Genomic DNA, 54473 nt, shown 5'->3' on the forward strand with positions numbered 1-54473 from the left:
CGATCGCGGCGGACTTCCGCAAAGGCGAAAAGAGCCGCGAAGAAATCGCCGACCTGATGGCGGGCGGTGAATCCATGGCGGATCTGGAAGCGAATATCGACGGAATGGCCGACGCGTAATCGCGCGTCGACTTTAAGGACAATCCACCTGAATGGGCTGACTTTCCCATTCTTCCCCCCTGACGGCCTGGCGCTTCGCCGGGTCGTCGCATCACTCTTTAGGTCAGATAGAAACATGACAACACGACTTGCTATCATTGGGGCTGGCTTGATGGGCGAAGATCACGCCCGAATTTTCGCTCAGGAAGTGCCCGGTGCGACACTTCAGGTGATCTGTGATCCCGACAACAACTGCGCGGCTGCGGTTGCAGACAAATTTTCGGCGGCGGATGTGGCGACAGATGCCGCAGCGACCATCGCACGGCCAGATGTTGACGCTGTTATCATCGCAAGCCCCGACTTCACCCACGCGGACCTGACACGACAGTGCATCGACGCGGGCAAACGAGTGCTATGCGAAAAGCCGTTGTCGCAGCAATCGTCCGAGTGCCTTGAGGTCATGCAGGCCGAAGTTCTTCTGAACACGCGCCATGTGATGTTGGGCTTTATGCGCCGCTATGATCAATCCTACATGGACATGCGTTCGGCTCTGACCGGTGGCAAGCTGGGTCGTGCATTGATGATGCACAACTTCCACCGCAACGTGGAAACACCTGCGTCGGACTTTACCGGTGCAATGGCAATCACCAACTCGGCCCCGCATGAATTCGACGTTGTGCGACATGTCATGGGTGTTGAATACACCTCGATCACAGCGCATCAGCCGCGCCGGTCGGACAGCCGCGTGGCACCCGTTGTGATGGTGCTGGAAACTTCTGATGACCAGCTTGTCATGATCGAGATTAACAACAACGCGGCCTATGGCTATGACGTGCGCGCCGAACTGGTGGGCGAAGCCGGTTCCATCGCGATCAACAACGTGGCCTACACGCGCACCGACAGCCGTTTCACGTCCAGCACGCCTTATGATGCGGACTGGCGCAGCCGTTACGCGGATGCCTACCGCCGTCAGAACCGTGACTTCATCCGCTTTGTCGAAACCGGCGAATTCCCAGGCATCGCGTCGGATGCGTGGGACGGTTACTGCGCGGCAGTTGTCGCCGAAGCAGGCGTGCGCGCGCTGGAAAGCGGCCAGACAAGCCCTGTTTCCCTGATCGAAAAGCCGGAGTTGTACGCATGAAGCTTGGTTTCGTTTCCGACAGCCTTGGTGGCATGAGCCTTGATCACCTGCTTGATAGCGCTGTGCGCATGGGTGTTTCGGGTATTGAGGTGAATACCTGTGGCTGGTCCACAGCGCCGCATTTCGATCTGCAAACGATGTTGAAAGACGCCAGCGCGCGGAAAGAGTTTCTGAACGCTTTCGACGAACGCGCGCTTGAGGTGATCAGCCTGAATGCCAACGGCAACCCGTTGCATCCGACCGATCCCAAGCAGGGCAGCGACTTGAAGGACACGATCCGTGTTGCAGGTGAACTGGGCATCAAGACCGTGTGCACCATGTCCGGCCTGCCTGCGGGCAATGCCAATGACACGATGCCCAACTGGGTTGTGTCCAGCTGGCCGCCGGAAACACAGGCGATCCTGAACTACCAGTGGAACGATGTTCTGATCCCGTTCTGGCACGAGATTGTCGAACTGGCGAAAGAATGCGGTGTCGAGCGCATCGCGTTGGAATTGCACGGTAACCAATGTGTTTATAACGTACCCTCCCTCCTGAAACTGCGCGACGCGGTCGGGCCCGTGGTTGGGGCCAACCTCGACCCGTCGCACCTTTTCTGGATGGGCGCCGATCCTCTGGCTGCGGCCGAGGCGTTGGGCGATGCGATCTATCACGTGCATGCCAAAGACACGATGCTGAACGCGCCTGTTCAAGCCACAACCAGCCTTTTGGAAAACGGATCCCTGATGGATATTCCGGCGCGCAGCTGGTCCTACATCACGCTTGGTTTCGGCCACGGCGAAGAATGGTGGCGTCAGTTCTGCTACCGCCTGAAAATGGCCGGCTACGACGGCTGGCTGTCTATCGAACACGAAGACGTTCTGTTGAACTCTTTGGAAGGGTTGGAGAAATCCGTGACCCTTCTGCAGGGCGTGATGCCAAGCGCGCCCGCTGACTTCAAACCCCAAGACATCTGAGGAAAGACCAATGCCAACTTGGATTGATGCCTGCGCTGCTGACGATATCGATGAAGAAGATGTCATCCGTTTCGACCACGGGGACCGCACCTTTATCATCGTTCGCGACCACGAAGATAACTACTATTGCACAGATGGTCTGTGCACCCACGAAGACGTGCACCTGTGTGACGGTCTGGTTGTCGAAGCGACAATCGAATGCCCGAAACACGCGTCGATTTTCGACATGACCAACGGAGAAGTGGAAACACCGCCCGCATGTGAAAACCTGCACACCTACCAAACCAAGGTCGAAGACGGCCGCGTGTTCGTGGAAATCTGATATGGCGTTCCAACTGGCCGCATGTGCGGAAATGCTCTGGCAGGACAAGCCCATTGCATGGCGCGCGTCGCGATTGAAAGAGCTGGGCTTTGGTGTCGGGCTTTGGAACTGGCCGGATTGGGACTTGGACGCGCTTGAGAAAACAGGCGCGACCTTCACCATCATGAACGGATATCTGGAAGGCCGTCTTGCAGATGCCGAGGGGGCGGATTTGTTGATCAGGTCCGCCCGCGAAGCAGCGCTGGTCGGCAAGCGTTTGGGCGTCCACCGCCTGAACCTGCATGGCACCGGTCTGGGGGATATGGGTATCCCGATCCCGCAGATGGCGCATGTGGCGCCCGGCATGTGGCTGCGCGCCCGCGACACGCTGCACCGGATTTGCGATATGGCCGAGGAAGAAGGCGTGACGTTCACGCTGGAAAACCTGAACCTGCGCGAACACCCCGGTTGTCCGTTCAATTCCACCGCTGACGTTCTGTCACTCGTTGCCGCTGTGGATCGCCCGCAGTTGCGCATCAACCTTGATCTTTATCACACACAAATCGGCGAGGGCGACGTGATCCGCCACGCCGAAGCCTGCCTGCCGTGGATCGGCGAAGTGCAGGTTGCTGACAACCCCGGTCGCTGTGAACCTGGCACCGGCGAAATGAACTGGCCCATGATCGCCAAGGCACTGACCGCGATGGGCTATGACGGCCCCGTCGGCATGGAAGCCTTTGCCAAAGACGATCCCGAGGACGCGCTGGACGCGTTCCGTGCGGCCTTTACCCTCTAAAGAAGGAACCCCAGATGTATCACAATCGTCCCCATGTCGAAGACCTCCGCGCGATGAAAAAGCGTGGCGAAAAGATTTCGATGCTGTTCGTCACCACACCGGAAGAAGCGGCTGCGGCCAATGCGGCTGGCATCCAAATGCTGTCGATCGAAGGCAAGTTCTTTGATGCAGAGATGCGCGAAGCGGCGGGCGATTGTTTCGTTCAGGTCGGTCTGCCTTATGGCGGTTGGGGTCGCTTCGAAGGCCGTCCCATCGCAACAGGCGAAGACTATCTGCGCGCGGCATTCCACTACGCGGGTATCGGTGGTGACGCCTACTATTGCTCGGCGTCCTACGACATCCAGAAACTGCTGTGTGACAACCACTTGCCCGTCGTTGGCCACATCGGTCTGATCCCGTCCTACATCACATGGACCGGCTGGCGCGCAGTTGGCAAAACCGCGGACGAGGCTCTGGCGCTGTGGAAGCACACCCAGATGCTGGAAAAGATCGGTGTTTTCGGGGCCGAGCTTGAGGTCGTGCCGGACCGCGTTGCGAAATACCTGACAGAAAACTCGTCGCTGCTGATGCTGGGTATGGGCGCGGGCAAGCACGCCGATGCGCAGTACCTGTTTACCGAAGACGTCTGTGGCTACGGCAAAAACCACAAGCCGCGTCACGGCAAGGTCTATCGCAACTTCGCGCCGGAACTCGAGCGTTTGCAGAACGAACGCATCGCGGCGTTCAAAGAGTTCAAGGCAGACGTCGACAACGGCGGCTACCCCGAGGCCTGCCATTCGGTCGCGATCAAGGACGATCAGTTTGATGCGTTCCTCGAGCAGGCACAAAACGATGCTTAAGGTCGGTGTAGTCGGATACGGCACCGGCGGTCAGCATTTCCATACGCCGTTTATCGCGGCGGCCGAAGGCTGTTCGTTGGCAGGCATCGTTGCACGGGCCGAGGCGACTGTCGCCAAGGCGCGTGCCGACTGGCCGGATGTTCCGATTTTTGCAAGCCTGACGGCCATGATCGAGGCAGGCGTTTGCGATGCGGTGACCATCACCACACCGCCCCAGACGCGCCGTGATCTGGTGTTGGAAGCGATCAATGCTGGCCTGCATGTGGTTGCGGACAAACCCTTTGCCCCGAATTACGAGGGTGCAATGGAGCTGGACGCAGCGGCCAAGGCCAAGGGCGTGACACTGGGTGTGTACCAGAACCGCCGCTACGATTCCGATTTGCAGACCTTGGCCAAGATCATCAGGGACGGTCGTCTGGGTCATGTCTGGCGCGTTCACAGCCGGATGGATTTCGACGACCCCGCAACGCTCGAGGCTGGCCCGACTGGCGGTCTGTTGCGCGATCTTGGCAGCCATCTGGTGGATCAGATGATCTGGTTGAACGGTCCGGTCGCGTCCGTTTCGGTGCACATGGATCACGTTGATCTGCCCGAGGGGCGTACGGACGCCAGCTTTGTCATCACGTTGAACCACGAAAGCGGTCCGGTGTCTGTGGTGTCGGCATCAAAACTGAACCGCCTGAGCACCCGTGAACTGCGGGCCTATGGCGATAAGGGCGCTTACGTCAGCTATGGCACCGACGTGCAGGCGCAACAGATTTTCGCGGGCCAGCGCCCGACCGATGATCCGGATGCCTGGGGCTATGAGCCCGAAAGCAACTGGGGCACGCTTTATACCGACGAAGGTCCGGTCAAAGTTCCGGCCGAGCAGGGGCGCTATCACGACTACTATGCCGCCTTCGCCAAAGCGGTCGCCGACGGTACCGAGCCGCCCGTGACGGCCGAAACAGGTGCGCGGACGCTTGCCGTTCTGGATGCCGCGCGGAAAAGCGCGGAAGAAGGCCGGTCCATCCAGCTTTGAAACAACAGGGGTAAAGGGCCCCGATCATCAGGAAATACACATATGATTAAAGTCGGACTTCTAGGCGCAGGTCGCATCGCTGGTGTGCACGCAACCGCCATTTCTTCGCATCCGGGCAGCGAACTGGCTGCGGTGTCGGATTACTTCCCCGAAGCGGCGCAGAAACTGGCGTCGCAATACGGCACGGTTGCCCGCACGACCGAGGAAATCATTGCTGACGACAGCATCGACGCGGTTCTGATCGCCACCTCGACCGACACGCACTCGGATTTGATCGAAGCCGCAACTGCGGCGGGTAAAGCCGTGCTGTGCGAAAAGCCCGTGGACCTGAGCCTTGAGCGCGCACAGGCCTGTCAGGTGGCGGTCGCCAAAACCGACCGTCCCGTCATGATCGGCTTCAACCGCCGCTTTGACCCGAACTTTGGCGCTTTGAAAAATGCGCTCGTCGCTGGCGAAATCGGCAAGGCCGAACTTCTGTCGATCACATCCTTCGATCCGGCCCCGCCGCCGCTTGAGTATGTGAAAGTGTCCGGCGGTCTGTTCCGCGACATGATGATCCATGACTTCGACATGGCGAATTTCATTATGGGCGATCTGCCTGTGTCCGTCACAGCCGTTGGCACATCTATCGTCGATCCGGCCATTGGTGAAGCAGGCGATGTGGACACAGCTGCGGTTACACTGACCTATGCAGACGGACGCATTGCGGTGATCAAGAATTCGCGCCGTGCGGTCTATGGTTATGATCAGCGTGTTGAACTGCTGGGCTCCGAGGGCCTTCTGCAAGCGCAGAACATGCTCGAAAATACCGTGGTCAAAAGCACGACTTCCGGCGTGACCGGTGCCAAGCCGACCTACTTCTTCCTCGAGCGCTATATGCCCGCCTATGCGGCGGAATGGGCGGCGTTTGTCGAGGCGTTGACCAACGGCGGTGCGCTGCCCGTGACACTGGCAGAAGGCGTGGCCGCGCTGGCCATGGCCGAAGCGGCGACGCGTTCGGCCAAAACCGGTGCGCCGGTGATGATGGCAGATATCCTGTCCTAAGACTTCCGCGCCGGACGGCAGGTTTCGTCCGGCGCGACACTTTGGTCGGCTTGCTCATCGCCGCCTTTCGGGACAAGGTTCACCTGACTAATCCGGTGACTGTCCCCATGCTTCGTTTTCTTCTGTCTTTCTGGCTGTTTGCTGCACCCGCTTGGGCGGCGGACCTGACCGTGTTCGTTGCGGCCAGCATGGGCGATGTGCTGGGCGAGGCGGCGGATGTTTGGGAAGATCAGACAGGCCAGCATGTCACCATCGCCCCAGCAGGAAGCTCGGTTCTGGCCCGCCAGATCGCGGCGGGCGCGCCTGCGGATGTTTTTGTGTCTGCCAGCCCTGACTGGATGGATTGGCTGGTCGAACAGGGGATGATCGCGCCTGATACGCGGCGCGATCTGGCGGCGAATGCATTGGTCTTGATCGGGCATGGTTCGGGTGAAACGCGTGATATGCCCGCCGACATCTCGGCACTTCTGCCTGACGATACACGGCTGGCCATGGCGCTGGTCGATGCGGTGCCTGCGGGCATCTATGGCAAGGCGGCGCTGACGCATCTGGGGCAATGGGATGTGATTGCCCCGCGCGTGGCGCAGACCGATAACGTGCGGTCTGCGCTTGCGTTGGTTGCGCTGGGTGAGGCGCCGCTGGGCATCGTCTATGCCACTGATGCGGCCTCGGATGATCGCGTCCATGTGGTTGCGCAGTTCCCAGACGAAAGCCATCCGCCCATCACCTATCCTGCCGCCATCACGGCCGATGCGCCCAACACCGAGGCGGCACAAGCGTTTCTGGAATGGCTGGCAAGTGCCGAGGGTCAGGCGCTTTTTGCCCGATACGGCTTTGTTCCTGTGACCGAGTAAGCTAAGCAATCATCATGGAATACCTAGGACCAGAGGCATGGCAGGCTGTGGCGCTGTCGCTCAAGGTGGCCTTCTGGGCCACGGTCCTTAGCTTGCCTTTGGGGATTGTGACCGCGTACGCGCTGGCGCGGGGGCGGTTTGCGGGGCGTCAGATATTGAACGGTCTGGTGCTGGTGCCACTGATCATGCCGCCGGTTGTAACCGGCTATCTGTTGTTGCTGACATTCGGGCGGCAGGGGCCGGTTGGCGGGATGCTTTACGACTGGTTCGGGGTGACATTGGCCTTCCGCTGGACAGGCGCGGCGCTTGCGGCGGCGATTATGGCGTTCCCTTTGATGGTACGCGCGATCCGGCTGGCGATCGAGGCTGTGGACCCGAAACTGGAAGACGCGGCTGCGACCCTTGGCGCATCGCGTCTGCGGGTGTTTTGCACGGTCACCCTGCCGCTGATCGCACCGGGGATCATCGCGGGGGCGGTGATGGCCTTTGCCAAAGCGGTCGGTGAATTCGGCGCGACAATTACCTTTGTGTCGAACATCCCCGGCCAGACCCAGACGATCCCGTCGGCCATCTATGCCTTCCTGCAAGTGCCCGGCGGTGAAAACGCGGCGCTGACGCTGGTGGTGATTTCGATCACTCTGGCTTTGGGCGCAGTTGCCCTGTCGGAATGGCTCGCGCGTCGCGTGGCGCATAGGATTTCTGGCAAGTGACGTTGTCGGTGAACATAAAGCGCCGCCTTGGCGATTTCGCCCTGGACGTCAGTTTCGACGCGCCGGACGGGGTGACGGTTCTGTTCGGTCGCTCGGGGTCCGGCAAAACATCGGTGGTGAACGCGGTTGCCGGTTTGCTGAGGCCGGACGAAGGGCGGATCGCCTTGCATGACCGCGTCCTGTTTGATGCAGGTGCAGGCGTCGATGTGCCGGTTCACAAACGCCGTCTTGGCTATGTCTTTCAAGAGGCGCGGCTTTTCCCGCACATGTCAGTACGCGACAACCTGCTTTATGGGCGCAAGGCCTCGGGTCTGAAAGGGCAGGGTGATCTTAGCTGCGTGGCCCAAATGTTGGGGATCGAGGGCCTTTTGGACCGTCGCCCTGCACGTCTGTCGGGCGGCGAGGCGCAGCGCGTGGCGATTGGGCGTGCGTTGTTGTCGGAGCCTCAGATTTTGTTGATGGACGAACCGCTGGCGGCGCTGGATGCGCCGCGCAAGGCTGAAATCCTGCCGTATCTGGAACGCCTGCGCGCCGAAAGCGGCTGTCCGATTATTTATGTCAGCCACAATCTGGCCGAGGTCGCACGGCTTGCCACCCATCTGGTGGTTCTGGAAGATGGCAAGGTTCTGAAAGACGGCGCGGTCAGTGACCTGCTGTCCGATCCGTCGATGGTCCGTGTCTTTGGTGTGCGCGATGCGGGTTCGGTGCTGACGGCTCAGGTGGTAGATCATGCCGATGATGGCGTGACGGAATTGAAAGTATCGGGCGGCACGCTTTGGCTGCCCACAGTGCCAGCCGAGGTTGGTAGCCACTTGCGCGTGCGCATTCTGGCACAAGAAGTTTTGATCGCGGCGGACCGGCCTGTTGGATTGTCGGCGCTGAATGTCCTGCCGGTGACTGTGCTGTCGATGAAACGTGGCGACGGGCCGGGTGTGATCGTGCAGCTAAAAGCAGGCGATGACACGCTTTTGGCACGGGTCACGCGGCGCAGTGCGGATGCCTTGGGGCTGCACGTTGGCGGCGCATGTTTTGCGGTTCTCAAATCCGTGGCGGTGGCTCCGGCTGACGTGGGTGGGGGCTTGCAGTCAGGGTGAGAGCGCGTAAGGTCCGCCGCAAACACCAATAAGGAGCGCCCCCATGAAAATGCGACCGCTGGGAAGCACAGGCATCGAAGTTTCCGAACTCTGCCTTGGCACCATGACTTTCGGCAACCAGACACCTGCCGAAGAGGGCCACGCACAAATCGAATATGCCTTTGATCACGGCGTGAATTTCATGGACACCGCCGAAATGTATCCGGTCAATCCGGTCAAGGCCGAAACCGTCGGTAACACCGAGGCCATCATCGGCGACTGGTTCGAAAAGACCGGACGCAGAAATGACTGGGTCCTTGCAACCAAGCTGACCGGCCCCAGCCAGTTGGTCCGCGACGGCGCGCCCATGTCGCCGGACACCATGCGCGCCGCACTGGAAGGGTCGCTGAAGCGTCTGAAAACCGATGTGATCGACCTTTACCAGCTGCATTGGCCGAACCGTGGCAGCTATGGCTTCCGTCAGAACTGGAAATACGATCCGTCCAAGCAGAACCGCGAAGACAACCTTCAGCACATGGCTGATATGTTGGGTGCGCTTCAGGATGAAATCACCCGCGGCACCATCCGCCACATTGGCCTGTCGAATGAATCCGCTTGGGGCCTGACCAACTGGATCCGCGTCGCCGAGAAGATGGGTGGTCCGCGTATGGAAACGGTTCAGAACGAATATTCGCTGATGTACCGCATGGCCGACACCGATCTGGCCGAGGCGCTGATCAACGAAGGCGCGGGCCTGCTGCCCTATTCGCCGCTGGGTGCGGGGCTTTTGTCCGGCAAATACCAGAACGGTGCGTTGCCGGAAGGCAGCCGCATGGCGATCAACGGTGATCTGGGCGGCCGTAAAACCGACCGCGCGTTCCTTGCCGTGGACGCCTACCTTGAGGTGGCCAAAAAGTTCGGGATCGATCCGGTCCACATGGCGTTTGCATGGTCTGCGCGGCGTCCGTTTGTGTCTTCGTCGATCTTCGGCGCGACCACGATGGAGCAGTTGAAAGTCGCGTTGGGGGCATCGGATGTCGAGCTGTCGGACGAGCTTTTGGCGGCATTGGACGAGACGCACAAACAGCATCCTTTCCCATTCTGATCGGGTTAAAACATGGAATTGTGGATCGTCTTTGCCATTGCTGCGGCGCTGTTTCAGACGATCCGCTTTATGCTACAAAAGGTGCTGAGCACAGGAACGCTTAGCACCGCAGGCGCTACCATTGCGCGGTTTGCCTATGCGATGCCTGCGGCTTTGGTTCTGACCAGCGGCTATCTGTTTTACACGGGTCAATCTGTGCCAGAATTGGGTGGGGTTTTCTGGCCCTACGCCTTGGCCGGTGCCATCGGCCAGATTATGGCGACGCTCTGTGTGGTGGCCCTGTTCCGGCAGCGTAATTTTGCAGTTGGTATCACCTTCAAGAAAACCGAAGTGATCCAGGCCGCGCTGGCCGGTTGGGTCGTGCTGTCCGAACCCCTGAGCGGCTACGGTTGGCTAGCGATCCTGATCGGGCTGGTTGGCGTTCTGATCCTGTCCGACACGCCCAATACCAACGGGTCGTTCCGCGAACGGTTTCTGACGCGGGCGGTGGCGCTGGGTCTGTTGTCTGGGGCATTTTTCGCCATGGCCGCCATCGGCTATCGCGGTGCGACGCTTCAGGTTGCCAGCGATGATCCCATCATTCGCGCAGGTGTTTCGCTTGTTCTGGTGACCCTTTCCCAAACAGTGATGATGGGGCTGTGGATGCGGTTCAAACAGCCGGGCGAACTGACACGTGTCTGGCAGGCGCGGCGCACGGCGGTTTGGGTGGGCATCACATCCATGGCGGGCAGTTTCGGATGGTTTGTGGCCTTTACCCTGCAAACCGCCGCTTATGTTCAGGCCGTGGGCCAGATCGAACTGATCTTTTCGATCATGGCCTCGACCCTTTTCTTCAAGGAAAAGATCACCGCGAAAGAGATCACCGGTATCGCAGTTCTGACGGTGTCTATCCTGCTTCTGATCCTTGTGATATAGCTGCGCTGCAGCATCAGCACGACGCAGCGTCCTTTCCGTTTTCATTGGCTTTTTCGCCGCCTCCCACGCCAACATGATCCAACGGTGTAAGGGAGGAATGCGCCAATGTTGTTGGAAGTCGTGCTGCCGCTGTCGCTGGCATTTATCATGTTTTCATTGGGTTTGGGGCTGACCTTCGCCGATTTCGGGCGTGTCTTGTCGATGCCGGTGCCTGTGCTGGTGGGGTTGGTGTTGCAGATCATTGGCGTTCCCTTGGTGGCTTTGGCCGTACTTCAGGTGGTGTCGCTGCCTCCGGCATTGGCGTTTGGCGTGATGATCCTGTCGTTCTGCCCGGGCGGTGTGACATCCAACGTTCTGACGCGCCTGTCCGGCGGGACGGTGGCGTTGTCGATCACGCTGACCGCTGTGGCCAGCTTGTTGTCCGTACTGACCGTGCCTTGGTTCACGGCTTTGGCCTCGACGCGTTTTCTGGGGGATGAAGGCCCCGAGATTGATGTGTCTTCGCTGGCCATTGCGATGGCTGCGATCACGGTTGTGCCGGTATTGATCGGCTTGCTTCTAAACCGCTTTTTGCCCGGCGTCGTGGGGCGTGTTGGTCATTTGGCGGAAAAGCTGGCGATGGTGTTGTTCGTGATCATCGTGATCGCGGCGATTGCCACGAATTGGTCGGTGCTGATGGAAAACCTTGCCAGCCTTGGGCCGGTCGTGGTGGGGATGAACGCGCTGTTTCTGGTCTTGGGCGTGGTGGTTGCGTTGGTGCTTGGGCTGTCCGGCGGCGACGGGCGGGCCATTGCTGTCGAGCTTGGCGTTCAGAACGCGACGTTGGGTATTGCGGTGGCGGCGATCATCGCGGGATCAGGGACCTTGTCCGACTATGCATTGCCCTCGGCCGTCTATGGGATCGGCATGTATATCGTGACCATTCCGGCGATTTGGGTGCTGCGGCGTATGATGCCTTCGTAGTCCCAGCTTCTTGACCTTAAGCGCGCGCTGTTGCATGGCGCGTCCCATGTCAGAGAAAAAGCACCCCTCGGGCGCCCCGTGGCGCAATTTCTATGGTCGGTTCAAGGGCAAGACCCTGAGACCGAAGCAGGAAGAATATCTGGAAAACGATCTGGCGGCTTTGTCCCCCGGAGCGGTCGGTTGGGACGTAAACCCTGACCGCGAAAAGCTGGATATCGACGCGTTGTTCGGCGGTCGCCCCTTGTGGCTGGAGATCGGCTTTGGCGGTGGTGAACATCTGGTGCATCAGGCCAAGAATAACCCTGACAAAGGGTTCATCGGCTGCGAACCGTTCATCAACGGCGTCGCGATGCTGTTGGGCAAGGTGAAGGACGCAGGGCTGGATAACCTGCGTATTCATCCCGGCGATGCGCGGGATCTGTTCGATGTTCTGCCCGATGGTGTGGTTGAAAAGGCATTCCTGCTCTATCCCGACCCATGGCCCAAAAAACGCCATCACCGTCGGCGGTTCGTGACGCAGGAGCATCTGGAGCCCTTGCATCAGGTGATGCGGGAAGGGGCCGAGTTCCGTGTTGCGACGGACATTCCCGACTATGTGCGCCAGACCATGCTGGAAGTGCCGAAAGCCGGTTTCGAATGGCTGGCCGAAGGCCCGTCGGACTGGCGTGATCCGTGGGATGATTGGCTTTCGACACGCTATGAGCAGAAGGCCCTGCGCGAAGGCCGCACGCCCCATTATATGACGTTCCGCCGGACCTAAGGTGGCTGGGGGCTTTGCCCCCTTGGCCTTTGGCCAATTCCCCCAAGGTATTTGTGGACAGAAAATACATGGGTTTGGGCTTAATCGCGGCTTTTGTCGCGTTTGAGGGCCGTGGAAGGTGTGGACCTTGCGCGGCGGGACAAGTATCAAACCGCGACTGATGAATAAGGAAGGTTTCTATGTCGAGCCACGGCCCCGCCACTCCTATGTCTGCACATAAATCCTCGGGTCTGTCCGGTGAGGCGCATGTCCCCGGTGACAAGTCGATTTCGCACCGGTCGCTGATCTTTGGCGCGATGGCTGTCGGCGAGACCCGCGTGACCGGCCTTTTGGAAGGTCAGGACGTGCTGGATACGGCCAAGGCGATGCGGTCGTTTGGTGCCGATGTAGAAAAGCAAGGCGACACTTGGGTCGTGCAGGGCGTGGGCGTCGGCGGCTTTGCCGAGCCCGATCACGTGATCGATTGCGGCAACTCGGGCACGGGCGTGCGCCTGATCATGGGCGCGATGGCGACCTGTCCGATTGCGGCGACGTTCACAGGTGATGCCAGCCTGAACAAACGCCCCATGGCGCGTGTGACCGATCCTTTGGCGCTGTTCGGGGCACGGTCCTATGGCCGGTCCGGTGGCCGTTTGCCGATGACGATCATCGGTGCGGAAAACCCGGTGCCCGTGACCTACACCACGCCGGTGCCGTCCGCGCAGGTGAAGTCCGCTGTTTTGCTGGCGGGTCTGAATGCGCCGGGCCAGACCGTGGTGATCGAACGCGAAGCGACACGCGATCATTCCGAGCGGATGCTGGCGGGCTTTGGCGCTCAGATCGTGACCGAGGATACCGATGAAGGCCACGTCATTACGCTGACCGGCCAGCCCGAGCTGAAACCGCAGACAATCATCGTGCCACGTGATCCGTCCTCGGCGGCGTTCCCTGTCTGTGCGGCGCTGATTACCGAAGGGTCGGACGTGTTGGTGCCGAATATCGGCCTGAACCCGACGCGCGCGGGGCTGTTCTATACGCTGCAGGACATGGGCGCTGATCTGACGTTTGAAAACATGCGCGAAGAGGGCGGTGAACCTGTCGCCGATCTGCGTGCCAAGTATTCGCCCGATCTGAAGGGTATCGAGGTGCCCGCAGAACGTGCGGCGTCTATGATCGACGAATACCCTGTTCTGTCCGTTGTTGCGGCCTTTGCCGAGGGCAAGACGCATATGCCAGGCGTGAAAGAGCTGCGCGTCAAGGAAAGCGACCGGATTGATGCGATGGCCACGGGCCTTCGCGCTGCGGGCGTCGATGTGGATGAGGGCGAGGACTGGTGGACGGTTCATGGCCGTGGCTTTGGCGACGTTGCCGGTGGTGTAACAGTGAAAACCCATTTGGATCACCGCATCGCGATGTCCTTCCTTGTGATGGGCTTTGCAACGAATGCGCCGATGACGGTTGATGACTCCGGTCCGATTTCCACATCCTTCCCGATTTTCGAAAACCTGATGACCCAATTGGGTGCCAAACTGACACAATAAGGGTTGAAGGGTAGGGGGCGACCATGGCGTTTACGATTGCAATCGACGGACCTGCGGCAGCGGGGAAGGGAACGATCAGTAAGGCTGTGGCGGCCCACTATGGTTTTGCCCATCTGGACACAGGCCTGTTGTACCGCGCCGTCGGCAAACAGGTACTGACCGGTACTGCGGCGATCGAGGCCGCGCAGCAACTGCGGGCCGAGGATTTGCAAGCCGATGATCTGCGCACGCCCGAGGTGGCGCAGGCCGCGTCCAAGGTGGCTGTAATCCCCGAAGTGCGTGCGGCCCTGGTGGATTTCCAGCGGGTCTTTGCCCGCCGGTCGGGCGGTGCGGTTCTGGACGGGCGCGATATCGGGACGGTGATCTGTCCGGATGCCGAGGCCAAGTTGTTCGTTACAGCCTCTGCCGAAATCCGTGCTGATCGCCGGTTCCGCGAATTGGTGGCAAACGGGCTGCGTGTGGATTTCGAAACGGTTTTGGATGATGTGCGCCAACGTGATGCCCGAGATATGGGGCGCAAGGATGCGCCGCTGCGTCCTGCCGATGACGCCATTCAGATTGATACGTCCGAGCTGTCCATTGATGAGGCCATCGCAACGGCTATTCGGGAAATCGACGCGCGCCGCGCAGGCTGAATTCCGGTCGGAATTGGTGCGTTAGTTCGCGTCCTTGTGGCTGCGCATGATGCGCTTGGCCGCCAACATCACGGCAAGAACCACAGCCAAACCCAACATTTTGCTTCCAAAGAACACGACCAGATCCGTTGACGGCGGTGTCGTGTGTGAATGTGTGCCTGCCAGAATGTGCGTCGCTAGGGTTTCGACCATCGCGATCATGATGCTTCCCGACGCAAGGATGCGCCAGCCTGAAGGCGTATTGAGCATCTCAATATGGGGGACAGGGGAGGCCCAGTCGAAAAGCATGAAAATCACTGGCGCTGCCGTAAGCAGGATCAGCATGACCAAGCCATTTTCGAAATGTAGCCCAAGGATGGTCTGGCTTGTGGCATCAAGCACCAAGGCTGCGGGTGCAAAGAAGATTATGGATTTGAAACCTGCCAAATAGGCCCCCAGCACGCGTAGTCCAAAGGTCAGGCAAATGATCGGTATTTCGACTTGTGCCGCCGTATCTGCGCGGAATGTTGTGTAGGGGATAAGAGCCTGTTCGATCAGCGACGCAAACAACAGGAAAAAGCTGAAAACCGCTATTTGAAGCAGGGTTTCCAAAATGCTGGTTTGCTTTTTGGTCGCGTCGAAATCAGACATGGCGCCTCCTATCGGGTTCGGGCGCAGAAATGAAAACAATAAAAAACTGATCAGCAGAGCTTTGCTGATCAGTTTCAATTTCTAGTAGATATCTGCCGAAGCGCCTAGTGTTTTTCAGGCACGGGGGCTTTCTGACGGAAGCACATAAGTGCCCAGAGGCAGATCATCCGACTGAATCACGAGACCTTTGTCCAACAAACGGCGCAAGGTGCGGTGAAAAGTAGGTTGAGAAATCCGAGAAACCGTCGGATGCGCACGCACTTTGTCTGTTGTGCAGACATAACCAACATCGGCGCGTTCAGCGGCATTCGCGTAAAATGCCAACAAAATGTCCCGTTCATTCGAGCTTAGGCTATCCAGCCCAAGATCCCGTTCCATGGAGCTAAGCAGATCCCTTAACTGTGCGACCTGTGTCCAGATACCCATTACCATAACCCAACCTACGTTACCAATTTATAGTCACTTTGATAACTTAGGTTGGGCAGGTCTATCAATCTATCCGTATGGTTAGATTGGGGAGAAAAAGTATGGCGTTTTTTACGAGAAAAACTCGCCCTTTAGGCGAAGGTTTGTGTTTCGGCAGGCAAGGCCCATTCCGCGGAGCAGTTCAGAGTCACTGATCGGCATCCGCAATGAACAGTCGGCAATGGCGCGGCGTTCTAACGTCGTGTCATTATGATGGAAGTGGCTAGAAACGATAATCGTTGTCAGCCCCGGACTTGCGCGCCGCAAGTGCAACAGCTTCGGAACCGCGTCGCCATCGCTAGGCAGCGTGTCGAGGTCCATTACAAAGATACTTTTCAGTCCGTCAGCATACTTTGCACAGCGCAGCGCGCTTCTGGGTTGATCGATGATGCTCAGTGCCTCGAAATGCGCGGACAGTCGTGTCAGGGCGTTTTCGATGGCGGATCCGGGTTCGGACATGACCAGAACCTCTTTATCCCAGAGGCTGCGCTCCCAATCAATTTGATCATATCTTTGGTGCGTGTTGTGTTGTGGCGCCGGGGTGGTTGAATTCTGCGGTGAAGGAACCTCTTTCGGTTCAATCAAGATGTCTGTGAAAATGGTGCCGTAATCATTAAAACCGAAGAAATTATTCTCGAACTTCATAGCGAGTTCTCCTTCGACTTTGAGTTGTATGTAAGTATTACAGTGAGCGCATTCAGTTTGATTATCAAGGGCTACTATTGGTGTAAAAACAACAAAAAAGATAAACAATTTGTTTCCGGAACCAAATGCAATGGCGGGAAATGGCTGGTGATTTCGCCGGTGAAGGCCGAAATAGGCGGAAAACCCAAGTTTTCTTGACGAAATCGCACTTGCCCTTGCCACACGGTAAAGAGGCAGGTATATCGCGCGCGTCGACAAGGCGTAAATGCAGCAACACAGATGATCGAGCGGGGTCGAATACCATCGGCCCTTTTTTGTGTTCAGCAGCGTCTGAAGTGACCAACCCCAAGACCGGTGGAGACAACCACCCGGCCAGATAAACCGAAGTTAAAGGAAACCAGAGACCACATGGCTCAGAACGCATCTATGGAGGAATTCGAAGCCCTCCTTAACGAAAGCTTCGAAATGGACACACCCGAAGAGGGTTCTGTCGTTAAAGGTAAAGTCATTGCTGTAGAAGCTGGCCAAGCCATCATCGACGTAGGCTACAAAATGGAAGGCCGCGTTGATCTTAAAGAATTCGCAAACCCTGGCGAAGCTCCCGAAATTTCCGTTGGTGACGAAGTAGAAGTCTTCCTTCGTTCCGCAGAAAACGCCCGTGGCGAAGCTGTCATTTCCCGTGAAATGGCGCGCCGCGAAGAGGCATGGGACCGTCTGGAAAAAGCATACGCAGACGATGCACGCGTCGAAGGCGCGATCTTCGGCCGCGTCAAAGGCGGCTTCACAGTCGACCTGGGCGGCGCAGTTGCCTTCCTTCCCGGTTCGCAGGTTGACGTTCGCCCCGTGCGCGACGCTGGCCCGCTGATGGGTCTGAAGCAGCCGTTCCAGATCCTGAAAATGGACCGTCGTCGTGGCAACATCGTTGTATCGCGTCGTGCGATCCTCGAAGAATCCCGCGCAGAACAGCGTGCAGAAGTTATCGGCAACCTGTCCGAAGGTCAGGCAGTCGAGGGTGTGGTCAAGAACATCACCGAATACGGTGCATTCGTTGACCTGGGCGGCGTTGACGGCCTGCTGCACGTCACAGACATGGCATGGCGCCGTGTGAACCACCCGTCCGAGATCCTGACAATCGGCGAAACCGTCAAGGTTCAGGTTATCAAGATCAACAAAGACACACACCGCATCAGCCTTGGCATGAAGCAGCTGCAGGAAGATCCGTGGGATCTGGTTGCTGCGAAATACCCGCTGGAATCGGTACATACCGGTCGCGTCACCAACATCACCGACTACGGTGCATTTGTTGAGCTGGAGCCGGGCGTTGAAGGTCTGGTCCACGTCTCCGAGATGTCCTGGACCAAGAAAAACGTCCACCCGGGCAAAATCGTGTCCACTTCGCAAGAAGTCGAAGTCATGGTTCTGGAAATCGATGGCGCCAAGCGTCGCGTTTCCCTTGGTCTCAAGCAGACCATGCGCAACCCGTGGGAAGTCTTTGCTGAGACACACCCTGCCGGCACCGTTGTCGAAGGCGAAGTCAAGAACATCACCGAATTCGGTCTGTTCATCGGCCTCGAAGGCGAGATCGACGGCATGGTTCACCTCTCCGACCTGTCCTGGGACGAGCGTGGCGAAGATGCGATCCAGAACTACCGCAAAGGCGACATGGTTCAGGCCGTTGTTTCCGAAGTCGACACTGACAAGGAACGCATCTCTCTGTCCATCAAGAACCTGGGCGGCGACAAGTTCGCTGACGCAGTTGGCGGCGTGAAGCGCGGTTCGATCATCACTGTTGAAGTAACAGCGATCGAAGACGGCGGCGTAGAAGTCGAATACGAAGGCATGAAGTCGTTCATCCGTCGTTCCGACCTGTCCCGTGACCGTGCCGAACAGCGCCCCGAGCGTTTCTCGGTTGGTGACAAGATCGACGTTCGCGTCACAAACGTTGACTCCAAGACACGTCGTCTGGGTCTGTCGATCAAAGCACGCGAAATCGCAGAAGAGAAAGAAGCGGTGGAACAGTACGGTTCGTCCGACTCCGGCGCATCGCTCGGCGATATCCTGGGCGCAGCTCTGAAGGGCGACGAATAAGTCACCCTCAGCTGATACTGACCAATAAGAAAGCCCCGTGGTTCGCCACGGGGCTTTTTGCGTCTTTGGTGCTGTTGACCAAGATGACAAGCTGTGGATTGCTCATCTCTTGAAGGAGATTGCATTCATGGATTTCACTGTTTGGATTACGTTTGTCACGGCCTCGATGGTTTTGTTGATCATTCCTGGGCCGACCATTTTGCTGGTTTTAAGCTATGCCATCAGCCAAGGGCGCAGAACCGCGCTGGCGACGGCGCTTGGCGTGGCTGTGGGGGATTTGATCGCCATGACCGCGTCTTTGGCGGGGCTGGGGGCCTTAGTTCTGGCTTCGGCAACCGCGTTTACGGTGCTGAAATGGATCGGGGCTGTGTATCTTATTTATCTGGGCGTGAAAATGTTCCGCAGCGCCGAGGGCGCGACATTGGGTGGGCTGACGCAAACCAGAAATGAAAGCAGGCTGCGGATGTTCGGCCATGCGGCCACGGTCACAGCGTTGAACCCGAAATCCATCGTCTTCTTCATCGCCTTCGTGCCGCAGTTTGTCACAGCGGATAGCGCCTTGCTTCCGCAGTTTGCTTTTCTGACAGCAACCTTCGTGGCCTTGGCGGGCAGCAACGCGATTATCTACGCGTTGATGGCGGATCGCGTGCGGCAAAAGATTGCCAGACAAAATGTGATCAAGTGGGTCACACGCGCGGGCGGCACGGCGTTGGTTCTGATGGGCATTGTCACCGCGACAGTCAGGCGGTCGGCCTAAGGACCCGGCAATGGTGTTGTGCGAATCGGCACCATCGCCAAAGGCAATGCCGCAGAGCAGCATCTTGAATAACCTGCCAATTCGTTTGGCAGACCGCCTTTAAGGGCTGTTTTCTGTACGTAATTTCAGCGCTTTCGTCGATTCACACGGTTTTCGAATGCCATATTCGCCCCTATAGTCAGTGACATATAAAAAAGCCACGGGGAGAGGGATGGATGATCAGATCCGAACTCATTCAAAAAATTGCTGACGATAATCCTCATTTGTACCAGCGCGATGTCGAACGCATCGTGAATACCATTTTTGATGAAATTACCGATGCCATGTCGCGTGGTGACCGGGTCGAGTTGCGCGGGTTTGGTGCGTTCTCGGTTAAAAAGCGCGATGCGCGTGTGGGACGGAACCCACGCACGGGCGAGTCTGTTCCTGTCGAGGAAAAGCATGTACCCTTCTTCAAGACGGGCAAATTGCTTCGTGATCGACTGAACGGAAAGTAATCAAATCTATGCGGTATATTCGCTACTTCTTTTTGGGCGCCTTGGCGCTTGTGCTGATTTCGGTGGCTCTGGCCAACCGTGAACTTGTGAACCTGCAACTGCTGCCGACAGGTCTGTCCGATCTGCTGGGCATCCAGCAGCAGATTTCCCTGCCGTTGTTCATCGTCATCTTTGGCGGTGTCATCGCGGGTCTGTTGGTCGGGTTTGTTTGGGAATGGCTGCGTGAACACAAGCACCGTGCAGAAGCAGCACGCAAAGGCACCGAGGTTCGCCAGTTGCAGCGCGAACTCAAGCGCACCCAGAAAGAACGCGATAAGGATAAGGACGAAGTGCTGGCGATTTTGGATCAAGCCAGCTGAAGTCCACAGCGGGTCAGGGGCGCAAACGATGCGCCCCTTTTCCGTTTTGCATTGACCCCATCGGGTCTGCGCCCCATCTGACACCAATCATCTGAAAGAGCAGCCCAGTCATGGCCGACGTGCGCGTAAAAATTTGTGGTCTGAAACGCCCCGAAGAGGTGATCGCCGCCGCCGAAGCAGGCGCTGCCTATTGCGGGTTTGTCTTCTTTCCCAAATCGCCCCGAAACGTGACAATCGAACAGGCGGCGGAACTGGCTTTGGCCGCGCCCATCGGTCTGGCAAAGGTCGCTTTGGTCGTCGATCCGGACGATGCGCTGTTAGATCAGATCACGGCCAAGGTGCCGCTGGATATGATCCAGCTACACGGCAAGGAAACGCCCGAGCGTGTGCGTCAGGTGAAATCGCGTTACGGCCTGCCGGTGATGAAGGCCGTGGGGATCGCCAGCGAAGAGGACGTGGAAAACCTTGATCCGTATGAGGATGTGGCGGACCAGATCCTTGTGGATGCGAAAAAGCCCAAAGGTGGGGAACTGCCGGGTGGGAATGGTCTGGCTTTTGATTGGCGGCTTATCGCGGGTCGTGCATGGCGCGCGCCTTGGATGCTGGCCGGTGGTCTGACACCTGAAAACGTTGCGCAAGCGGTGGCCCTGACAGGGGCCCGTCAGGTGGATTTGTCGTCTGGTGTGGAAAGCGCGCCGGGTGTCAAAGACATCAGCAAATTCGCGCCGTTCATTCGCGCGGCGCAGGCCGATGCCCCGCCGCGCCTGTAACGCTTAGTCCAACAACGCCAGCACGTTTTCCGGCGGTCGCCCGATCGCGGCCTTGTCACCTGCAAAGGCGATAGGGCGTTCGATCAGTTTCGGCGTCGCGACCATTGCCGCGATCAGCGCGCTGTCGTCACTGTCTTTGGTCAGGCCCGCGTCTTTGAACTCGGCTTCTTTGGTGCGCATCATCTGGATGGGCGTGACGCCCAACGTATCCAGCGCGGCCTTGATTTCGGCCTCAGTTGGCGCGTCTTCCAGATATTTGCGCACGCTGACGTCAGCGCCGCGTTCTTCCAACAGTGCCAAAGCCTGACGGGATTTCGAACAACGGGGGTTATGCCAAAGGGTTACAGCCATGCGTCACGTCCTGTTCCGACCACTTCTTCGACCGAGTTAAAGCCGTTTTTCGCCAGACGGTCATCCAGACCTTCGACGATCTGTTGGACCAGCGACAGACCGCCATAAACCAGCGCTGTGTATAGCTGGACGGCAGAGGCGCCTGCGCGCAGTTTCTGATAGGCTTGCTCGGCCGAACCAATGCCGCCGACGCCGATCAACGGAATATCGCCCTCGGTCAGTTGCGACAAGCGCGCCAGAACGCGGGTGGATTTGTCGAACAGCGGCTGACCGGACAGGCCGCCCATCTGATCGCGGTGCTGCGATTTCAGACCATCGCGCGACAGGGTGGTGTTGGTGGCGATGATGCCGTCGATGCCTGTGGCGCGGGCGACCTCGGCCACGTCTTTCAGGCCGTCATCGTCCAGATCGGGTGCGATTTTCAGGAAAACGGGGATGCGGCGCTCCAAACCGTTGCGCGCATCCAGAACGCCGCCCAGCAGCGCCGTCAGGGCGTCTTTACCTTGCAGATCGCGCAGCTTTTCCGTGTTGGGCGAGCTGACGTTGACAGTCGCGAAATCAAGGTAGGGGCCGCAGCGGGTCAGAACGGTCGCGAAATCGGCGGCGCGGTCTTCGCTGTCTTTGTTCGCGCCAAGATTCAGGCCCAGCACCATTTCAGACGGGCGCTTTTCCAAACGGGCCGCGATGGCGTGCATACCTTGGTTGTTAAAGCCGAACCGGTTGATCGCAGCTTTGTCCTCAGTCAGGCGATAAAGGCGGGGCTTCGGGTTGCCTTCTTGCGGGCGGGGTGTGGCGGCACCCACCTCGACAAAGCCGAAACCGGCGCGGGCCAGACCGCGGAGCGCCTCGGCGTTTTTGTCAAAACCGGCGGCCAGACCAACGGGGTTCGACAGGCCCAGACCCGCCACCTGACAGCGCAGCCGGTCCGATGTCAAAAGACCGGGCGACGGTGCGACACCGGCCTGAAGGGCCTTGATGGCCAGCCCGTGGGCAGCTTCCGGATCGATCTGGTGCATGGCCTTCAAGCCAAGCTGTTCAAAGAATTTCATGCGAATTGGTCTTTCGTTTCGGACGGGGCGCAGCGGATCAGGCGAGAGGTCAGAACCGCAGCCTGACGGTGAATCACAGCGCGTTGATAGTCGGGGTCCTTGACCATGGCCAGAAAGGCGTGGGCATCTGGGTAGCGGGCGATGAACATAAAGTCCCATTGTTCATCTGATGGGCCGATCAAGGTGGCCTGATAGGCCCCGCGCCACAGGATCGATCCGCCAACGCGTTTCAAAACCGGCGCGCTGTCGCGGCCATAGTTTTCATAGGCCTGATGGCCGGTCAGGCTGTCGGCGGCCAAAGGATGGTCAGCGGGGTATGCCGCCTGATCCCGAACACGCACAAGGTTCAGCATTTCAATCGGGTGATCGCGGGGCAGCGATTTGAAAAGCTCGAACTGGGGGCGGTCCGGATCAATGTAGGTCATGCGAACCCTTCGGGAAATTCGTGGCCATCCGCACCGAGGGGCAGGGGTTTCGCCCAGAGCGCCTGATCATGGCGCAAAGGCGCGTAAAGATGCGGGAACAGTTGGTCGTTACGCGACTTTTCCCACTTCATCGCATCGCCCAACTGGTCGGTATCATAGGCCAGAAGCATCAGGTTTTCTTCACCGGCGAAATGTTTGGCCGCGGTTTCGCGGGCCTGTTCGGCGGTGGAAAAATGGATGTAGCCATCGGTGACATCGACGGATGCACCTTGGGTTTCGCCAAGGTTCTGAAGGTCTGCCCATTCGGCAGCGCGGAGAATTTTATAGATCAGCATAAGACGGTGATGCCGCCTTGATCGCGCGGGGTCAAGCGGGCGCACGCTTGGCAGTCAATCTGCCTGTTGTCATAGCAGTGTCATGGAAATCCGACATTTGACCGTAAGGTAAACTTTGACAGAATCCCTAGCACGAGGCAGGCTCCTTGTGTTCAACTTCCGACAGAGAGGACAGATATGTCTCTTCGCCTATTTACAAGCGCGGCAGCCTTGGCCCTGACAGCGGGTATGGCCCAAGCCGACTACACTCTACACGTCATTCATATTAACGATTTGCACAGCCGTATTGAGCCTATCAGCAAATACGATGGCACCTGCGATGCCGAGAGCAATGCCGAAGGCAAATGCTTTGGCGGCGTTGCGCGTGTTTACACCAAGATCAACGAACTGCGCGAGCAACTGGCCGGCGAGAACGTAATCGTTCTGGATGCGGGCGACCAGTATCAGGGCTCTTTGATGTACACCACGTACAAGGGTGACGTCGAAATCGAGATGATGAACAAGATCGGTTTCGATGCCATGGCCGTGGGCAACCACGAATTCGACGACGGTGACGAAGGTCTGGCCAAGCTGCTGGATGGCGCGTCTTTCCCGGTTCTTTCGGGCAACATCGATGTGTCGTCTTCCAACATCCTTGGCGGCAAGCTGAAGGACACCGTGATCCTTGAGGTTGGCGGCGAGAAAATCGGCATCGTATCGGCACTGGCGACCGATACTGTCGAAACCTCGAGCCCCTCTGCTGCTGTGATCTTCTCGGATGAGATCGAGAACCTGCAACAGGACGTCGCTGCGCTGACTGATGCGGGTGTCAGCAAGATCATCGCGCTGAACCACGTGGGCGTCACCAAGGACATGGCGATTGCCGAGGCCGTTGACGGTCTGGATGCGGTCGTGGGCGGCCATTCGCACACTAAGTTTTCCAACACCGAAGAAGGCGCAATGGCCTATCCGACCATGGTGGGCGACGTGCCTGTGGTGCAGGCCTATGCCTATTCCAAATACGTCGGTCACCTGACGCTGGTGTTTGATGATGCGGGCAACGTGACATCCGCCACAGGCGACACAATTCTGCTGGATGCCTCTGTTGCAGAGGACGAGGCCATCAAAGCGCGTATCGCCGAACTTGCAGGTCCGATCGAGGAAATGAAAACCCGCGTTGTTGCGGACGCTGGTGATGTAATCGTGGGCGACCGTGACGTTTGCCGTGCGATGGAATGTTCCATGGGCAACCTTGTGGCGGATGCCATGCTGGACCGTGTGAAGGATCAGGGCGTAGAGATTGCCATCCAGAACGGTGGTGGTCTGCGTGCGTCGATTGACGCGGGCGAAGTGACCATGGGCGAGGTTCTGACGGTTCTGCCGTTCCAGAACACGTTGTCCACGTTCCAGGTGACTGGTGAAACCATCGTGGCTGCGCTGGAAAACGGTGTGAGCCAGATGGAAGAGGGCGCTGGCCGTTTCCCACAGGTTGCTGGCATGAGCTTTACGGTTGATCCGTCGGCAGAAGCCGGTTCGCGGATTTCCGACGTAATGGTCGGCGGTGCGCCGATTGATCTGGGCAAGACCTATGGCGTTGTGTCGAACAACTATGTTCGCAACGGCGGTGACGGCTACAAGATGTTCGTAGACGCGATGAACGCCTATGACTTCGGCCCCGATCTGGCAGATGTGACAGCGGAATACATCGCGGCCAACGCGCCTTACACGCCTTACACAGATGGCCGTATCACAGTGAAATAATCTTCGGGTTTGATCGAAGGTTCAGGCGGCGCGAGGGACCCCTCGCGCCGTTTTTTATTTAGCGGTCGCGCTGGCGCGCGTCAGGTTTATCTCGTCCATCGCCTTTGGCGCTGGACTGCGGGCCGCCCTTGGCGATGATGTGCGGGGATTGCGCGTTTGGCGCGTGTGGGTAGGGTAGGGCGCATGTGTGGAAGATTTGCCGTTACCCTGCCGCAAGATGCGATGGCGCAGCTGTTTGAGGCGCGTCCTGCTAATGATTTGCCCGATGTTCCGAATTTCAACGTCTGCCCGACGAACGCGGTGCATGTGGTGCATAATCAGGGCGAGGGGCGCGATCTGGTGTCGATGCGCTGGGGGTTCATCCCGCATTGGTACAAATCGCCGACCGATGGACCGTTGTTGATCAATGCACGGTCTGAAACGATTGCCGAAAAGCCCGCGTTCCGCGCGGCCTGCCGTGAACGGCGTTGTTTGATACCGGCGACGGGATTTTACGAATGGACCAAAGATGATGAGGGCAAGCGGTTGCCGTGGTACATTCATTCCTCGGACGAAAAGCCGCTGGTTTTTGCCGGTGTCTGGCAGGATTGGGAGCGTGACGGCGAACATCATCGCACCTGTGCGATTGTGACCTGCAAGGCCAACCCGACCATGTCACAAATCCACGCGCGGATGCCGGTGGTTCTGACCCCTGATCAATGGGCTTTATGGCTGGGTGAAAATGGACATGGCGCAGCGCGTCTGATGACGGCTGCGCCAGATGATTTTCTTGAGTTCTACCGCGTTGACCCGGCCGTGAATTCGAACCGCGCCAAGGGGTCTGAGTTGATCACACCGATTGAGGTGTGATCGCAGCGATGGCAGGCCGTCGATTACAGGCCGCCGACCTCGGATACCGGAATGCCGTCACCCAAGCTGATGATCGGTGCGGGCACGTCGATTGCGAATTCGCCGGATGCAAACAGGGGCGAGGGGACTTCAACAAAAGAATCGGTCGTTTCATTGATGTAAAGCGCGTCATCAATGGCCGCTTGGTTGGCCAGAATTTCCTCGTCTGTGTACTGCGCACGCACGAAGAAATCCTCGAAAGATGCCGTCATGCCGCTGGTGATCACCAGTGTATAGCTGCTGAACGGTTCCATTTGGCCGGTGGACCAGGATTCGTCGGATGCACCAATAATGGCAACGCCTTCGCCGAGGTTATGGAAGTTGATGATGTCGCCCGGCTGCACGTATGTGATGGTCGGGAAAAAACCCTGACCCATCAGGGCCACTTCATAGGTTTCGGCCGCCGCTTGTTGCGTGAACAAGAGACCAAGGGCCAGAGCGTAACCGCCAGTTTTCCGCAGCATGCAGATTTCCTCTTTAATTATCGGCCCCCACCGATATTCAGAGACTGTCTTAAGTTTTAAATCTGTCAAAAGTTTGACACTTCTGACGAAAGTTTTTTACGCGCATTGGTGGTCTTGACCCCCTTTGCCGCCTAGACTAATCACATCCCGAGCGCGGGTATGGTGTAATGGTAGCGCCCTAGCCTTCCAAGCTAGTCGTGCGGGTTCGATTCCCGCTACCCGCTCCAAAACTTCCCCAACACAGTGCAACCTTTGGCCACATCGGCCCTTGGATCGCTTGACCCTTCGCCTTCGCACCGTCAAAAAGCGTTCTAGACTGTAGGAGGTGTTATGGCCCGTAGGACAGGACCCGCATCGGGCCAGGAAGAACGAGATAAGTCACGCAATATCGGCGCGATGCGTCGTTTGTGGCCGTTCATGCGCCCGTACAAGACTTTGCTGGTATTCGCGCTTCTGGCCTTGGTGCTGACGGCTTCGGTGTCGCTTGTGCTGCCGATGGCGGTGCGCCGCGTGGTCGATAATTTTGAAATCGGTAGCGGCGCGTTGTTGAACCAGTATTTCGCTGCGGCGCTTGGTATTACGGGCCTTTTGGCCGTGGGCACGGCGCTGCGCTATGCTTTGGTGACGCGTCTGGGTGAACGGGTTGTGACCGATATCCGGAAAGAGGTGTTTGCCCGCGTCATCGGCCTGTCGCCTGCGTTCTACGAAAAGATCATGACGGGCGAGGTTCTAAGCCGGATCACCACCGACACCACCTTGATTCTGAGCGTGATCGGGTCGTCGATTTCCATCGCGCTGCGCAATGCGCTGATCTTCGTTGGTGGTCTGGCGCTGATGCTGTTCACGTCGTGGAAACTGACGTTGATGGTGCTGCTGATTGTGCCTGCAGTGATCGTGCCGATCATGACGTTGGGCCGTAAATTGCGAAAGCTGTCGCGCGAAAATCAGGACTGGATCGCGGATTCCTCGGGCAATGCATCCGAGGCGCTGGGATCAGTTCAGACGGTTCAGGCCTTTACGCATGAGGCGCGCACCGTCGCCGCCTTTAATGAAGTGACCGAGAAAAGCTTTGACGCGGCCCGCCGTCGGATCTGGACGCGGGCGTTGATGACCGCGATCGTGATTTTCCTGATCTTCAGCGGTGTTGTGGGTGTTCTCTGGATTGGCGCGTGGGACGTGCGGGCAGGGGACATGAGCATCGGTGCACTTGTCCAGTTCGTGATTTATTCGGTCATGGTGGCAGGCTCGGTCGCGGCGCTGTCCGAAATCTTTGGTGAATTGCAACGCGCGGCTGGTGCGACCGAACGGTTGGTCGAGTTGCTGGAAACCACCGACAGCGTGAAGGACACCAACACGCCTGTGCCGCTAAGCACGCCGGTGAAGGGCGAAATCGTGTTCGACGATGTCCTGTTCCACTATCCGGCGCGCCCTGATGTGGCGGCTTTGGACCACGTGTCTTTGACTATTGCGCCGGGGGAAACCGTGGCTCTGGTCGGCCCGTCCGGTGCGGGTAAGACGACCATTATCCAGATGATCCAGCGCTTTTATGATCCCGAAAGGGGATCGGTGCGTCTGGATGGGCAGGCTCTGACCGATCTGGCGCGGACCGAGTTCCGTAAATACCTGTCGCTGGTGCCGCAGGATCCGGTGATCTTTGCGACGTCGGCGCGTGAAAACATCCGTTTCGGCCGCCCCGATGCGACTGATGCCGAAATTGAAGAAGCGGCGCGCACAGCGGCGGCACATGACTTTATCGCGGCCTTGCCCGATGGCTACGACAGCTATCTTGGTGAACGGGGTGTGATGCTGTCGGGTGGTCAGAAACAGCGGATCGCCATTGCCCGCGCCATCCTGCGTGATGCGCCTGTCTTGTTGCTGGACGAGGCGACATCCGCCCTTGATGCCGAAAGCGAACGTCTGGTGCAAAGCGCTGTGGACAAGCTGGCCAAGGGTCGCACCACGGTTATTGTCGCACACCGCCTTGCGACCGTGAAAAAGGCCGACCGGATTGTGGTGATGGATCAAGGGCGTATCATCGCCACTGGCACACATGACGAACTGGTCGCTGAAGGTGGGCTTTATTCCCGTCTGGCACGTTTGCAGTTCACGGATGGAATTGCTGCGGAATAGCAAGAAAATGCACGCTTTTTTGTAGTCGCAGAAAGGCGTGCATGTCTGACGCGACCCGAAACGTAACGTCAGAGAAAGCTTCCGTCGCGTCCGTTTGACTTGTACGAAAGTCTAATCCCTTACACACTGTCCCGGAAGATTTTGGGAGGAGCTTCGATGAGTTTTGCTTCGAAGGACGATCGCAATGCGATTGAACAGCAGATGCCTTGGGCCGATCGCGATGTGCCCGCAACCTTGTATGGTCTGCTGTCGCGCACCGCGGGCCAGCACCCTGACCGGCCTGCTGTCAGCTATCAGATTTTCTCGGGGCCGGACGACAAAGCGGAAACCCTGACATGGGCCGAACTGCGTGCCAAAGTTGCGCAAACGGCGAACCTGTTCCGGTCTTTGGGGATCGGTGAAAAGGATGTGGTCGCCTATGTTCTGCCCAACTGTAACGAAACAACGCTGACGCTGTTGGGCGGTGCGGTTGCGGGCATCGTGAACCCGATCAACCCGCTGCTGGAGCCCGAACAGATCGCGTCGATCCTGCGCGAAACCAAGGCCAAGGTCGTCGTCACGCTGAAACCGTTCCCGAAAACGGATGTGGCGCAAAAAGTGGCCGAAGCTGTGCGCCACGCACCCGGTGTAAAAACCGTGGTCGAGGTAGACCTGAACCGCTATCTGACACCGCCCAAGTCGTGGATCGTCCCGATGATCCGCCCCAAGGCGCCCAAGGTGACGGCGGATGTGATCAGCTTCAACAAGGCGATCAAAAAACAGAACACCGAACTGGATTTTGCCGATAGCCAAGGCGACCGTATCGCAGCCTACTTCCACACAGGCGGCACGACCGGCATGCCGAAAGTGGCACAGCACAAATATTCCGGCATGATCTATAACGGTTGGCTGGGCGATACGCTGCTGTTCACAGAAGAAGACAACATCATCTGTCCGCTGCCGCTGTTCCACGTCTTTGCTTGTCACGTGATCCTGATGGCGGCTGTATCATCCGGTGCGCATGTGGTTTTCCCGACGCCGCAGGGCTATCGCGGCGAGGGCGTGTTCGACAACTTCTGGAAGCTGTGCGAACGCTGGAAGATCAGCTTTATTATCACCGTTCCGACCGCAGTATCGGCGCTCATGCAGCGTCCGGTGGATGCGGATATCTCGTCTGTGAAAACGTCCTTCTCGGGTTCGGCCCCGATGCCGATGGAACTGTTCCGCCGCTTCCAAGAGGCCGCAGGCGTCACCATCGTCGAAGGTTACGGCCTGACCGAGGCAACCTGCCTTGTGTCGGTCAACCCCGCCGAGGGCGTGCAGAAGGTCGGCTCGGTCGGTATTCCGTTCCCCTACACGGACGTGCGCATCATCAAGCACAACGGTAATGGCCCGGAAGAATGCGGCCCTGACGAAGTGGGTGAAATCTGTGTTCTCAGCCCGGGCGTTTTCTCGGGTCACACCTACACGGAAGAAGACAAGAACGTGGACCTGTTCTATCAGGGCACGCACCTGCGCACGGGCGATCTGGGTCGCATTGATGGGGATGGCTATCTGTGGATTACAGGCCGTGCCAAAGACCTGATCATTCGTGGCGGTCACAACATCGATCCCGCCGAGATCGAAGAGGCGCTGTTGGGTCACGATGCGGTAGCCTTTGCCGGTGCAATCGGTCAGCCCGACGCCCATTCGGGCGAACTGCCTTGTGCCTTTGTTGAACTGGTCGAAGGCAAATCCGTGACGGAAGATGAATTGCTGGAATATTGCCGCGTGCACGTCCACGAACGGGCGGCACATCCCAAGCATATGACCATTTTGCCTGAGCTGCCGAAAACAGCTGTGGGTAAGGTCTTTAAACCCGATCTGCGCAAGATGGCGATCACACGGGTTTACAACGGCGCGCTGGAAAAAGGCGATGTGGCGGCGCGTGTCGTGTCTGTCATTGATGACAAGAAGCGCGGTCTTGTGGCCCAGGTCGATCTGAAAGGCGCGTCTGACGCGGACGTGGGCACAATTCTTGGCGATTACACAAGACCATGGGAGCCCGTTTAAGGGCTTCCTCAGTTAGACAAACAATTCTACCAGCAGATCGATCATCTGTTTGGTCTCGGGACGGGCAAGGCTGTAGCGCATGGACTTGCCCTCTCGGCTTGCTTGAACCAAGCCTTCTTCCCGCAAACGCGACAGCATCTGGCTGACCGTTGACTGGCGCATATCCAGAAGTTGTTCCAGTTCGGAAACGGTTCGCGGCTTTTCAGCAAGGTGACACAGGATCGACAAACGCCCTTCGTGGGCGAGTGTTTTTAGGTAAAGCGTAACGGTAGGAACTCGATCAACGAGTTCCGAAGACTGGTTATTGTACATAGACATAGGTCCGAAATTGCAAAAATGATTAGGCATCTGCATAGTTGCATCACGGATAAAGTATCTGTCCGGCCCCCGAACAGTTAGGGGGAAACTTCGTTAAAAATCTACAAAACCAGAACGTTGCGGATTGCGGACCCTTCCAGCGTGTTGGCAATGGCTTCGTTGATTTGCTCTAAGTCCCACGTTTTAGTAACTAAATCGTCCAGATTCAGGCGGCCCTGTTCGTACAAATCGATCATCCAGGGGATGTCGCGGGATATCACAACGTCGCCCATTTTTGATCCAATCATGCCTTGCCCGGTGTAGGCCGCGCGCAAGGGTTCGTAACTTGCGGTTGAACCAGCGTGCGGCATCCCGACCATCACAAGCCGTCCGCCCCAGCCCAGATAACGGGGCGCGCTGTCGTAGGCGGGGATCGAGCCGACCGTTACAACGCAAAGGTCAGCGCCCTTGCGCAAGATGCGCTGGACCTGTTTCCACGGGGCTTTGTCTGTGGCCAGAACGCCGTCTGTCGCGCCAAAGGATTTGGCCTGTTCCAGACGGTCTTCGGTCATGTCCACCGCGATGATGCGACGTGCGCCTGCAATGCGGGCACCTTGGATCGCGTTCAGACCAACGCCGCCTGCACCGATCACGACCACATCTTCGCCCGCGCGCAGCTTGCCCGCGTTGACCACAGCGCCGATGCCGGTGATCACGCCACAGCCCAAAAGGGCCGCAACCTCGGGGCGGATATCGTTTGTGAAGGGGACGACCTGACTTTGATCGACAACAACCTGTTCGGCAAATGCGCCGCAGTCCATTTCCGCCACAACGCTTGTGCCGTCATCCAGTGTTAGGGGCGACGGCCCCCGCTTGGTTGTCTGGCAGATCGTCGGACGTCCCGTGGTGCAGGTGGGGCAGGTGCCGCAGCTGCGGATCAGCGTGACGACAACCTTATCGCCAACCTTGGTCGTGGTGACGCCATCGCCCACGGCAACAACCTCGCCTGCCGCCTCGTGGCCAAAGACCGCGGGCAGTTCGCCGCCAAAGGACCCTTCGGCATAGTGGATATCGGAATGGCAGATCGCCACGGCAGAAATTTTGACTGAAACCTCACCTGCCAGCGGATCGCGCAGGTTCAGGGTTTCGATGGTCATAGGCTGGCCGTGTTGGCGGCAGACCGCGGCTTTAATGACTGTCATGAAATATCCTCCTGCGGGCAGAGTGGCGGCGCATCAGGGAAGGTTCAAGCCTTTAAATGATCGTTTGTTCACGACGTTGCGGCCAAAAGAGAACCGCAAAGGCTGCAAGCAGAATGACAATGGACGCGGTGAACGGCGCGCCGGGGAAATAGAGCGCGGCGCCTTCGTGGGTGAAGCCGAAAAAGATCGTCGTCATCAGGGGTGGCGAGGCAATAGCGGCCAAGGCGGCAGCCGACAGGAAAACGCCCTGAAGCGCGCCTTGTTCGTTGTCGCCGACACGCTGGCTAAGCATGCCTTGGATCGCAGGTGAAGTGACGGCACCCATTGCGGCCAAAGGTGTCAGGATCAGTGCGATATGGCCCGAGGTGACAAAGGAAATCGCCAGAAATGCGATCATGTTAAAGGTCAGCCCGTAGATGACGGTGCCGCGCTCTCCGAGGTATTTCAGGATATACCGGATCAGCACGGCCTGAACGATGGCAACGGACAGGCCAAAGATCGTCAGGGATAGGCCGATCAGCCCAGCATCCCAGCCAAAGCGTTCTGTGCCGAAATAGCTCCAGATCGACGGATAGACGTGAAAGGCTGTTTGCAGCAGGAAAAACACCGCAATCCCGCGCGCGACGCCGTCCATCCGGTTCAATGCCTTGAACGCGCCCAAAGGGTTCAGGCGGGATCGTTCGATGGGGCGGCGGATCGCGTCTGTCACGGTTTCCGGCAGAACGAAATAGCCCAGCACCATATTCATGCCTGCGAGCACAGCGGCGGCGATAAAGGGGGCGCGTGTCCCGAAACCGCCCAGAAACCCGCCAAGCAAGGGGCCCAGAACAAAGCCCAAGCCAATGGCCGCGCCCACAAGCCCAAAGTTCTGCGCCTTTTTCTTGGGATCGGATAAGTCGGCAATAGCGGCAGAGGCTGCTGTCTGTGTGGCTGCCGTGATGCCCGCGACGATGCGGCCAATCAGCAGCAACCAGATGCTGCCCGCCAGAGCCATGATGACATAGTCGATGGCCATCACGCCCAATGCGGTCAGCAGAATGGGGCGGCGTCCGAACCTGTCGGACAGCGACCCCAGCATCGGGCCGAACAGAAACTGCATCAGGGCAAAGACGGTTGATAACAACCCGCCCCAAAGCGCGGCTCGGGCCAATGTGCCGCCCGTCACTTCTTCGATCAGTTCTGGCATCACGGGAAGGATCAGGCCGATCCCCATCGAGTCGATCATCACAGTGAGCAACAAGAAGAGGATCGGTAAGCGCATCAGATCAAATCGCCTTAACGGCGGCGATAAAGGCGCGCGCCTCGGACGGGGCTTCGCCCATCTGTTGGGTCGGATCGAACAGCCCCGCGTTCAGGTCGGGCCATTTGGCCAGTGCCGTATCGCGCAGGTGCGTGCCATTGGCGATGACCTCTTTGCACAGGTCCTTGACCTGCGCCTGCGCGTCGGGGCGCGACATGCGGTCGGTCAGGGCAAACGACAGCGCCTCGGCCGCCAGCAACCCTTGGGCGCTGTCCAGTGTGGCCATCATCGCGTCGCCATCCGGTGTAACGGATTGGGTCAGCCGTTCTGCATGATCCAGCGCGGCAGACAGGGCAAGGCATAGTTGCGGCACCACCATCCATTCCGTGAACCACGCAGATCCGTCGCGCTGTTGGCGCGGGGTGCCTGCGGCATGAAGCGTGCCGTTCAGCCCTTGGATATGGCGGTTCAGCGCCACCAATGCCGAGGGGCCAACAGGGTTCTGTTTCTGGGGCATGGTCGATGATCCGCCAGCACCGGACAGGCGCACTTCGCCCACGCCGGATTGCGTGGCGGCAATCAGGTCTTCGCCCATCTTGCCCAAGCCATCGCTGACCCGCGCGATCCAGCCGCCCAGTTGCAGCATGATCGACCGGTCCGCGTGCCAGCTGCGTTTCGGATCGGCCAGACCCAGTGCCTCGGCCAGCGCCGCGCGCAGGGAAGGGGCGTCAGAGCCAAGCTCGGACGCTGTGCCCGCGGCACCGGACAGGGAAACGGGCAAAGCATCGGACAGGCGTTGCAGATCGTCCAAAGCCGACAACAGCGGCCAGCCCCACGCGGCGACAACCGCGCCAAAGGACGTGGGCGTTGCGAACTGCCCGTATGTGCGGGCGGCCATGGGCTGGGCGACGTGTGCTTCGGCCAAGACAGACAGGCCCGACAGGATGGCGCGGATGCGGGCGTCATATTGCGCCAGCACCTTTTTGATCCGCAGCATGAGGCCCGTGTCCATGATGTCCTGCGATGTGGCACCCCAGTGCAGGTATTGCGCATGTTCGGGCGCTTGCATCAATTCACGGAACGCCCCGACCAGAGCGGGCACGCACACGCCGTTGGTGCCTGTCGCCTTGGCCAGACCCGACGGATCGATCTGCAGTTCCATTGACGCACGGTGGATGGCCTGCGCGCTGATTTCGGGGATGACGCCCGCCTGTCCCTGCACCCTGGCCAAAGCGCCTTCGACCAGCATCATGGCGCGGACTTCGGCGGTGTCGGTGAACAGCTTGCCCACATCGCCCGTCGGAAACAGTTTTGCATACATACCGCTGTCGAAAACGGAACCGGCCATACCTTAGCTTTCTGAGATTTTGTGAACCAACTGCGCAAGCGCGGCTGGTTGCGAGAAGAAGGGGGAATGCGAGGTATCCATGCGGAACACATCCTGCGGCACGAAATCTTCGGCCATGGTTTCCTGAAACTCGGACGGGATCGCGCTGTCCTGTTCGCAGACAATGTAGCTGCGCGGGACGGATTTATAGTTCTCGCCCAGCGTCACCTTGGTCGCCTGCGGCAGGATTGCCTGAGGACAGATATTGTCCAGCGCGAACTCGAACGCCTCGTCGGGGATGTCGTGGTAGAACACTTCGCGCGCGTGTTCGGGCTTGATCGAAAACGTCACGCCGTCTTCGGACTTTTCGATGGCCTTCATGATCGGCTGGCGTGGCGCGCGCAGGCGCATTTCCACCAGCGAATGATCATCCCACGGCACATAGGCGCACAGATAGATCAGGCGGCTGATGTTGGTGGGGTCCATATCGGCGGCACGGCTGATCGGGTAGCCGCCCATGGAATGCCCCATCACAATCGTCGGGCCGTCCAGCGCGTCCAGAATGGTCTGTGCGTACATATCCAGCGTGACATCGCCCACAGGCGTTGTGTCATCGCCGTGGGACGGCAGGTCAATGGCGCGGGCGTTGTGGCCGCGCGCCTGTAGTTCGGGGATCAGATCACGCCAGCACCACGCGCCGTGGCACGACCCGTGGACCAGTAGGATATCAGCCATGCCCCTGCGCCTTCAGGAAATCAGTCAGGATCTGTGCGTATTCCTCGGGCTTTTCAACGCAAGGAAGGTGGCCTGCACCACGGATCAGTTTGAAGTCCGAACCCGGGATCAGATCGATGGTTTCGCGCACCAGATCAGGCGGGGTTGATCCGTCCTCAGAGCCCGCGATGCCCAAAGCAGGCAGGCGCAGACCGGATGTGGGGGTAATGAAATCCGTGCCAGCGATCGCCGAACAGCAGCCCATGTATCCGGTTTTGGTCTGACGGATTAGCATGTTGTGCCATGCCCAAAAGGCAGGCGTGTCGCGGAAGGATTTCGAAAACCAACGCTCGAGGATCGGATCGGCCAGTGCCTCGATCCCGCCAGCGTCCACGGCGGCAATACGGTCTGCCCACATCTCGCGCGTGCCGATTTTAGCGCCGGTGTTGGACAGAACCATCGCGCGGACAAGGTCCATACGTTTGGCGGCCAAACCTTGTGCGATCATCCCGCCGATGGAGAGGCCGACAAAGACGCAGTCCTTAACGCCCAGAAAATCCAGCAGCTTTTCAACATCAGACACCAGCGCGCCCATGCTGTAGGGGCCTTCGGGGCAGTCCGACAGACCGTGGCCGCGTTTGTCGTAACGGATATAGCAGTATTCTTGCGGCAGCAGGGGCATGACCTGATCCCACAGGCGCAGGTCTGTTCCCAAAGAGTTGGCAAATACAACCGGTGCCCCATCGGGGTTGCCGTCGATGCGATAATGCAAACGGGGGCCGTCAATCTCTGCGATCCGCACGGGCGTCTCCTTATATTCCTGATGGGACCTGATTAAAGGCTCACCACCGGAAAGGGAATAACCAAGCAACGGTTTCGCGACTGCCAGAGGACTGCTGGGAATGCAGCCCTTGAAGGCGTTTAACGGCGCTTCAGAATGTAGCTGTCCATGATCCAGCCGTGCTGTTCCCGTGCGGCTGCGCGGGTTTCCACGATCTGGCCCGAGACGTCAGCCAAGGGGCCTTCGATCAGGATCTGTTGGTCAGAGCCAAGATAGGCCCCCCACCAGATGTGCCAGCCGTCTGCATCAAGGTTCTGGAACGAACACAGCCCGTCCAGCATGACAACCGTGGTTTCGGCGTTCGGCGGAAGCCCTTCGGCACGCAGGCGGCGACCGGTGGTGATCATGACCGATCCGTCGACGGTGTTTAGGGGAATGGCGTGCGCAGCGGTCAGGGCCTGAATTGCAGTGATCCCAGGGATCACGCGGACCTGCGGGGCAGGGGCAAGACGTTCGGCAATGCGCAGCGTGCTGTCATAAAGCGACGGATCGCCCCAAACCAGCAGGGCCACCGGACCCGTGATGTCGACACCGTCGATTGCGACCTGCCAGCGGCGGGCGATTTCGTCGTGCCACTGTTTGACCCGCTCCTGATAGGGCAGATCGGGATCGCGGACGGGGTATTCGAAATGAACGATGCGGGCTTGTGATCCGGTTCCTTCGATGATCCGGTGGCGGATTTCGGCAAGGTCGTCTTTCTGATCGCCCTTGCGCGGCACCAAAATCACAGCGGCCTGCTGAAGTGCCTTCACCCCCTCAAGCGTGATGTGAGAGAGGCTGCCCGTGCCGATGCCAACAAGCCAGAGAGTGTCCATGAAACCGGTCTCTTGAATGAAACGGGCCGGATGATGTCATCCGGCCAGTGTGGTGTTTCAGGTGTTCGGGTCTGTCAGCCGTGCCACCAAGGCACCCAACAAAGCCCAACTAAAGAAGGCAACGCCAATGACGCGGGTCGCAAAGGTTGCCGACAGTTCCGGCGGCGCAACGCCATAGAATTCGTCCAGAACCGGCGCACCGATGACGTGGGGCAGTGCAATCAGCACAAAGCCCACGGCGATCGTCAGAGCTGAGGGGCGCAAGAACATCAGCCCGAGGCCTATTGCCGTCGCGGCCATTGTGCCGAACCACCAATACTGGCGCAGATTGATGTCTTCGGAAATCGTGCCCGGAAGATTGGGCGCAAGACCCATCGACGGTGCCATCTGGACCACGGCAAACCCTGCCAGCCCCCACAGCACACCCTGCATCGCTGTCACGCGATGACCGCGCGCACGGACGAACTGGAAGATCGCAGCCAGGATCAGGCCATAGCCTGCATAGATCAGACCCGCAAAAAGCATGGTCAGCAGGTTGCGGGTGACTTCCGGCGCATCGCCACCGTCCGAATGCCCGTGCGCTTCTGCGCCTGCGCCGGTCGCGGCTGTGTCAGGTTGTCCGAAATGGATCAGGTCGCGAGATTCATAGAGCTCGGCCTGAAGAATGATATCCTGAAGGAACCCAAAATGCAGAGCGCCCGCGACAATACCCGTAGCACAGCCGCCGATTAGGGCGCCTGTTAGCGTTTTAATATCCATGGGATGTCAGCTGTGCGTCAGTGGCAGGGGAAGCCGGTGCCGTGACGGATGTCGTGTGCCGCGTCGTGCAGCGTAGCGGACTGCGCGTGACCAGCAAGGAACACGATACCCATACCCAGGAACGCTGTCAGGACGATGCCCATCAGGCCGGATTGAGCGGTTGCAGTGCTGCGAGTTGCGATGGTCTGCGACATATTTCTTTACTCCTGGACCGTCACACCCGACGGCTGTTTGGGTTTCATTTGGCGTGGCCGGTCTCCTGACTCACGGGTCGTAGCGGGCCTTTCCCCTTCCCACCAAGCACCAAGGCTTCGGCAGTGGGTCTTTGAAAGGTCGCTCGCCGCATACAGTCGCGGGGGCGGTCTGGGTTTACTGGTTGATTATCCCTGTTCCCGAATTAAGTTCCTTCCCTTCAGGGTTGGAACACCACGCGTCTTTATCCCGCCGAGGGTGCTACCCAGTCAATAGCGAAACCGAATTTATAGCGCGTCAAAGCGACATAGGTCGCATCGGTCACACTACCTGACTCGGAATTCTGGCGATCGCTTTGAAGCGCAGGTCGCCCAGAACGCGGGCGTCTTCGAAATCGCCCGTGTCCGAGTCGCGATAGTGACGTAGAAACCTATCGATCAGCTCTGCATCCGCGTCGGTCAAGTCACCGAAAAGATAGGCGGTTTTTCCCGCGCTTCTGACAGCCACAGTAGACGGACGGGTGCACCCTGACATGCAGTCGCGCGTGGCGACCACAACGTCCTTGTGATCAGCGGCCAGTCTGTCACGCAACGTGTCGGCAAATCCTGCAAGTCCCATGGGACATGAGGTGCAGACCGTGACAGTGATGGCCGCATGTTCGCTCATGTGGCAAGCGGCCCGTACAGGATCAACGCGGGCTGATCGCCGATTTCGCGTTCCAACTGGTCCGACAGGGATCGAATCGTGTGGCGCTCTATATTTTGTTCCGGTGTGCTGACCGCCTCGGCCAACAGGGCGGGGGTATCCTCGGGCAGGCCCGCATCGCACAGCATCGCGGCTAGTTTCGGGAAGGTCCGTTTGCCCATGAAAACAACGGTCGAAGCCGCCGGATCGGCCAGCGCGCCAAGGTTCATATCTTCGGGCAACCGACCGGTCACATCATGACCGGTGATAAACTGCACGCGGCGTGCCGTCAGTCGGCGTGTCAACGGAATGCCCGCCGCCGCAGCGGCCGCAATGGCGGACGGGATGCCGGGGATGATCTCATACGGAATGCCGGCTTCACGCAGCGCAGTGATTTCCTCTTCCAGTCGTCCGAAAATACCGCTGTCACCGGATTTCAGTCGCACCACGTGTTGGTCTTGTAGCGCGTAATCCACCAGCAACCGGCTGACGTGGTCCTGTTTGGGCGATGGCCGACCGGCCCGTTTTCCCACGGCAACCAGATCGGCCCCGCTGCGCACGTAGCTTAAGATCGGGCCTGACGACAGGTCGTCAAACAGCACCGCATCGGCGCGCTTAAGGCGGTCCACGGCCTTGAGTGTCAGAAGTTCGGGATCGCCCGGACCGGAACTTACAAAGCTGACGAGGCGTGTCATGCGGTTTCCTCTTGCGTGATCAGGTGAAAGAACGTGCCCGAGGCATGGCCCCGATGCGATCCGGTCTCGGGGACAAGGTTGCCGTCCGCGTCGCGCACCTCGGCCAGTGGCGCATCGGGTTGTTCCAGAATGGTCGAGTAGTGGAATTCATGGCCGCGCAGGGCAGTGTCCACCGAAAAGCCGGGCAGGGGCGCCTGAAGCACAGCACGGCGATAACCCAAATGGAATTTGCGCTTTTCATAGCTGGTCACCAGCCCGAGCAGCCCCAGCATCTGGTGGCGCGTGCCGTTTTTGTCGATCAACGCCTCGCCCAAGGCCATGTAACCACCGCATTCCCCGTGAACGGGACGCGTTTCGGCGTGACGGCGAACGCCCGCGCGGAAGGATTCGGCAGCGGCCAATTGACCGGCGTGCAGTTCAGGGTAGCCACCCGGCAGCCACACGATATCGGCGTCCGCGGCGGGGGCTTCATCGGCAAGCGGTGAAAAAGGCAGAATTTCAGCGCCCGCATCGTGCCAGCCTTCCAGCAGATGCGGATAGGTGAATGAAAACGCCGCGTCACGCGCAATGGCGATGCGCTGTGCCGGAGGTTTCGGCAAAGCAGAGGGCGTCTCGGGCAGGGCATGGCCCGCCGCCGCTGCGCGCAAAGCTTCCAGATCAACATGGTCGCGCAGGAATGTCGCGTAGTCGGCAATGGCCGCATCAAGATCGGGATGTTCGACCGCTTGGATCAGGCCCAGATGCCGTTCGGGCAGGGTCAGATCACCACGACGGGGCAACACGCCCAGAACCGGCATACCCGCGCGTTCCATCCCCAAACGTGTCAGCCGTTCATGTCGGGGCGACGCGACGCGGTTCAGGATCACACCGGCAAAGGGCAGATCGGGCAGATAGCTGCGGAAACCCAGCGCCGTCGCCGCAGCAGACTGCGCCTGCCCACCAACGTCCAGCACCAAAACCACGGGCCAGCCCATCGCCTGCGCGGTTTCGGCACTGCTGCCAAAGCCCTGCTGGCCGCGTGTCGCAACGCCGTCGAACAGGCCCATCGACCCTTCGGCCACGCAGATATCAGCGCCCTTCGCACGGGCCGAGATGGCTTGCCACAGCTTCGGCCCCATGGCCCAGCCGTCCAGATTGAAACTGGGTCGTCCGCAAGCCGCCTGATGGAAGGCCGGATCGATATAATCGGGGCCTGACTTGAACGGCTGCACGGCAAGCCCATCATCCGCCAATGCGCGGAGCAGGCCAAGCATGACTGTTGTTTTACCGGTGCCCGACGACGGTGCAGAGATCAGCAGGCCTTTCATGACGTGCCCTGACCTTCGGTATCATCGGACCAACTGGCCCACGGGCTGTCGGCGCTTTGCGGGCGATAGCGGCGGTCGTAGTCCACCGCATAAAGGCAGCTTTCATCAAAGCCTTCGCCCTTCAGCGCAGGGCCGACAAGGATCAGGGCTGTGCGCTGAATGTTGTCACCCAGTTTGTCCTGAATGTCGGCCAGCGTGCCGCGCAGGATCGTCTCGTCAGGCCAGCTGGCGCGATAGACCACGGCGACGGGGCAATCCGCGCCGTAGGCGGGTGTGAGGTCGTCGACGACCTTGGCAAGGTTCTGGATCGACAGGTGAATGGCCAGCGTCGCGCCGGTCGCGGCGAAATTGGTCAGTGTTTCCCCTTCGGGCATTGACGATGCGCGGCCGGGCGTGCGGGTCAGCACCACGGATTGCGCCAGACCCGGCAGGGTCAGTTCTGCGCCCAAGGCAGCAGCGGCGGCAGCAAAGGCCGGCACACCGGGGGTGACGGAGACGGGAATGCCCTCGGCCCGCAGGCGGCGCAACTGTTCGCCCATGGCGGACCAGACCGACAGATCACCGGAATGCAGCCGCGCCACGTCTTGCCCCGCATCATGTGCACGACGGATTTCGGCAACGATCTGATCCAGATCCATTGACGCGGTGTTCACGATACGGGCGTTGGGTGGGCAATGTTCCAGAATGGCCTGTGGCACCAGCGATCCGGCGTACAAACAGACAGGACAACTGGCGATGATATCGCGGCCCCGCAGGGTCAGAAGATCGGGCGCGCCGGGACCGGCGCCGATGAAATGTACGGTCATGATGTGGCTCCTTGGGCCAGCGCGCAGGTCGAAAGACGGTCCTGTGCATGCAGTCGCGGGGTCAGAAGGCGTGCACCGGGGCCTGCGGCGGCAAGGGCGGATGCCTCGGCCACTGACCCCGTTGCGCGTTCTTGGATCGCGCGGGCGGATTGGGTGATGGTTTTCTGCTGTGTCATTGCCTCTGCCGTCACCAAAACAACGGGCAGGGCAAGGGTTTGTGCCAGTTCTTGCAACGTGCCTGCCTTATCCTCGGCTGTGGCCAAAGCGTCGGGCGACACGCCTGTGGCGTCGCAGGCCTGTTTCAGCGCGTCGCGCAGACTGTTCTGTCCAGCACGTGTCGAGAACCCGAACCCCGCAACGATCATAGCTGAATGCTCCATTGCGTGATGGGGTAAGATGCGCGCCACCCGCGTTTCGGGCCGATGGGCACGGCATTGGCAATCTCGATGCGCATCAGGTTACCACCAAGGCGCGCGTGCGTCTGCGTCAGCAATGCTTCGCTTTCCAGAGTGACAGCGTTGGCAACGATGCGCGTGTCTTTGGGTAGGGTTTCCAGAAAGGTGATCAGCTCTTGCGACAGGCCGCCGCCCACGAAAACGACGTCGGGTGGTGTTAAGCCTTGGAGTGCATTGGGTGCTTTGCCTTCGACCACGGTCAAGCGGCCAACGCCCAGACGGTCCGCGTTGTCGCGGATACGCGCGGCGCGGTCGGCACGGGGTTCGATTGCGGTGGCGTTCAGGGTCGGATCGGTCAAAAGCCATTCGATCCCGATCGAGCCAGAGCCGCCGCCGATGTCCCAGAGATGTTCGAACGGTCGCGGGGCCAGTGCCGACAGGGTCAGCGCGCGGATCGGTTGCTTGGTGATCTGGCCATCGCTGTCAAACCAGTCATCCGCCCGACCAGAGGCAAGCGGCATCACCGCGCCGTCGCCTTTGATGTCAAGCGCGATGCAAACGGGATGTGCGAAACTGCCATTGCCCAGATCACGCGCCACAGCTTCGGTGGTCTGTTCACGCGCGCCATTCAGGGCCTCCAGCACCGTGCAGGGGGTGTCGCCAAATCCGGCATCTGTCAGATAGCTACCAAGCGCCGCTACCGCATCACCATCGCGCAAGGTGGCGATGATCCGGCGACCAGTTGCCAGATGGGGACGCAGGGCCGTCAGGGGGGTGGCATGCAGCCCAAGGCAAAGCGTTTTTTCCAGCGGCCAGCCAAGCCGCGCCGCCGCCAGTGAAAACACCGATTGTCCCGAAAAAGCGCGCCATTCGCTGCGATCCAGCCGTTTGGCCAGCACCGATCCCGCACCGAACCAGAACGGATCACCTGAGGCCAGAACCACGGTCGGTTGGCCGCGCCGTTTCATCAACAGATCAACACCATCGGAATAGGGCACCGGCCATTCGATCCGCTCGGTTCCCACGTCGGGCAGCAGCGACAGATGACGTGCGGCGCCCATGATGCATTCTGCGTTTTCCAGCACGTCGCGGCTTGCCTTGCACAGGCCGTCCGGTCCATCTTCGCCCAAACCGATTACGGTCAACCACGGAGTATCAGCCATCGACCCGAACCTCCTGATCCTTGGCGGCACCACCGAGGGCCGCAGCCTGTGCACCGTTCTGGCAGACGCCGGAGTGCGTGGCACTGTTTCCATGGCCGGACGCGTGGCGCGCCCCGCACCACAGGGCATGCCGCTGCGCGTTGGTGGCTTTGGCGGGGCTGAAGGGCTGGCCCGCTATCTGCGCGACAATGCGATCACCCATGTGATCGACGCGACGCATCCCTTTGCCGCGCAAATGAGCTGCAATGCCATCGAGGCCTGCGCAGAAACGGGCGTTCCGCTTTTGGCCTACACCCGTGCGCCGTGGCAGCCCGAGGACGGCGATCAATGGACCCACGTCGCGGACATTGCCGGAGCGGTCGACGCGCTGAAAGGTCCGCGAAAACGCGTGTTGCTGGCTGTCGGGCGTATGCATCTGTCCGACTTTACCGTGAACCCGCAGCATGCCTACGTCTTGCGTCTGGTTGACCCGCCCAGCGAAGCTTTGGGCTTTCCCGAAGCGACGGTCATCGTGGATCGCGGGCCCTTTACGCTCGAGGGCGACAGGGCGCTGATGGAAGAACACGGGATCGATCTTGTCGTGTCCAAAAATGCCGGTGGCAAAGGCGCCGAGGCCAAGATCATTGCTGCACGTCAACTGGGCGTTCCGGTCATTATGATCGACCGTCCCACAATTCCGCCGCGCACCGAAGCGCATAGCATTGATGACGTGAAGCGCTGGCTGGGTCATGCTTTGACCGACCTTGGCGTGTAGACAATCGGCGCGCCGTCGCGTTCGATGATGCGCGTCGTGGAGGAACCGACCAAAACCATGGTCCGCATATCTGCCATTTCCGGCGTGCATTCGGTCAAGGGAACCACACGCAGCTGTTCGTCGGGCGTGGACACCGCGCGCGCGAAAATGACGGGACGCGCGTCGCCGCAAGCGTCCTGAAGGATACGCAGCGTTTTCTCGAACCCTTCGGGGCGGGATTTCGACCGCGGATTGTAGAACGCCATGGCGAAATCCGCCTCTGCCGCAAGACGCAGCCGTTTTTCGATCAGCGCCCAAGGCTTCAGGTTGTCGCTGAGGTTGATGGCGCAGAAATCATGGCCCAAGGGTGCGCCCGCGCGGGCGGCGGCGGCCAGCATCGCGGTGATACCTGGCAGCACCTGAATATCCAGATTGCGCCATTCCTCGGGGCCGGCCTCGACCGCCTCGAACACGGCGGATGCCATGGCAAAAACACCCGGATCACCGGACGACACAACAACCACGTTCCGGCCTTCTCTGGCCATTTCAAGCGCGTGACGCGACCGGTCGATTTCCACACGGTTGTCCGAGGGATGCAGCGTCAAACCGGGGCGTTCTGCAACCCTTGCCACGTATGGAATATAGCCCACCACGTCAGTGGCCTTCGCTAGGGCCGCGCTCACTTCGGGGGTCACCAAGGTTTCCGAACCGGGGCCAAGACCCGCGATCACCAAAGAGCCGGTCATGGGCGTCTCCCGTTGCCGTGAACGACGATGATCGAGAAATAGGGCGTAACCTTTTCCCCCGCATCGGCAAGCTTTTGAACCGTCTGATCGGCCATGGCTGCGTATTCCACCAGCCACGCGGCATCAAAGCGACCGGCGCGGCGCAGGGCGTTGCGGATTTTGTCGATGTTGCGCCCGATCTTCATGATCACCAGCGCATCGGCCTTTTCCATATGCTCGACCAAGGCGTCTTCGGGCAGGGTGCCCATCAGAACGCTCAGCACATCGTCGCCCCACGTGATGGGGGCGCCGGTGGCTGTCCAAGCGGCGCTCATCCCTGTGATGGCAGGCACGACCTGAACGGGGCAGTCGTCTTTCAGGCGTGTGTAAAGATGCATGAACGAGCCGTAGAAGAACGGATCACCTTCGCTGACGATGACCACCTCATGCCCTGCATTGGACAAGTCCCGCAGGTGTGCGGCGCTTTCTTCGTAAAAGGCTGACAGCATTTCGTTATAGCGCGGGTCTGTCAGTGGGATTTCCGTGGTGACCGGATATTCCATTGGAATTTCGGTAACATCCGCGTGCAGCATGTCGCCGATGATACGACGCGCCTGACCGGTGCGGCCCGCTTTGCGGAAATGTGCCACATGGGTCGCATTGCGCAGCAGGCGGTCTGCCTTGACCGACATCAGTTCGGGATCGCCGGGGCCAAGTCCTACGCCCCAGATCATCCCCTGTTTTGTCTCGGGCGCGCTCATTCCTTGCGGCTCGCAATGGCGTTGATCGCGGCAACCGTGATCGCGGAACCACCCAGACGTCCTTCGACGATCAGGCTGGGCACCGGTTGATCGGCCCAAAGCGCATCCTTGCTTTCACGCGCACCGACAAATCCCACAGGGCAGCCGATGATCGCGGCGGGGCGCGGACAATCCGGATCTTCCAGCATGTTCAGAAGGTGGAACAGCGCGGTGGGCGCGTTGCCGATGGCCACCAGCGCGCCTTCCAGATGCGGACGCCACAGTTCAAGCGCGGCGGCAGAGCGTGTGTTTCCCATCTCGCGCGCCATTTCAGGAACGCTTGGGTCACGCAGGGTACAAATGACCGCGTTGTCAGCGGGCAGGCGCGGGCGCGTGACGCCTTCGGACACCATATAGGCATCGCACAGGATCGGCGCACCGTTTTCCAGTGCCGCACGAGCGGCCTTGGCGAAACCGGGCGACATATGAACATGCTCTTCCAGCCCGACCATGCCTGCCGCGTGGATCATTCGCACCGCGATAGGTTCTTCATCGGCGTCAAAACGCGCCAGATTGGCCTCGGCCCGGATCGTGGCAAAGCTTTCGGCATAGATCGCAGCGCCGTCTTTTTCGTAGGTATAAGGCATTCAAAGGTCTTTCAGGCTTATGGTATCGGGGGCGAGACCGGTTTGGCTTGGGATGTCCCATGGTGCGCCGTTTTTCACAAGGTCAAAGGCGCCATCGCGCCCGACCAGCGTGACCGCGCAGGCGCGTGGCAGGGCGCAGCCCTTGGAACATCCAGAGACATGCAGGACATGATCGGTTTGCGCAGCCAGCCGTGTGGCCAGCTTGCGGGTTTCAACGGTGGCCTGCGGGCAAAAGGGTGCACCGGGACAGGCGTGGGCTTTCAGGATCGGGTCGCCGCAGTCGAAGACGAAATGCTGTGACGGGGTGGGGGCATTGCCACCGCGGAGCCAGAACATGCGGCCAAGCATCAGGCGCATCTGTTCCGCACCGGTATCGTTCAAAAGGTCACGCAACGCGGTCGTGTCGATCTTGCCGAAAGCGGCCCCGAGGATGGTGCCGTTCGGTGCTGCTCCAGGGACGACGTTACGCAATTTGTAACGCGGAGACTTGCTTTGCCACTCGGCGGGCGGGGATACGGTTTTCAGATGGCGCGCCATGCGTCCAGCGTCGCGTCCGCCGGTGCTGACGAACCATTCGGCCATGTCCTTCAGCGCTTCGGTGGCGGTGGCCTCGGTCACGGGACGGCCCGCATCGCATCCGTCAGCGCGCAGGATCAGACCGCCATCTTGGGCAATTTCAAACCGGAAATCGGCAGACCCGTCGCGCAGGTGTCCCCCACGACCGGTGTCCAGTGCAAAGCCCATTTTTTCGGGCATGTCAGGCAGGCTGGGCAGGGCGGAAAGCAATACTTCATAAAGTCGGTCGGTCAGATCACCTGCGGCCCAGTTCGGGTCCAAAAGGATATTCCGGTGGCCTTCTACGGCGGGGTCTTGGTCGATCAGGCCCAGTGCGTCCAGTTGCGCCAGAAGGGCGGGATGATCGGCTTCGGCGACGCCACGGATTTGCAGGTTCGCGCGCGATGTCAGATCCAGCGTGCCATTGCCGAAACGTTCGGCCAGATCGCAGAGACCACGTGCCTGATCTGCCGACAGTTCGGCACGAAAGGGGCGCACGCGCACCACCAGCCCGTCGCCAGACATCATCGGGCGATGGGCGCCGGGGCACCAGCCCTTGACCGATGGCGATGTCGCGGGCGCGGTCATATCACCGTCCCCGTTTCAATGCCCGCAAGGATCGAGTTGCGCCGCGTCTGCCACAGACCAGAGTCGTGCAATCTGCGGAAGGTGTCGAGCATGGCTTGATAGGCCTCGGGGTTGGCCTCTTGCAGGAAGGCGGCGGTTTCGGCGTCGCCCAGCGTGGCCTCGTGGAAGGCGTCAAACAGATGCGGGCCGACCGTATCGGCAAGATGCGCAAAGCTTGCCATATGGACAAGCGTTGCGGCGATTTCGGCAGCGCCCCGGAACCCATGGGCGCGCATACCCGCAATCCAGCGCGGGTTGGTGGCGCGGGCCTGCACAACGCGGGCGATTTCTTCGGGCAGAAGGCGGGCGCGGGGGGCGTCGGGATTGGTGGCGTCCAGATGATACAGGGTCGCCTGACCGCCCGTGATGGCCTGCGCTGCGGCAAAACCCGCCTCATGCGCGGCGTAGTCCGAGGCCAGGAGCAGATCGGTTTCCGGCAGGTCTTGAAGGTGGACGAAACTGTCGGCCTGTTCGACACGGGCGCGCAGGCCTTGCATGTCGCGGGTCGCATGATCGCCGTCCAAGGCCCAAGACGAGGCATCCAGCCACGCTTGTCCGGCCTGTTCGCGGGCCTCGGGCGTGAAATTGTCCAAGGCCGCGCCCATGCCCAAGCCGAAGCTGCCCGGCGCGGGCCCGTAGACCCGTGCGACCGGCTTCTGGCCCGCATAGGGGTTCCAGTCCGGTGCCTCATCGCGGTCAGCCAGTGCCCGTGTCGCCTGTGCGAACAGGGCCGACAGCGTCGGGAACACATCGCGGAACAGGCCCGAGACGCGCAAGGTCACGTCGATGCGGGGGCGGTCAAGTTCGGCGATGGGCAGCACTTCGATGCCAGAAACGCGCTCTGATCCTTTGTCCCAGATCGGGCGCACGCCCAACAGGTGCAGCGCCATGGCGAATTCCTCGCCTGCGGTGCGCATCGTGGCGGATCCCCAAAGATCAACAATCAGACCCTGCGGCCAGTTGCCTTCTTCCTGCAGGTGGCGACGCACGAGTTCTTCGGCCAGTTTGACACCCTGCGCATAGGCCGCCCGCGTCGGGACAGATCGCGGGTCGGTGGTGAACAGGTTGCGGCCTGTGGGCAGCACATCCTGACGCCCGCGATAGGGCGACCCCGATGGGCCAGCCGCGATCCGTTGTCCGTCAAGCGCGGCCAGAAGCGCGGCTTTCTCAGAATGCGCCGATGCGGTCGCGTCAAAGCTGCCCTGTGCGTCTGGCGTGCGGCCCCAGATGTGAAGGCCTTCGCCGAACTGGCTTTCTTTGATGTCGCAAACAAAGCGGTCGATGCGCGTGATCGCCTCGGCGGTACAGGCGGCGCGATCCAGACCTAGGTCATCTTCCACACCCAGCGCCTGAGCCTCGGCGCGGATGTCGGCCTGTAGGCGGTCTCGGCGCTTCGGGTCTAGGCCATCGGCGTTGGAAAATTCGTCCAGCAGCGCCTCTAGCCGCGCCAATCGGTCAGGCGTTTCGCTTTGGCGCAGGGGCGGGGGCACATGGCCCAGCGTGACGGCCCCGATGCGGCGCTTGGCTTGTGCGGCTTCGCCAGGGTCATTGACGATGAACGGATAGATGACGGGCAACGCGCCAATCAGGGCCTCGGGCCAGCAGGTGTTGGACAAGGCCACGGATTTGCCGGGAAGCCATTCCAGCGTGCCATGGGCTCCGATATGGACCAGCGCATCGGCAGTGGTCTGCAGCCAGAGGTAAAAGGCGACATAGGCATGGCGGGGCGAGCGTGACAGGTCATGATATTCGTCATCACGCAGTTTCGGATTGCCCCGTTCAGGCTGCAACAGAACAAACCCGCGACCGGTTTTGACCGCGGCGAAATGGAACGCGCCGTCGTGCACTGCATCGTCGTCTTCCGGATCGCCCCAAACCTTGGCCAGTTCGTCGCGTAGGGTTTCTGGCAGTGTGCTTAGCATCTGGCGGTAATCATCCAGCGGCAGGGCAAACTCCCGCGCCAGTAGCCTGTTTTCCAGATCAGGCACCGCGCCCACGTCATAGCCAGCTTCGGAAAGATCAGACAGGATCGCGCGGGCCGAAGCCGTGGCATCCAGCCCGACGGCATGCCCCATGTTCCAGTCTTTTCCGGGATAGGTCGACAGAACAAGCGCTACGCGCCGTTCCGCCACGGGTTTGGCGGCCAGATCAAGCCAGCCGTGCACCCGTTTGACCACGGCGTCGATACAGTCTGCATCCGCGCTATGGGCATAGCGTGCGAATTGCAGATCGGGGTCGCGGACACCGGGTTCTTTGAAGGAAACAACCCCGCCCATCAGGCGTCCGTCGACCTCGGGCAGGACCACGTGCATGGCCAGATCGGCAGGGGACAATCCGCGCTCTGCCTCGGCCCAAGCGTCGCGGGTCGAGGTGGACAGGGCCACTTGGAACACCGGCACGTCGCCCGCATCCAGTGGCGAAGCCTCGCCCGCGCCTTTGCCACTGAACGCGGTCGCATTGACGATGGCGTTCGGCGCATAGGCGCGCACCTGCCGTTCCAGCCAGCCCCGTGCATCGGGGGCCTTCAGTGAGGGCACGAACAGCGCGCGGACGTGATAGCCCTGCGCGCGGAACGCGTTGTACATGGCGGTGATCGGCGCAAGATCGGCGGCAACCAGATAGGACCGGTAGAAAACGATCAGGACTCGGGCCGCGTCCGATGTCGGCATGTCGGCCAACGGGCATGCTGGGCCGTCTTGCGGTGTCCATGCCCCAACGGATGAGATCGTTTTGGCCCCGCGCACGGGCGCTGCATAAAGCCCCGCTGCCAACGCCATCTGTGCCAAAGCAGCCTGCGCCGCCACCGCGCCGCCCGAGTCGCAAAGCTGCGCCAGACGTCTGAGGGTGGATGCCGGTAGGGTCGAGACCGCATCCAGCCGCGTGTCCGGCCGCCCGTCTGCGGGCAGAACAGCCACTGCGATCCCCTTGCTTTGTGCCAGCGCCATCACCTGTTGCACGCCGTATTCCCAATAGGGCACGCCACCGATCAATCGGATCAGAATGCCCTTGGCCCCTGACAGTGTGTTGTCGATGTAGGTATCAACCGACAGCGGATGCCGTAGCGCCGACAGGTTCGCCAACCGCAGGCTGGGCAACCGCCCCTCGGGCCCGCCGCCACGCCGCCAGCCTTCCGCGAATGCGCCAAGGTCACTGTCAGAAAAAGACAATACCACCAGATCCGCCGGATCCTGTCCCAGATCCGTCGGGGTGTCTGTCTCTTCTAGACCGTGGCTTTCGCGGAAGACGACGTGCATTGTGGCGTGGTCCGCTTACTCGGCGGCTTGTGTGGCAGGTGCCAGCACGGCGCGGATGGCGGTCGGGTCGATATCGTCGTGTTCGGCGATCACAACCAGACGGCCAGCGCGGGCTTCGTCGGGTTTCCAGGGGCGGTCGTACTGATGACGCACACGGGCACCCACGGCCTGCACCAGCAGACGCATCGGTTTTCCTGCAACGCTGGCATAGCCCTTGATCCGCAGGATGTTGTTTTCGCGCGCCAGCTTTTCGATGGCGGCGACCAGATCGGCGGGATCGGCCAGTTCGGGGATATCGACAACGATGGTGTCAAAGTCGTCATGTTCGTGGTCGTCGTGCCCATCGTGATGGGACGGACGCGCATCCATGTCGTCTTCGGCGGCGGCCTCAAGACCCAGCAGAACGCGCGGGTCAACGACACCTTCGGCCACTTCGATCACGGGCAGGGGGCGGGGTGCTTCTGCGGCAATGATTTCCTTGGCTTTCGCGACACCTTCGGGACCTGCCAGATCGGGCTTGGTCAGAAGGATGATATCTGCGCAGGAAATCTGGTCTTCGAAAACCTCAGACAGTGGCGTTTCGTGATCAAGGCTTTCATCTGCAGCACGCTGTGCATCGACGCGTTCCACATCCGGGGCAAAGCGGCCTGCGGCCACGGCTTCGGCATCGGCAAGCGCGATCACGCCGTCGACGGTGATCTTGGAACGGATATCAGGCCAGTCGAAGGCCTTCAGCAAAGGCTTGGGCAGCGCAAGGCCGGAGGTTTCGATCAGGATATGTTCGGGGCGCGGCTCAAGCGCCATCAGCGCCTCGATCGTCGGGATGAAATCATCGGCCACGGTGCAGCAGATACAGCCGTTTGCCAGTTCAAGAATGTTTTCCGCAGGGCAGTCGGGAATGGCGCAGCCCTTCAGGATTTCGCCATCGACACCCACATCACCGAATTCGTTGACCAGCACGGCCAGACGTTTGCCGCCGGGGTTCTGGATCAGGTGCGAGATCAGGGTTGTCTTGCCCGAACCGAGAAAGCCGGTGATCACTGTAACGGGTAGTTTCGCGAGGTTGGTCATATCAGGCCTCCTCAGGCTCAGTAACAGGGGGTATGCGCGCAACGCAGTTGCGCTTGAAGTGTTCGGGTCGCTCGCGCCATGGAATGATGCCATCCGCGCTCTCGTGATATTGCACTGCACCAGACAGGATCATCTCTGGATGCGACATTTCGTCGACGTTTGCGAAAACATACGTCCATTTCGCATCGCCACCACGCAGGGCAACGGTGCAACCGTGATCGCAATTCTGAAGACATTTGACCGGTGTGATCCGAAGCCCGTCCGGCCCATCCAGCGCGGTCAGCCCGTCAAAAAGGGCCTGGCCGGGGCGGCGTTCGTCTTCGGGTAGCTCTTGGCCGCGTCGGCATTGAATGCAGACCAACAGTTCCGTTTGCTGCGGGCTTTCGGATTTCGCATCCATAGTTTTACTGGTCCCATCCCATCGGGAACGCGGGGCCGGATTGCGGAAAGGGACCGTATGCACGGTGCCGCCTCCGATTCCGGCACACCCCGTCCGGTTACAAGCGCATCGCGCTGGCAGGTCTCCCGGCTCACGGATTTGGGGTGTTCGCCCTGCGGCTGCTCATCCTTCCCAGCGTCGGCCAGTGGCACTGAGCGGCCTTTTCCGTTCACGGTCGCGGGGGCGGCTGTACTTGACCGCGTAGATCACGGCTGCACATTCCCTTTTCACCTGCTAACACAGGCACCAACACGCAGCCACATGGTCTGAATCCCGTGGCTTTGTCAAGAAAGAGGATACTGGCATGACCACCGACGAAAACCTTCGCCACGCCGAGAAGATGCGCAAGATCAAAGCTGCGCGCGACCGCATGATGGAGACCAAGACCGAAGAGAAAGGTCTGATCATGGTCCACACCGGCGCTGGTAAGGGCAAGTCGTCTTCTGGCTTTGGCATGATCATGCGCTGCATTTCCCACCAGATGCCCTGCGCGGTGGTGCAGTTCATCAAAGGCAACTGGGACACCGGCGAAAAGACGTTCCTGCGCGAACGCTTTGCGGATGAGTGCCGCTTCTTTGTGTCTGGCGAAGGCTTTACATGGGAAACGCAGGACCGCGAACGTGACATTGCGGCGGCCCAGAACGGTTGGCGGATTGCCAAGGAACAGATCCTTGACCCCGAAATCCAGTTTGTGCTGCTCGATGAAATCAACATCGCGCTGCGCTACGACTATATCGATATCGACGAGGTGGTCGATTTCCTGCTGAACGAGAAACCGGCGATGACCCACGTCTGTCTGACAGGCCGCAATGCCAAGCCCGAATTGATCGAGGCCGCCGATCTGGTGACCGAAATGACGTTGATCAAGCATCCGTTCCGTGACGGTGTCAAAGCACAGGCTGGCGTCGAATTCTGATGGGCCGCGCGCTGATGATCCAAGGGACCGGATCCAACGTCGGGAAATCGATGTTGGTTGCGGGGCTTTGCAGGGCTGCCAAGCGGCGGGGGCTGACCGTCGCGCCGTTCAAACCGCAGAACATGTCCAACAATGCTGCCGTTGCGCAGGAAGGCCATGAAATCGGCCGCGCGCAGGCGCTGCAAGCGCGCGCGTGTGGATTGGCGCCGAATACGGACATGAATCCGGTTCTGCTCAAGCCCGAAACGGATATTGGCGCGCAGGTCGTGGTGCAGGGCAAGCGGCTGACAACGGTCCGTGCCCGCGAATACGCCAAGCTGAAGAAACAGTTGATGGTGTCCGTTCTGGACAGCTTCAATCGGCTGCGCAGCACCTATGACCTGGTGATAGTCGAGGGCGCAGGCAGCGCAACGGAAATCAACCTGCGCAAGGGTGACATCGCCAACATGGGCTTTGCCGAAGCGGCTGATGTTCCTGTGGTTCTTTGCGCCGATATTGATCGCGGCGGGGTCATCGCGCAGGTGGTGGGCACCAAGGTTGTGTTGCCTGACGGTGACCGGGACCTGATCAAAGGGTTTCTGATCAACAAGTTCCGCGGCGATCCGACTCTGTTCGATGACGGATACAAAATGATCGAGGAGCAGACCGGTTGGCGCGGCTTTGGCGTCGCGCCGTGGTTTGCCGAAAGCTGGCGCTTGCCTGCCGAAGACGCGTTAGATATCGCCACACCTCCATCGCGCGACGGGTTGCACGTTGTGTGTTTGCGGCTAAGCCGGATTGCCAATTTCGACGATCTTGATCCGCTGGCGCAGGAACCCGGCGTGCGTGTCACCATGCTGTCGCCCGGTGATCCTGTTCCTGCCGATGCGGATGTTGTGATCCTGCCTGGTTCCAAATCGACACGGGGCGATCTGGCGTTCATGCGGGAACAAGGCTGGGACATTGACGTGATTGCACACCACCGCCGTGGTGGACATGTGCTGGGCATATGCGGCGGCTATCAGATGCTGGGCCGCGCGGTGCATGACCCTGACGGGATGGAGGGGCCTGCCGGTTCAACGCCGGGCCTTGGCCTGTTGGATATCGAAACACGGATGAGCGGCGACAAAAGCCTGCGTGAGGTTTCGGCCCGTCACGCGGCCTCGGACCTGCCGTTTCATGGCTATGAAATCCACATCGGCCAATCAGACGGCCCTGATCGCGCAAGGCCCTTTGCCTTTATAGGGGATACACCCGAAGGCGCGGTTTCCGCCGACGGGCGCGTCGCGGGCAGCTATCTGCATGGGATGTTTTCCGACGACGGGTTCCGGACAGGATGGCTGTCGCGTCTGGGCGTCGCGCCGTCGGGCAACGCCTACGAGGCGACAATCGAACAGACGCTGGACGCGCTGGCCGATCATCTTGAGACGCATCTTGATGTGGAAGGCTTGCTTGAACTGGCGCGGTGATCAGCGATCTAGCCAGTGGGCTTTGGTGTTTTCCTGCCATCCGGCACGGTGAAGCAGGGGCGTATCGTCGTTAAACTCGGGGTGTCCGATGCACAGGTAGGCGGTGAAGCGCCACGTATCGGGCACATCGAACAGCTTTTCGATGCCATCCGGATCAATGATCGACACCATGCCAACACCGATATTGCAGGCGCGGGCCATCAGCCACAGCGAATAGATTGCCATGGCCGTCGACTGCTCAAGTGTCTGGGGCATCGTCTGACGGCCCAGACCACGCCCTTCGACAGGTGCGGTTTCGGTGAAGACCGCCAGATGTTCGGGTGCGGAATCCAGACCGGACAGTTTCAGCTTTTCATATGCGGCGCGGTCAGCGTCGTCGTAGGCGCGCGCGGCCGCCGCATTCTGTTTCGCGAAATTATCGCGGACCTTTGTGCGCAGGTCGGGATCGATCACGCGGAACACCCGCCACGGGCGGGCATTGCCGACTGACGGCGCGCTGTCCATCGCGTGGCGCAGTTTATCCAGC

At 59.8% G+C, this 54473-nt stretch carries 59 protein-coding genes, 1 tRNA gene and 2 riboswitches (1 of these 62 running past the window's edge); of the genes, 29 read left to right on the forward strand and 31 right to left on the reverse strand.

What is annotated here, in order from left to right; all coding sequences use genetic code 11:
- Positions 1-234 precede the first annotated feature (234 nt).
- The 16 genes from AC4FIA_RS06835 (at position 235) to cmk (ending at position 14731) form a co-directional block, all read left to right on the forward strand.
- A complete protein-coding gene (locus tag AC4FIA_RS06835) occupies positions 235-1239 on the forward strand; it encodes a Gfo/Idh/MocA family oxidoreductase (protein ID WP_490365226.1) in 1005 nt (334 codons plus the stop codon).
- Positions 1236-2195, forward strand: coding sequence for a sugar phosphate isomerase/epimerase family protein (locus AC4FIA_RS06840; protein WP_287476338.1), 960 nt, complete (start codon positions 1236-1238; stop codon positions 2193-2195). Before AC4FIA_RS06835 ends, AC4FIA_RS06840 begins: the two co-directional genes overlap by 4 nt.
- 10 nt (positions 2196-2205) lie before the next feature.
- On the forward strand, positions 2206-2517 hold the full coding sequence (locus AC4FIA_RS06845; RefSeq protein WP_287476339.1) for a MocE family 2Fe-2S type ferredoxin: 312 nt from the start codon (positions 2206-2208) through the stop codon (positions 2515-2517).
- Between the two features lies 1 nt (position 2518).
- Positions 2519-3292 carry a TIM barrel protein gene (locus AC4FIA_RS06850; RefSeq protein WP_490365227.1) on the forward strand — a complete coding sequence of 258 codons (774 nt, stop codon included), beginning with the start codon at positions 2519-2521 and terminating at the stop codon, positions 3290-3292.
- 14 nt (positions 3293-3306) lie between these two features.
- Entirely contained in the window at positions 3307-4131 is an 825-nt protein-coding gene (locus tag AC4FIA_RS06855) for a 3-methyl-2-oxobutanoate hydroxymethyltransferase (protein ID WP_490365228.1), read from the forward strand.
- Positions 4124-5152 (forward strand): Gfo/Idh/MocA family protein, encoded by a 1029-nt coding sequence (locus tag AC4FIA_RS06860; protein WP_490365229.1) that lies wholly within the window; start codon positions 4124-4126, stop codon positions 5150-5152. Before AC4FIA_RS06855 ends, AC4FIA_RS06860 begins: the two co-directional genes overlap by 8 nt.
- Before the next feature lie 42 nt (positions 5153-5194).
- Complete coding sequence (iolG, locus tag AC4FIA_RS06865) at positions 5195-6196, forward strand: inositol 2-dehydrogenase (protein ID WP_490365230.1); 1002 nt, start codon at positions 5195-5197, stop codon at positions 6194-6196.
- A gap of 107 nt (positions 6197-6303) precedes the next feature.
- A complete protein-coding gene (gene modA, locus AC4FIA_RS06870) occupies positions 6304-7050 on the forward strand; it encodes a molybdate ABC transporter substrate-binding protein (protein WP_490365231.1) in 747 nt (248 codons plus the stop codon).
- Between the two features lie 14 nt (positions 7051-7064).
- A complete protein-coding gene (modB, locus tag AC4FIA_RS06875) occupies positions 7065-7760 on the forward strand; it encodes a molybdate ABC transporter permease subunit (protein WP_490365232.1) in 696 nt (231 codons plus the stop codon).
- Between the two features lie 8 nt (positions 7761-7768).
- Positions 7769-8854, forward strand: a complete 1086-nt coding sequence (modC, locus tag AC4FIA_RS06880; protein WP_490365233.1) for a molybdenum ABC transporter ATP-binding protein — start codon at positions 7769-7771, stop codon at positions 8852-8854.
- 43 nt (positions 8855-8897) lie between these two features.
- Positions 8898-9938, forward strand: a complete 1041-nt coding sequence (locus AC4FIA_RS06885; RefSeq protein ID WP_490365234.1) for an aldo/keto reductase — start codon at positions 8898-8900, stop codon at positions 9936-9938.
- Positions 9939-9950: 12 nt separating this feature from the next.
- Positions 9951-10853 carry an EamA family transporter gene (locus AC4FIA_RS06890; RefSeq protein WP_490365235.1) on the forward strand — a complete coding sequence of 301 codons (903 nt, stop codon included), beginning with the start codon at positions 9951-9953 and terminating at the stop codon, positions 10851-10853.
- Positions 10854-10958: 105 nt separating this feature from the next.
- Positions 10959-11816 (forward strand): bile acid:sodium symporter family protein, encoded by an 858-nt coding sequence (locus AC4FIA_RS06895; RefSeq protein ID WP_490365236.1) that lies wholly within the window; start codon positions 10959-10961, stop codon positions 11814-11816.
- A 46-nt stretch (positions 11817-11862) separates the two neighbouring features.
- Positions 11863-12576: a tRNA (guanosine(46)-N7)-methyltransferase TrmB gene (gene trmB, locus AC4FIA_RS06900; RefSeq protein ID WP_103911240.1), complete on the forward strand. Its 714-nt coding sequence runs from the start codon at positions 11863-11865 to the stop codon at positions 12574-12576.
- A gap of 179 nt (positions 12577-12755) precedes the next feature.
- Positions 12756-14096, forward strand: coding sequence for a 3-phosphoshikimate 1-carboxyvinyltransferase (gene aroA, locus AC4FIA_RS06905; protein ID WP_287476349.1), 1341 nt, complete (start codon positions 12756-12758; stop codon positions 14094-14096).
- A gap of 23 nt (positions 14097-14119) precedes the next feature.
- Positions 14120-14731, forward strand: coding sequence for a (d)CMP kinase (cmk, locus tag AC4FIA_RS06910; protein ID WP_490365237.1), 612 nt, complete (start codon positions 14120-14122; stop codon positions 14729-14731).
- A gap of 21 nt (positions 14732-14752) precedes the next feature.
- On the opposite strand, the gene AC4FIA_RS06915 is transcribed toward cmk, so the two are convergent.
- The 3 genes from AC4FIA_RS06915 to AC4FIA_RS06925 form a co-directional block, all read right to left on the reverse strand.
- Entirely contained in the window at positions 14753-15361 is a 609-nt protein-coding gene (locus AC4FIA_RS06915; protein ID WP_490365238.1) for a hypothetical protein, read from the reverse strand.
- A 114-nt stretch (positions 15362-15475) separates the two neighbouring features.
- On the reverse strand, positions 15476-15739 hold the full coding sequence (locus AC4FIA_RS06920) for a hypothetical protein (protein ID WP_103911070.1): 264 nt from the start codon (positions 15737-15739) through the stop codon (positions 15476-15478).
- A gap of 159 nt (positions 15740-15898) precedes the next feature.
- Positions 15899-16471: a hypothetical protein gene (locus AC4FIA_RS06925; RefSeq protein WP_490365239.1), complete on the reverse strand. Its 573-nt coding sequence runs from the start codon at positions 16469-16471 to the stop codon at positions 15899-15901.
- A 354-nt stretch (positions 16472-16825) separates the two neighbouring features.
- Here AC4FIA_RS06925 and rpsA point away from each other — a divergent pair, with 354 nt between their 5' ends.
- The 5 genes from rpsA (at position 16826) to AC4FIA_RS06950 (ending at position 20942) form a co-directional block, all read left to right on the forward strand.
- Positions 16826-18559 carry a 30S ribosomal protein S1 gene (gene rpsA, locus AC4FIA_RS06930; protein WP_490365240.1) on the forward strand — a complete coding sequence of 578 codons (1734 nt, stop codon included), beginning with the start codon at positions 16826-16828 and terminating at the stop codon, positions 18557-18559.
- Between the two features lie 127 nt (positions 18560-18686).
- Positions 18687-19316, forward strand: coding sequence for a LysE family translocator (locus AC4FIA_RS06935; protein WP_490365241.1), 630 nt, complete (start codon positions 18687-18689; stop codon positions 19314-19316).
- A 215-nt stretch (positions 19317-19531) separates the two neighbouring features.
- Complete coding sequence (gene ihfB / locus AC4FIA_RS06940; RefSeq protein WP_103911074.1) at positions 19532-19813, forward strand: integration host factor subunit beta; 282 nt, start codon at positions 19532-19534, stop codon at positions 19811-19813.
- An 8-nt stretch (positions 19814-19821) separates the two neighbouring features.
- The gene (locus tag AC4FIA_RS06945) at positions 19822-20172 is read left to right on the forward strand and encodes a LapA family protein (protein WP_488050253.1); all 351 of its coding nucleotides are present in this window, start codon (positions 19822-19824) and stop codon (positions 20170-20172) included.
- A 110-nt stretch (positions 20173-20282) separates the two neighbouring features.
- On the forward strand, positions 20283-20942 hold the full coding sequence (locus tag AC4FIA_RS06950; RefSeq protein ID WP_287476355.1) for a phosphoribosylanthranilate isomerase: 660 nt from the start codon (positions 20283-20285) through the stop codon (positions 20940-20942).
- Positions 20943-20945: 3 nt separating this feature from the next.
- Here AC4FIA_RS06950 and arsC read toward each other — a convergent pair whose 3' ends face one another.
- From arsC to AC4FIA_RS06970, 4 genes are read right to left on the reverse strand one after another with little or no spacing between them, the layout of a single operon-like run.
- Positions 20946-21293, reverse strand: a complete 348-nt coding sequence (arsC, locus tag AC4FIA_RS06955) for an arsenate reductase (glutaredoxin) (RefSeq protein ID WP_490365242.1) — start codon at positions 21291-21293, stop codon at positions 20946-20948.
- Positions 21284-22342, reverse strand: coding sequence for a quinone-dependent dihydroorotate dehydrogenase (locus AC4FIA_RS06960; protein ID WP_490365243.1), 1059 nt, complete (start codon positions 22340-22342; stop codon positions 21284-21286). The genes arsC and AC4FIA_RS06960 overlap by 10 nt, the downstream gene beginning before the upstream one ends.
- The gene (locus AC4FIA_RS06965; RefSeq protein ID WP_490365244.1) at positions 22339-22767 is read right to left on the reverse strand and encodes a DUF1330 domain-containing protein; all 429 of its coding nucleotides are present in this window, start codon (positions 22765-22767) and stop codon (positions 22339-22341) included. Before AC4FIA_RS06965 ends, AC4FIA_RS06960 begins: the two co-directional genes overlap by 4 nt.
- A complete protein-coding gene (locus tag AC4FIA_RS06970) occupies positions 22764-23102 on the reverse strand; it encodes a DUF952 domain-containing protein (RefSeq protein ID WP_490365245.1) in 339 nt (112 codons plus the stop codon). Before AC4FIA_RS06970 ends, AC4FIA_RS06965 begins: the two co-directional genes overlap by 4 nt.
- A 177-nt stretch (positions 23103-23279) precedes the next feature.
- Between AC4FIA_RS06970 and AC4FIA_RS06975 the strand changes: the two genes are divergently transcribed.
- On the forward strand, positions 23280-24842 hold the full coding sequence (locus AC4FIA_RS06975) for a bifunctional metallophosphatase/5'-nucleotidase (RefSeq protein ID WP_490365246.1): 1563 nt from the start codon (positions 23280-23282) through the stop codon (positions 24840-24842).
- Positions 24843-25025: 183 nt separating this feature from the next.
- Complete coding sequence (locus tag AC4FIA_RS06980) at positions 25026-25691, forward strand: SOS response-associated peptidase (RefSeq protein ID WP_490365247.1); 666 nt, start codon at positions 25026-25028, stop codon at positions 25689-25691.
- Between the two features lie 23 nt (positions 25692-25714).
- Here the strand turns inward: AC4FIA_RS06980 and AC4FIA_RS06985 are convergent, their stop codons facing one another.
- Positions 25715-26194, reverse strand: a complete 480-nt coding sequence (locus tag AC4FIA_RS06985; RefSeq protein ID WP_490365248.1) for a hypothetical protein — start codon at positions 26192-26194, stop codon at positions 25715-25717.
- A 153-nt stretch (positions 26195-26347) separates the two neighbouring features.
- Between AC4FIA_RS06985 and AC4FIA_RS06990 the strand changes: the two genes are divergently transcribed.
- The 3 genes from AC4FIA_RS06990 to AC4FIA_RS07000 all read left to right on the forward strand — a co-directional run bounded on the left by AC4FIA_RS06990 (position 26348) and on the right by AC4FIA_RS07000 (position 30355).
- Positions 26348-26421 (forward strand) — tRNA-Gly (locus tag AC4FIA_RS06990).
- 103 nt (positions 26422-26524) lie between these two features.
- Positions 26525-28324, forward strand: coding sequence for an ABC transporter transmembrane domain-containing protein (locus AC4FIA_RS06995; protein WP_490365249.1), 1800 nt, complete (start codon positions 26525-26527; stop codon positions 28322-28324).
- A gap of 156 nt (positions 28325-28480) precedes the next feature.
- Entirely contained in the window at positions 28481-30355 is a 1875-nt protein-coding gene (locus AC4FIA_RS07000) for an acyl-CoA synthetase (RefSeq protein ID WP_490365250.1), read from the forward strand.
- Between the two features lie 12 nt (positions 30356-30367).
- Here AC4FIA_RS07000 and AC4FIA_RS07005 read toward each other — a convergent pair whose 3' ends face one another.
- The 15 genes from AC4FIA_RS07005 to cbiE all read right to left on the reverse strand — a co-directional run bounded on the left by AC4FIA_RS07005 (position 30368) and on the right by cbiE (position 42792).
- Positions 30368-30667 carry an ArsR/SmtB family transcription factor gene (locus AC4FIA_RS07005; protein ID WP_287476364.1) on the reverse strand — a complete coding sequence of 100 codons (300 nt, stop codon included), beginning with the start codon at positions 30665-30667 and terminating at the stop codon, positions 30368-30370.
- Positions 30668-30774: 107 nt separating this feature from the next.
- On the reverse strand, positions 30775-31854 hold the full coding sequence (locus AC4FIA_RS07010) for an alcohol dehydrogenase catalytic domain-containing protein (protein WP_490365251.1): 1080 nt from the start codon (positions 31852-31854) through the stop codon (positions 30775-30777).
- Positions 31855-31906: 52 nt separating this feature from the next.
- On the reverse strand, positions 31907-33115 hold the full coding sequence (locus AC4FIA_RS07015; protein ID WP_490365252.1) for an MFS transporter: 1209 nt from the start codon (positions 33113-33115) through the stop codon (positions 31907-31909).
- A gap of 4 nt (positions 33116-33119) precedes the next feature.
- A complete protein-coding gene (locus AC4FIA_RS07020) occupies positions 33120-34442 on the reverse strand; it encodes a lyase family protein (protein WP_490365253.1) in 1323 nt (440 codons plus the stop codon).
- Between the two features lie 3 nt (positions 34443-34445).
- Positions 34446-35156, reverse strand: coding sequence for an alpha/beta fold hydrolase (locus AC4FIA_RS07025; RefSeq protein ID WP_490365254.1), 711 nt, complete (start codon positions 35154-35156; stop codon positions 34446-34448).
- Complete coding sequence (gene pcaD, locus AC4FIA_RS07030; protein WP_287476369.1) at positions 35149-35937, reverse strand: 3-oxoadipate enol-lactonase; 789 nt, start codon at positions 35935-35937, stop codon at positions 35149-35151. Before pcaD ends, AC4FIA_RS07025 begins: the two co-directional genes overlap by 8 nt.
- Before the next feature lie 119 nt (positions 35938-36056).
- Complete coding sequence (gene cobF / locus AC4FIA_RS07035; RefSeq protein WP_490365255.1) at positions 36057-36791, reverse strand: precorrin-6A synthase (deacetylating); 735 nt, start codon at positions 36789-36791, stop codon at positions 36057-36059.
- Between the two features lie 57 nt (positions 36792-36848).
- Positions 36849-37550, reverse strand: coding sequence for a CbtA family protein (locus AC4FIA_RS07040; protein WP_490365256.1), 702 nt, complete (start codon positions 37548-37550; stop codon positions 36849-36851).
- A gap of 17 nt (positions 37551-37567) precedes the next feature.
- Entirely contained in the window at positions 37568-37744 is a 177-nt protein-coding gene (locus tag AC4FIA_RS07045) for a CbtB domain-containing protein (protein ID WP_103911094.1), read from the reverse strand.
- Positions 37745-37782: 38 nt separating this feature from the next.
- Positions 37783-37996, reverse strand: a riboswitch (cobalamin riboswitch).
- 67 nt (positions 37997-38063) lie between these two features.
- Positions 38064-38408, reverse strand: a complete 345-nt coding sequence (locus AC4FIA_RS07050) for a DUF1636 family protein (protein ID WP_490365257.1) — start codon at positions 38406-38408, stop codon at positions 38064-38066.
- Positions 38405-39121, reverse strand: coding sequence for a uroporphyrinogen-III C-methyltransferase (cobA, locus tag AC4FIA_RS07055; RefSeq protein ID WP_490365258.1), 717 nt, complete (start codon positions 39119-39121; stop codon positions 38405-38407). The genes AC4FIA_RS07050 and cobA overlap by 4 nt, the downstream gene beginning before the upstream one ends.
- Entirely contained in the window at positions 39118-40428 is a 1311-nt protein-coding gene (locus AC4FIA_RS07060; protein ID WP_490365259.1) for a cobyrinic acid a,c-diamide synthase CobB, read from the reverse strand. Before AC4FIA_RS07060 ends, cobA begins: the two co-directional genes overlap by 4 nt.
- Entirely contained in the window at positions 40425-41234 is an 810-nt protein-coding gene (cobM, locus tag AC4FIA_RS07065; RefSeq protein WP_103911097.1) for a precorrin-4 C(11)-methyltransferase, read from the reverse strand. Before cobM ends, AC4FIA_RS07060 begins: the two co-directional genes overlap by 4 nt.
- Complete coding sequence (locus tag AC4FIA_RS07070; protein ID WP_490365260.1) at positions 41231-41599, reverse strand: cobalamin biosynthesis protein; 369 nt, start codon at positions 41597-41599, stop codon at positions 41231-41233. The genes cobM and AC4FIA_RS07070 overlap by 4 nt, the downstream gene beginning before the upstream one ends.
- On the reverse strand, positions 41596-42792 hold the full coding sequence (gene cbiE, locus AC4FIA_RS07075; protein WP_490365261.1) for a precorrin-6y C5,15-methyltransferase (decarboxylating) subunit CbiE: 1197 nt from the start codon (positions 42790-42792) through the stop codon (positions 41596-41598). Before cbiE ends, AC4FIA_RS07070 begins: the two co-directional genes overlap by 4 nt.
- Between cbiE and AC4FIA_RS07080 the strand changes: the two genes are divergently transcribed.
- A complete protein-coding gene (locus tag AC4FIA_RS07080; protein WP_490365424.1) occupies positions 42791-43546 on the forward strand; it encodes a cobalt-precorrin-6A reductase in 756 nt (251 codons plus the stop codon). The two genes, cbiE and AC4FIA_RS07080, sit on opposite strands and share 2 nt — an antisense overlap.
- Here the strand turns inward: AC4FIA_RS07080 and cobJ are convergent.
- From cobJ to AC4FIA_RS07115, 7 genes are read right to left on the reverse strand one after another with little or no spacing between them, the layout of a single operon-like run.
- Positions 43519-44271 carry a precorrin-3B C(17)-methyltransferase gene (gene cobJ, locus AC4FIA_RS07085; protein WP_490365262.1) on the reverse strand — a complete coding sequence of 251 codons (753 nt, stop codon included), beginning with the start codon at positions 44269-44271 and terminating at the stop codon, positions 43519-43521. The genes AC4FIA_RS07080 and cobJ overlap by 28 nt on opposite strands.
- On the reverse strand, positions 44268-45011 hold the full coding sequence (locus tag AC4FIA_RS07090) for a precorrin-2 C(20)-methyltransferase (RefSeq protein WP_490365263.1): 744 nt from the start codon (positions 45009-45011) through the stop codon (positions 44268-44270). Before AC4FIA_RS07090 ends, cobJ begins: the two co-directional genes overlap by 4 nt.
- Positions 45008-45637, reverse strand: a complete 630-nt coding sequence (locus AC4FIA_RS07095) for a precorrin-8X methylmutase (protein ID WP_490365264.1) — start codon at positions 45635-45637, stop codon at positions 45008-45010. Before AC4FIA_RS07095 ends, AC4FIA_RS07090 begins: the two co-directional genes overlap by 4 nt.
- Positions 45638-46780: a cobalamin biosynthesis protein CobG gene (locus tag AC4FIA_RS07100; protein ID WP_490365265.1), complete on the reverse strand. Its 1143-nt coding sequence runs from the start codon at positions 46778-46780 to the stop codon at positions 45638-45640.
- The gene (gene cobN, locus AC4FIA_RS07105; protein ID WP_490365266.1) at positions 46777-50073 is read right to left on the reverse strand and encodes a cobaltochelatase subunit CobN; all 3297 of its coding nucleotides are present in this window, start codon (positions 50071-50073) and stop codon (positions 46777-46779) included. Before cobN ends, AC4FIA_RS07100 begins: the two co-directional genes overlap by 4 nt.
- A 15-nt stretch (positions 50074-50088) precedes the next feature.
- Entirely contained in the window at positions 50089-51144 is a 1056-nt protein-coding gene (cobW, locus tag AC4FIA_RS07110; protein ID WP_103911104.1) for a cobalamin biosynthesis protein CobW, read from the reverse strand.
- 1 nt (position 51145) lies between these two features.
- Positions 51146-51544: a DUF1636 family protein gene (locus AC4FIA_RS07115; RefSeq protein WP_103911105.1), complete on the reverse strand. Its 399-nt coding sequence runs from the start codon at positions 51542-51544 to the stop codon at positions 51146-51148.
- A 98-nt stretch (positions 51545-51642) separates the two neighbouring features.
- Positions 51643-51849, reverse strand: a riboswitch (cobalamin riboswitch).
- A gap of 38 nt (positions 51850-51887) precedes the next feature.
- Between AC4FIA_RS07115 and cobO the strand changes: the two genes are divergently transcribed.
- Together cobO and AC4FIA_RS07125 are read left to right on the forward strand one after the other, a co-directional pair.
- On the forward strand, positions 51888-52499 hold the full coding sequence (gene cobO, locus AC4FIA_RS07120) for a cob(I)yrinic acid a,c-diamide adenosyltransferase (protein ID WP_103911244.1): 612 nt from the start codon (positions 51888-51890) through the stop codon (positions 52497-52499).
- A complete protein-coding gene (locus AC4FIA_RS07125; protein WP_490365267.1) occupies positions 52499-53947 on the forward strand; it encodes a cobyric acid synthase in 1449 nt (482 codons plus the stop codon). The genes cobO and AC4FIA_RS07125 overlap by 1 nt, the downstream gene beginning before the upstream one ends.
- Here AC4FIA_RS07125 and bluB read toward each other — a convergent pair whose 3' ends face one another.
- Positions 53948-54473 carry the 3' portion of a 5,6-dimethylbenzimidazole synthase gene (bluB, locus tag AC4FIA_RS07130; RefSeq protein WP_490365268.1) on the reverse strand. The gene runs 98 nt beyond the window's last position, so the window shows 526 of its 624 coding nt (coding positions 99-624); its start codon lies off the right edge, out of view; it ends in the stop codon at positions 53948-53950.

The sequence above is a fragment of the Thalassococcus sp. genome, from assembly GCF_982780845.1.

What these genes read in the sequence shown, in the direction of transcription:
- AC4FIA_RS07025 (WP_490365254.1), bottom strand. Translation starts at nt 35,156, where the DNA reads ATGGCTGATATCCTACTGGTCCACGGGTCGTGCCACGGCGCGTGGTGC.
- cobM (WP_103911097.1), bottom strand. Translation starts at nt 41,234, where the DNA reads ATGACCGTACATTTCATCGGCGCCGGTCCCGGCGCGCCCGATCTTCTG.
- AC4FIA_RS07125 (WP_490365267.1), top strand. Translation starts at nt 52,499, where the DNA reads ATGGGCCGCGCGCTGATGATCCAAGGGACCGGATCCAACGTCGGGAAA.
- AC4FIA_RS06835 (WP_490365226.1), top strand. Translation starts at nt 235, where the DNA reads ATGACAACACGACTTGCTATCATTGGGGCTGGCTTGATGGGCGAAGAT.
- AC4FIA_RS07095 (WP_490365264.1), bottom strand. Translation starts at nt 45,637, where the DNA reads ATGCCTTATACCTACGAAAAAGACGGCGCTGCGATCTATGCCGAAAGC.
- AC4FIA_RS07010 (WP_490365251.1), bottom strand. Translation starts at nt 31,854, where the DNA reads ATGACAGTCATTAAAGCCGCGGTCTGCCGCCAACACGGCCAGCCTATG.
- cobF (WP_490365255.1), bottom strand. Translation starts at nt 36,791, where the DNA reads ATGGACACTCTCTGGCTTGTTGGCATCGGCACGGGCAGCCTCTCTCAC.
- AC4FIA_RS06840 (WP_287476338.1), top strand. Translation starts at nt 1,236, where the DNA reads ATGAAGCTTGGTTTCGTTTCCGACAGCCTTGGTGGCATGAGCCTTGAT.
- iolG (WP_490365230.1), top strand. Translation starts at nt 5,195, where the DNA reads ATGATTAAAGTCGGACTTCTAGGCGCAGGTCGCATCGCTGGTGTGCAC.
- AC4FIA_RS06920 (WP_103911070.1), bottom strand. Translation starts at nt 15,739, where the DNA reads ATGGAACGGGATCTTGGGCTGGATAGCCTAAGCTCGAATGAACGGGAC.
- AC4FIA_RS06845 (WP_287476339.1), top strand. Translation starts at nt 2,206, where the DNA reads ATGCCAACTTGGATTGATGCCTGCGCTGCTGACGATATCGATGAAGAA.
- AC4FIA_RS06970 (WP_490365245.1), bottom strand. Translation starts at nt 23,102, where the DNA reads ATGCTGATCTATAAAATTCTCCGCGCTGCCGAATGGGCAGACCTTCAG.
- AC4FIA_RS07115 (WP_103911105.1), bottom strand. Translation starts at nt 51,544, where the DNA reads ATGGATGCGAAATCCGAAAGCCCGCAGCAAACGGAACTGTTGGTCTGC.
- AC4FIA_RS06945 (WP_488050253.1), top strand. Translation starts at nt 19,822, where the DNA reads ATGCGGTATATTCGCTACTTCTTTTTGGGCGCCTTGGCGCTTGTGCTG.
- ihfB (WP_103911074.1), top strand. Translation starts at nt 19,532, where the DNA reads ATGATCAGATCCGAACTCATTCAAAAAATTGCTGACGATAATCCTCAT.
- cobW (WP_103911104.1), bottom strand. Translation starts at nt 51,144, where the DNA reads ATGACCAACCTCGCGAAACTACCCGTTACAGTGATCACCGGCTTTCTC.
- AC4FIA_RS06850 (WP_490365227.1), top strand. Translation starts at nt 2,519, where the DNA reads ATGGCGTTCCAACTGGCCGCATGTGCGGAAATGCTCTGGCAGGACAAG.
- cobA (WP_490365258.1), bottom strand. Translation starts at nt 39,121, where the DNA reads ATGACACGCCTCGTCAGCTTTGTAAGTTCCGGTCCGGGCGATCCCGAA.
- AC4FIA_RS07040 (WP_490365256.1), bottom strand. Translation starts at nt 37,550, where the DNA reads ATGGATATTAAAACGCTAACAGGCGCCCTAATCGGCGGCTGTGCTACG.
- AC4FIA_RS06980 (WP_490365247.1), top strand. Translation starts at nt 25,026, where the DNA reads ATGTGTGGAAGATTTGCCGTTACCCTGCCGCAAGATGCGATGGCGCAG.
- trmB (WP_103911240.1), top strand. Translation starts at nt 11,863, where the DNA reads ATGTCAGAGAAAAAGCACCCCTCGGGCGCCCCGTGGCGCAATTTCTAT.
- AC4FIA_RS06935 (WP_490365241.1), top strand. Translation starts at nt 18,687, where the DNA reads ATGGATTTCACTGTTTGGATTACGTTTGTCACGGCCTCGATGGTTTTG.
- AC4FIA_RS07045 (WP_103911094.1), bottom strand. Translation starts at nt 37,744, where the DNA reads ATGTCGCAGACCATCGCAACTCGCAGCACTGCAACCGCTCAATCCGGC.
- AC4FIA_RS07100 (WP_490365265.1), bottom strand. Translation starts at nt 46,780, where the DNA reads ATGACCGCGCCCGCGACATCGCCATCGGTCAAGGGCTGGTGCCCCGGC.
- cmk (WP_490365237.1), top strand. Translation starts at nt 14,120, where the DNA reads ATGGCGTTTACGATTGCAATCGACGGACCTGCGGCAGCGGGGAAGGGA.
- cobO (WP_103911244.1), top strand. Translation starts at nt 51,888, where the DNA reads ATGACCACCGACGAAAACCTTCGCCACGCCGAGAAGATGCGCAAGATC.
- AC4FIA_RS06960 (WP_490365243.1), bottom strand. Translation starts at nt 22,342, where the DNA reads ATGAAATTCTTTGAACAGCTTGGCTTGAAGGCCATGCACCAGATCGAT.
- cbiE (WP_490365261.1), bottom strand. Translation starts at nt 42,792, where the DNA reads ATGGCTGATACTCCGTGGTTGACCGTAATCGGTTTGGGCGAAGATGGA.
- aroA (WP_287476349.1), top strand. Translation starts at nt 12,756, where the DNA reads ATGTCGAGCCACGGCCCCGCCACTCCTATGTCTGCACATAAATCCTCG.
- AC4FIA_RS07015 (WP_490365252.1), bottom strand. Translation starts at nt 33,115, where the DNA reads ATGCGCTTACCGATCCTCTTCTTGTTGCTCACTGTGATGATCGACTCG.
- arsC (WP_490365242.1), bottom strand. Translation starts at nt 21,293, where the DNA reads ATGGCTGTAACCCTTTGGCATAACCCCCGTTGTTCGAAATCCCGTCAG.
- AC4FIA_RS06860 (WP_490365229.1), top strand. Translation starts at nt 4,124, where the DNA reads ATGCTTAAGGTCGGTGTAGTCGGATACGGCACCGGCGGTCAGCATTTC.
- AC4FIA_RS06965 (WP_490365244.1), bottom strand. Translation starts at nt 22,767, where the DNA reads ATGACCTACATTGATCCGGACCGCCCCCAGTTCGAGCTTTTCAAATCG.
- AC4FIA_RS07060 (WP_490365259.1), bottom strand. Translation starts at nt 40,428, where the DNA reads ATGAAAGGCCTGCTGATCTCTGCACCGTCGTCGGGCACCGGTAAAACA.
- cobJ (WP_490365262.1), bottom strand. Translation starts at nt 44,271, where the DNA reads ATGACCGGCTCTTTGGTGATCGCGGGTCTTGGCCCCGGTTCGGAAACC.
- AC4FIA_RS06855 (WP_490365228.1), top strand. Translation starts at nt 3,307, where the DNA reads ATGTATCACAATCGTCCCCATGTCGAAGACCTCCGCGCGATGAAAAAG.
- AC4FIA_RS06895 (WP_490365236.1), top strand. Translation starts at nt 10,959, where the DNA reads ATGTTGTTGGAAGTCGTGCTGCCGCTGTCGCTGGCATTTATCATGTTT.
- AC4FIA_RS07005 (WP_287476364.1), bottom strand. Translation starts at nt 30,667, where the DNA reads ATGTACAATAACCAGTCTTCGGAACTCGTTGATCGAGTTCCTACCGTT.
- AC4FIA_RS07070 (WP_490365260.1), bottom strand. Translation starts at nt 41,599, where the DNA reads ATGATCGTTGCGGGGTTCGGGTTCTCGACACGTGCTGGACAGAACAGT.
- AC4FIA_RS07050 (WP_490365257.1), bottom strand. Translation starts at nt 38,408, where the DNA reads ATGAGCGAACATGCGGCCATCACTGTCACGGTCTGCACCTCATGTCCC.
- modA (WP_490365231.1), top strand. Translation starts at nt 6,304, where the DNA reads ATGCTTCGTTTTCTTCTGTCTTTCTGGCTGTTTGCTGCACCCGCTTGG.
- AC4FIA_RS06985 (WP_490365248.1), bottom strand. Translation starts at nt 26,194, where the DNA reads ATGCTGCGGAAAACTGGCGGTTACGCTCTGGCCCTTGGTCTCTTGTTC.
- AC4FIA_RS06950 (WP_287476355.1), top strand. Translation starts at nt 20,283, where the DNA reads ATGGCCGACGTGCGCGTAAAAATTTGTGGTCTGAAACGCCCCGAAGAG.
- AC4FIA_RS06975 (WP_490365246.1), top strand. Translation starts at nt 23,280, where the DNA reads ATGTCTCTTCGCCTATTTACAAGCGCGGCAGCCTTGGCCCTGACAGCG.
- AC4FIA_RS07020 (WP_490365253.1), bottom strand. Translation starts at nt 34,442, where the DNA reads ATGGCCGGTTCCGTTTTCGACAGCGGTATGTATGCAAAACTGTTTCCG.
- modB (WP_490365232.1), top strand. Translation starts at nt 7,065, where the DNA reads ATGGAATACCTAGGACCAGAGGCATGGCAGGCTGTGGCGCTGTCGCTC.
- cobN (WP_490365266.1), bottom strand. Translation starts at nt 50,073, where the DNA reads ATGCACGTCGTCTTCCGCGAAAGCCACGGTCTAGAAGAGACAGACACC.
- AC4FIA_RS06915 (WP_490365238.1), bottom strand. Translation starts at nt 15,361, where the DNA reads ATGTCTGATTTCGACGCGACCAAAAAGCAAACCAGCATTTTGGAAACC.
- AC4FIA_RS07000 (WP_490365250.1), top strand. Translation starts at nt 28,481, where the DNA reads ATGAGTTTTGCTTCGAAGGACGATCGCAATGCGATTGAACAGCAGATG.
- AC4FIA_RS06925 (WP_490365239.1), bottom strand. Translation starts at nt 16,471, where the DNA reads ATGAAGTTCGAGAATAATTTCTTCGGTTTTAATGATTACGGCACCATT.
- AC4FIA_RS06995 (WP_490365249.1), top strand. Translation starts at nt 26,525, where the DNA reads ATGGCCCGTAGGACAGGACCCGCATCGGGCCAGGAAGAACGAGATAAG.
- AC4FIA_RS07090 (WP_490365263.1), bottom strand. Translation starts at nt 45,011, where the DNA reads ATGAGCGCGCCCGAGACAAAACAGGGGATGATCTGGGGCGTAGGACTT.
- AC4FIA_RS06890 (WP_490365235.1), top strand. Translation starts at nt 9,951, where the DNA reads ATGGAATTGTGGATCGTCTTTGCCATTGCTGCGGCGCTGTTTCAGACG.
- AC4FIA_RS06885 (WP_490365234.1), top strand. Translation starts at nt 8,898, where the DNA reads ATGAAAATGCGACCGCTGGGAAGCACAGGCATCGAAGTTTCCGAACTC.